The following is a 57,671-nucleotide window of genomic DNA, read 5'->3' as shown; positions in this document are numbered from 1 at the left end:
TGGCCGCGCTCTGCGCACCCTTCGTCGCCAGCACCTATGTCGTCCATGCGCTGATCATCGCGCTGATCTTCATGCTGCCGGCGCATGGCCTCAATCTTCTGGTCGGTTATACCGGTCTGCTCTCGCTCGCCCAGGCCGCGTTTTTCGGCATCGGCGCCTATGCCTCGGGCCTGCTGGCCGTCACCTACGGCACGCCGTTCTACGTCAATGTCGTCGCGGCCGGGCTGGCGGCGGGCGCCATCGCCCTGCCTCTCGGCATCCCGGCCCTGCGGCTGCGCTCGACATCCTTCGTGATGTGTACGCTCGGGTTCGTGATCATCGGCCAGGCGATCGCCAAGAACTGGATTTCGCTCACCCGCGGCGATATGGGACTCTCCAGCATACCGAAGCCGCATTTTGCGCTCGGGCCGCTGTCCTTCACCGTATCGGGCACGACGGCCTTCTATTATCTGGCGCTGACCGTCGGAATTCTGGCGACACTCGCCGTCTGGATGATCGTCCGCTCGCCTGCCGGCCGCAACATGATCGCCATCCGGGAGAACGAGACGCTGGCCGAATCCGTCGGCATTCCCACCTGGCGCTACAAGCTGATCGTCTTCATGCTGAGCGCGGTCTTCGCCGGCGTCGGCGGCAGTCTCTACGCGCATTATCTGACGGTGGTCAGCCCGCTGACCTTCCAGATGTATTATTCGACGACGATGCTGATCATCGTGCTCGGCGGCGGCGCCGGGACGATCTCGGGCGTCGTCTTCGGCAGCCTGCTCTTCGTCGGCCTGACCGAGGCCCTGCGCGTGACGCCGGAGCTTCGGATGATCGCTTACGGGCTCTGCCTGCTCGTCCTGGTCTTCTGGTTCCGGAGGGGTTTTGCGCCTGTTATCAACCGCCTCTGGGATTCGATCGGGAGCGCAAAATGACCAGTCTTCCCATTCTCGAAATCAGCAATCTCACGAAATCCTACGGCGCGGTGAAGGCGGTCGACGATGTCAGCATTCATGTCGAGCGCGGCGAGATCGCCGGCTTGATCGGGCCGAACGGCTCGGGCAAATCGACCTTCTTCGATTGCAGCACCGGTCTCGGCAAACCCGATAGCGGCAAGGTGAGGCTCGACGGCCAGGATATCACCGGATGGTCGCTGAACCGGATCGCCCGCGAAGGGCGCATGCTGCGCTCCTTCCAGAAGACGGTCGTCTTCAAATCGCTCGACGTCGAGGAAAACCTGATCATCGCGGGGCAGATGTTCAGCTTCCCGTCGCTGTTTTCCACCTTCGGGATCGGCAAGCTGTCGCGCAGCCGGGTGTCGGGGTTGCGCGAACGGGCGCAGGAACTGATCAGGATGGCCGGGTTGTGGGACGTGCGCAAACAGCCGGCCGGCAATCTTTCCGGCGGGCAGCAGAAGCTCATCCAGTTCGCCTCAATGCTGATGCCGGAGCCGAAGCTGATCCTGCTCGACGAGCCCATGGCGGGCATCAATCCGAAGATCATCGAGCGGGTGGTCGAGACCATCCTCTACGCCAACAAATCGCTCGGCGTCAGCTTCCTGATCATCGAACACAATATCGATGTGGTGACCAGCATATGCCGGCGGGTGATCGTGCTCGACCAGGGGCGCAAGCTCGTCGAGGGCCTGCCGCAGGAAATCATCAACGACCAGCGGGTCAGGGAGGCCTATCTCGGTGGCTGATTCAAACCTCTCGATCAAGAGCCTGCGCGCCGGCTATGGATCTCTCGACATCCTGAACGGCGTCGATCTCGACGTGCCGGCAGGCCAGTTCGTGGCGCTGATGGGGCCGAACGGCGCGGGAAAATCGACGCTTCTGAAGACGCTCTACGGCATGACGACGATCAAGGACGGCAGCATCGACTGGCAGGGTAAGAACATTGCCGGCTACAAGTCGCGCGCCATTCTCGGTGAAGGCATATCTTTCGTGCCGCAGGGTCGCTGCAACTTTCCGGTCATGACGGTGGACGAAAACCTGCAGATGGCCGCCTATACGCTACGCGACGACAAAGTGAAGGCGGATCGAGACTATGTCTACGATCTCTTTCCGATCCTGAAGACGCGGCGCTCGACGCTGGCCGGCAATATGTCGGGCGGCGAGCAGCAACTGCTCGAAGTGGCGATGGCCGTCCTGCAGCGTCCGAAAGTGCTGCTGGTCGACGAGCCTTCGGTCGGCCTGTCGCCGGCGGCGATTGGCATCGTCTTCGATGAGCTGCTGCGCCTGCATGCCGCCGGGCAGACCATTCTGCTCGTCGAGCAGAACACCAAGAAGGCCATGGAGGTCGCCGAACGCGCGGTTATCCTCAGGCTCGGCAAGGTCATCTGGGACGGCCTGCCGGGGCAGATCAGCCATGACGAACTCGGCGAGCTTTTCCTGACGGGCAAGATGCGCGGCGAGACCGAAGCCGTTCACTGAAACCCAAGAAGAACTAAGGACATATCCATGAGCACTTTCGTGCCAGCCTCACGCGTCTCCAGGATCAAGGTTTCGCCGAGCACGGCGGCGGCGGCGCGGGCCCGCGAGCTGAAGGCGGCCGGCCGCGACATCGTCGACATGACGGTCGGCGAGCCGGATTTCGATACGCCGGATCACGTCAAGGCCGCGGCTCATGCCGCCATCGATCGGGGCGAAACCAAATACACAGCCGTCAACGGCACGCCTTCGCTGCGCAAGGCGATCATCGGCGATTTCGAACGGCGTCTCGGATTGCGATATGCCGATAACGAGATCTGTGTCGGCGGCGGCGCCAAGCAGATCCTGTTCCTCGCCTTGATGGCCAGCGTCGAGAACGATGCCGAGGTCATCATTCCGGCGCCCTACTGGGTCTCCTATCCCGATATGGTGATCGCCAACGAGGGCAAGCCGGTCATCGTGCAATGCCCGCAGAAGCAGGGTTTCAAGCTGACGCCGGAAGCCCTTGAAGCGGCGATCACGCCGAAGACCATGTGGCTGATCCTGAATGCGCCGTCGAACCCGACCGGCGCTGCCTATACCCGCGACGAGCTGCGGGAGATCGGCAAGGTACTGCTGCGGCATCCCGAGATCATGATCCTCTCCGACGACATCTACGATCAGGTCTGGTTCAAGGACGAGCCGATGACAACGCTGGTCGCCGCCGTGCCGGAACTGAAGGATCGGGTGCTTCTCACCAACGGCGTGTCGAAATCCTATGCCATGACCGGCTGGCGCATCGGTTACGGGGCGGGGCCGGCACCGCTGATCGCGGCGATCAACAAGCTGCAGTCGCAGATGTCATCCTGCCCGTCATCGGTCAGCCAGGCGGCGGCCGCGCATGCGCTCGCCTCCGACCAGGGCTTCGTCACCGACAGCGTCAAGGTCTACAAGGAACGCCGTGACTATGCCTGCCGGCGTCTGAACGCCGTGCCGGGCCTGTCGTGCCTGGTGCCGGATGGGGCCTTCTACCTCTTTCCCAACTGCGTCGGCGTGATCGGCCGGAGGACGCCGGAGGGCAAGGTGATCGAGACGGACCTCGACTTCGTCCTCTATCTCCTCGACGGCGTCGGCGTGGCGGCCCTGCAGGGTGCGGCCTACGGCCTGTCGCCGTATTTCCGCCTGTCGATCGCCACCTCGATGGACGCCATCACCGAGGCCTGTGATCGCATCGAGCGGGCGGTCGGCGAATTGCGTTGAATTCAGCAGCACGCGGGAGGGGCTTGCGCGTCTCCCGCCCGAGGTCTTAGGTTCCGTAAACCGAAGCTTGAGGCCATGAGCGTAGATTTCAGAAAACTGCGGAGTTTCGTCAAGATCGTCGATACCGGCAGCGTTTCGCGCGCAGCCGCCCTGCTTCGCACCGCTCAGCCTGCGCTCTCCCAGCAGATCGCCGCGCTGGAGGCCCATTTCAAGCACAAGCTTCTGATCCGAAGCAATGTCGGCATCACCCCGACCGAGGCCGGCCTGATCCTCTATCGGCATGCCCAGCTGATGCTGAAGCAGATCGATCAGGCGCAGACCGATATCAACCAGTCCGCAAAGTCGGTGGCCGGACGGGTATCGATCGGGCTTGCGACCTATTCGACGTCGAGCGCCTTGTCGCTTCCGATCCTGAAGGAAATGAAAGCCCGTCATCCCGACGTCGTCGTGCACATAAACGACAGCTTCGGCCATATCCTCAGCGAACTCATCATGACCGGCAAGATGGACATGGCGCTGATCTATGCCGCAGACCCCATCAAAGGGGTGACGCTCCAGCCGCTGTTTCGGGAGCAGATGTTCCTGGTATCGCCGCCGGGCGCGGAATTGCCCGGTGACCCGTCCGAGCCTCTGCCGCTCACATCGGTCGATGCCCTGCCGCTGCTGCTGCCCAGCAAAGGCCATCTGCTTCGCCGGCTCATCGATGAAGCATTCGCCCGCGCCCGCGCCCATCCGCAAGTGCTGTCGGAGATCGAGTCGGTGCCGGCGCTCGACGCCGCGGTACGGGAAGGGCTGGGCTCCACCATTCTTCCGGCATCGGTGGTGACCGAAACCTCCTATTTCGCCGGCACGCAGGTGCGGGCGCTGACCAAGCCCGTCATCGAAGCGACCGTCTCCCTCTGCGTCTCCGACCATCTGCCTCTGTCGGAGCCGGCGCTCGCGGCGCGGGCCGTCCTGCTGGAGATCGTTGCAAAGCTGATGAGCAGCCAGCATCAGGGTATCAAGACGGTTTAGAGCCGACCCGTTTTTCAACCTCGCCTGCCATAAGCAAACCCTATGGCGGCAGACGGCAACTGTGTTAGCCAAGCCGGTCGCCGATCACCTAACCTCCTCAGCAGACATAAGGGTCTCCGAAACCGCATGAGACCAACGGTTGCTTCGAGGGAAACATGGCAAAACTGGCTTTCGACACTGGCGGCACCTTCACCGACTTCGCATTGCTGGACGATAATGGTGATCTCCATCTGCACAAGGTGCTGAGCACGCCGAAGAACCCGGCGGAAGCCGTCGTGCAGGGCGTATCGGAACTCCTGGAACAATTCTCCTCCGCCATTTCGATCGAGCGTCTGCAGGTTCTGGGAGCGACGACGGTGGTGACGAATGCCGTGCTGGAGCGCAAGGGCGTCGAGACCAGTTTCATCACCACCGATGGCTTTCAGGATATGCTGCGCATCCGCAACGAAGGCCGCTACGACCTCTACGATCTCAACATCAAATATCCGGATCCGCTGGTCATGCGGTCGAACAGCTATGGCGCCGTCGAGCGCATCGCGGCCGATGGCGAGGTGATGACGGAACTCAAGGAAGAGACCGTCCGTGAAATTGCGTCGCATCTGAAGAAGAAGGGCATCCGTTCCGTCGCCGTGTGCCTTCTGCACGCCTATAAATATCCGCAGCACGAACAGCGTGTGGCAGCCCTGCTGCGCGAGGAAGACCCCGATATTTTCGTATCCCTGTCGTCGGAGGTCTGCCCTGAGATGCGGGAATTCGACCGCGCCTCGACGACGGTCGTCAATGCCTATACCCGCCCGCAGATGGCCGGTCACGTCGCTCATCTTCAGCGCGAATTCGCTGCGAAAGGCATCGACCGCCAGGTCCTTTGGATGACCTCGTCGGGGGGCCTGGTGCCGAGCCGGCGCGCCGCCGAACTTCCCGTCCGCCTGATCGAATCCGGTCCCGCAGCCGGCGCCGTCGCCGCCGCCGAATTCGGCCGCATTGCCGGCGAGGGAAGCGTGCTTTCCTTCGACATGGGCGGCACCACCGCGAAGCTTTGCCTGATCCCGAACGGCGAACCGACCGTCGGAACGGACCTCGAGGTCGCTCATTACCAGCGTTTCCGCAAGGGCTCCGGCTTCCCGCTGAAGATCCAGTCGATCCAGATGATCGAAATCGGCGCCGGCGGCGGGTCGATCGCGGCAAAGAACCCGCTGGGTCTTCTCGATGTCGGTCCGCATTCGGCGGGCGCGATGCCGGGTCCGGCTGCCTATCAGCGCGGCGGCACGCAGCCGACCGTGACCGATGCGGATATCCTGCTTGGATATATGGGGACGGAGTCCTTTGTCGGCGGCTCCTTCAAGGTGTCGAAGGACGCCGCGCGCGAAGCGATGGCCGCACTTGCCAAATCGCTCGATGTCAGCGTCGACCGCTGCGCCTGGGGCATTCACGATCTCGTCAATGAATCCATGAGCAAGGCGGCGGCCATGCATGCCACCGATCTCGGTGTCGATCCGCGGTCGCTGCCCATGGTGGCATTCGGCGGCGCGGGCCCGGTGCATGCCTACGGCATCGCCCGCAAGCTCGGCATCAAACGCATCATCTGTCCGACGGGGGCAGGCGTCACCTCGGCCATCGGCTTGCTGATCGCGCCCGTCGCCGTCGACCTCTCCGCAAGTCATCCGATGCCGGTCGACAATTGGGACGTCGCCGCGGTCGACCGTCTGCTGGACGATCTGGCTACGCAGGGGGCCGAGGTGGTCTCCGCCGCCGGCGTCGCCAAGGAGACGATCACCAACCGCTACACGGTCGATATGCGCCATGTCGGCCAGGGACACGAGATCACTGTGGCTCTGCCCGATCGCGGTCTGTCGAGGCAAGAATTCCTCAAGCAGCTGCTCGCCAATTTCTACAAACTCTATCGCGAGCTGTTCGGCCGGACGGTCAACGCGTCCGTCGAGGTCATCACCTGGCGGCTTCGCGCCAGCGGCGAAAAGGATCGGGTGACCCGGCCTCATGAAGTCAATGACGCCGATGCGTTGAAGGGGCGGCGCCAGGTCTATTTCCAGGAGCTCGGCACCTATGCCGAGACGCCTGTCTACGACCACTACCGGCTTCCGGTGGGGCGCGAATTCGCAGGGCCGGCGATCGTCGAGCAGCGCGAATCCACGGCCGTCGTCGGGCCAAGCGGCATCTTCCACGTCGATGCCAACGGCAACCTCGTGATCAACATTCAGTAAGGCGAAATCCGATGTCGAAGACCGCTACCGATTTCAACGATCCGATCAATCTGCAGGTCATGTGGAACCGCTTGATCTTCATCGCCGATCAGGCCGACAACGTGCTCGGCAAGACGGCCTTCTCGCCGATCGTCCGCGAGAACCACGACTACGTCACCGTCCTGCTCGACAGCAAGGGGCGGGCGCTTGCCCAATGCACATGGTCCATCCCTGTCTTCATTACCTCGCTGCCGGCCGCGGCCCAGAAATATTTCCTGCCGAAGTTTCCGGCAGAAACGCTTGTCGAAGGTGATGTTCTCGCGACCAACGATCCGGAGATCGGCACCGGCCATCTACCCGATGTGACGATGATCACGCCAATCTTCAAGAGCGGAAAGATCGTCGCCTATGCCGGCTCGATCGCTCACCTGCCTGACATCGGCGGAGCGCCCCTTCATTCGGAAGCGAGCGACATCTTCGAGGAAGGCATCCGCTTCCCGATCGTCAAACTGCACAAGGCTGGCGTTCCCAATCAGGACGTTCTCGACATCATCGCCGCATCGGTGCGGCTGCCGACCGAAGTCCAGGGCGATCTGGAATCGATGATTGCCGCCAACAATGTCATGGGCCGCGAACTGGTGAAGTTCCTCGATGAATACGGCCTCGACGATATCGATGAGCTCGCCGAAGCGATCCATTCCCGTTCGGAGGCGCAGACCCGCAAAGCGATCAAGGCGTGGCCGAATGGCCGCTATTCGGCGCAAATGACGCTGGACGGCTATGAGACCGACATCACCTTGAAGGCGACGGTCATCGTCGGCGACGATTCCATCCATGTGGATTATGCCGGCACGTCCGATCAGGTTCTTCACTCGATCAACTGCCGCACCAACTACCGCTACGCCCATTCCGTCTATGCGCTGAAATGCCTGCTCGATCCCGATACGCCGAACAACGAGGGTTGCATCACGCCGATCACCGACGACGCTCCGCTTGGCTCCGTTCTCAATCCGGAGCAGTGGACGGCGGGCAATTCCCGCAACCTGATCGGCCATGCGATCCCCTCGCTGATCTTCCGGGCGCTCGAGGGCGTGGTGCCCGACAAGGTCATGGGCGACAGCGGCGGCGCCCCCATATGGGCGGCCAACTGCGTCGGCCGCCGGGATGACGGTTCGCAATACGGATCCGTGCAGAATTTCCATGGCGGCCAGGGCGCTCGTGCGGAATTCGACGGGCTGGATACGCTGAGCTTTCCATCGAACTGCAAAGTGACGGCCGTCGAAATGTTCGAAATCGCCGTGCCCGTGCTGATGGAGCGCAAGGAGCTCATTGCCGATTCCGGCGGAGCCGGCAAATATCGCGGCGGCCTGGGACAGCGGGCAATCCTGCGCAATCTCGGACGCTCGGCGATGAACATCTATCTCGCATCCGAGCGTGTCCGGCATCCCTGCTTCGGTGTCGTCGACGGACAGGACGGCACGCCGGGCAAGGTCAGCAAGGAAGGCCAGCCGCAATTTCCGAAGGGCAAGGTCGTGCTGAAGACTGGCGAGCGGCTCGAAGTCGAAACGCCGGGCGGCGGCGGATGGGGCAGGGTGAGCGAGCGCCCCGCCGCACTGATCGAGCAGGACCTTGCCGAAGGGCTGATCACGCCAAAGGCCGCGAAGCTTATATATGGCTACAAGGGCGCGGCCGCGGTGGCCGCGGAATAGGAGAAGCCGTCATGGGCCTGTTGAACGGAAAGATCGCGCTCGTCACTGGAGCGGGGACGGGCATCGGTCGCGAAGCCGCGATCCTTCTTGCCGAGGAAGGCGCCACCGTCGTTCTCACAGGCCGCCGGATGGCGCCGCTGCGGGAGGTCGCCGGCCTGATCGAGAAGCGGCGCGGCAAGGCCTTTACCCGGCCTCTGAACATCGAATCGCGGCAGGAGATCTTCGAAAGCGTGAAGTGGATCAGGGACGGCATCGGCCCGGTCGATATCCTTGTCAACAATGCCGGCAGCGCGAGCAAGGTGCTGAACGCGCGTTTCCTCAGCGAAGAGGAGTGGAACTCCACCGTCAACGTCAACCTCACCGCCGTCTTCAACCTCACCCAGGCGGTTCTGCCCGATATGATCGCCAATGGCGGCGGCACGGTGATCACCGTCTCCTCGCTTGCGGCTCTCAATCCGAACCTCTTGGGCGGAGCAGCCTATGGCGCTGCCAAGGCCGGTGTGAAGAACTTCATGACTTTCGTCCACAACACCTATCGAAATCAGGGCATTCGGGCGACGACCATCCTTCCCGGCGAAACCAACACGCCGATCATGGACAACCGCGCACGGCCGCCGCTCGAAAGCGAGCGGGCCGTGATGCTCGATCCGCATGACGTGGCGAGGGCGATCGCGCTCTGCGCAAGCCTTCAGAAGAGCGCCGTCATCCCCGAGCTTCACATCTGCCCGACATTCATGCGGGACACATCGGCCGATATCGAGACCGCGCGCTGGGTCGGCGCGCCGGCCGATACGCCCGACATGCCGAAATCAAGGAAATAGGAGGACAACCATGAACGGCGCAAAGCTGCGCGCCCGGCTGCAGGCCGGCGAAGCCATCTCGATGTTTACGCCCCATCACTCCTCTTCAGGCCTGGCCGCCCGGCTGGTGGAACTGGGCGCGGATTCGGTCTTCATCGACTGCGAGCATGGCACTTGGAGCTTCGAGGATGTGAGGATGACCTCCCAGATCGTTCGCTCGGTCGGCGGCGCTGCGATCGTCCGCCCGCATTCGCACGAACGTCCGGTCATCATCCGCTATTTGAATGCCGGCGCCGACGGAATCATGGTGCCGATGGTCGAGACTTCAGAACAGGCGCGCGCGATTGTCGATGCCGTCCGTTATGCCCTGCCATCCGATTACGAAAAGCGGCTGGTGATCGGCATGGTCGAGACGCAGGATGCGATCGCCAATCTGGACGAGATGCTTCGTGTCGACGGTATCGACGTGTTCTTCATCGGTCCCGGCGACCTTTCCCAGGACATGGGTTATCCGCCGGCTCCGCCGTTCGGCGAGCCGCGCCCGGCAGCCGTGATGGACGAAGTCGCCCGCGCCGTCGGCAAGATTCGCGCCGCGGGCAAGGTGGCCGGTACGCTCGTCACTGCCGAGGAGCTGCCACACTGGCGGGAAAAGGGCGTTCAGTTCTTCTACATCCATTCGGACCCGTTCCTGCGCCGCGGCCTCGCCGGCATCAGGCAGGCGCTTGTGCGCTAGCGGCGGAGGCCGGCCAACTTTCCCTGTAATTTGATGCTGCTGATCGGCGAGCGCGGGTGAAACCGGCGCTCGCCGCGTGCGTTCATGGCTATTCCAATGCGGCTTCACCTGCCGCGCAGCAGATCGTTTTTCTGCCGTCGAATTTCCAGTATTTACTTTTATGAGTATATAATGCAAATTTCTCGCGTCCGGCTCAGAGGTGAGCCCCGCGATGCGAGGAGGAAAATCGCGATGCACAATTTCATGAAATACGGTTTGATGGCTGCGATGATCGGCACCGCGCTGAGCGTCGGAAGCATCTCCGCGGCTGCCCAGGATCTCGAACTGACCATCACGGCGCCCGCCGGCGCAGGCGGCGGCTGGGATTCCGCCTCCCGCTCGCTGCAGGAAGCCATGATGGCGAGCGGCAATGCGAAGAGCGTGCAGGTCGTCAATGTTCCCGGCGCCGGAGGCACGGTCGGGCTTGCCCAGTTCATCGGGACGGCCAAGGGTTCGCCTAACCAGCTTCTCGTCGCCGGCATCACCCTCGTCGGCGCCAGCATTTCCAACAAGTCGCCGGTCGATCTGACGCAGGTGACGCCGCTTGCGCGCCTGACCGGCGATCCGCTCGTGATCGTCGTCCCGAAGGATTCGCCGATCAAGTCGATCGACGATCTCCTGGCCGCCATCAAGGGCGATGTCGCCAAGACCATCTGGGTCGGCGGATCGGCGGGCGGCGCTGACCACATCCTGGCGGCGCTCGTCACCAAGGCGGCCGGCGCGGATCCCGCCAAGATCAATTATGTCGCTTATTCCGGCGGCGGCGAATCCCTCGCCGCCATGCTGGGCGGCCAGGCGACGGCCGGCGTGTCGGGCTATGGCGAGTGGGAAGGCCAGATCAAATCGGGCGATCTCAGAGCGCTCGCCATTTCCTATCCGGAGCCGATCGAAGGCATCGAAGCCAAGCCGCTCAAGGCGCAGGGCCTCGACATCGAGCTGGTGAACTGGCGCGGCATCTTCGCCGGCCCGGGCGTTGAGGGCGCCGATCTCGACGCGCTGAAGGCGGCCGTCGACAAGACGGTCAAGTCGGAACAGTGGAAGGCGATCCTGAAGGCGCGCGGCTGGTCCGACTATTACGCTCCCTCCGACGAGTTCAAGAGCTTCATCGCCTCCGAGACCGACCGCGTCAGGACGATCCTGACCTCGATCGGGCTTGCCGACTGACGTGACGGCGACGGGGAGGGGCGCGGCTCCTCCCTTTCGCGGCGAGGAAACCATGACCCCCAAGACAATCCACTCTCCGAACCGTCCTCCGGTGGTGATCGCCGTCGTCCTGTTTGCGATCGCGGCCATTACCTATTGGGACGCCAGCCATATGACCGCCCGTGCGGCCTACGGGATGAGCGCCAGCGCTGCATCGTACTTCGTTGCTCTCCTCTTCGCCGTTCTCGGCATCGGGCATCTGTTGTCAGCCTTCAATCCCTCTGATGTCGAGGTCGAGACCGCCGACTGGAAGGCTGTCGCCTGGGTCGGCCTGGCGCTCTGCGGCCTGATCGGCTCCATTTGGCTCGGGGCAGGTTTCATCATCGGTTCGACCTTGCTTTTTGCCCTGACCGCCCGTGCCTTCGGCCGCAGGGCCTTTCTGGCGGATCTCTGTCTCGGGGCCGGAATCGGGCTCGTCGTCTTCCTGCTGTTCAACAAGCTTCTGACGCTCGCCTTGCCGCAAGGCCCGCTCGAGCGGCTTTTCTGAGGGACGCCCGATGGATTCCATTTCCTTTCTCATCGATGGCTTCGCGCTCGCGATCCAGCCTGCAAACCTGATCTATGCCGCGATCGGCGTGATGATCGGCACCGCCGTCGGCGTGCTGCCTGGCATCGGCCCGGCGTTGACGGTCGCACTGCTCTTGCCCGTGACCTTCAAGCTCGATCCCGGCGGCTCGATCATCATGTTCGCCGGCATTTATTACGGCGGCATGTATGGCGGCTCGACCACGGCGATCCTGCTGAATACGCCGGGCGAAAGCGCTTCCGTGGTGACGGCGCTCGAAGGCAACAAGATGGCCCGCTCGGGCCGGGGCGGCCCGGCGCTGGCGACCGCCGCCATAGGCTCCTTCGTCGCGGCGCTGATCGCCACGCTCGGGCTCGCCTTTCTGGCGCCGCTGCTGGTCAAGATCGCCGTGAAGTTCGGTCCTTGGGACTATTTCGGTCTGATGCTGATCGCCTTCGTCACGGTCTCGGCCACATTCGGCTCCTCGCCGATGCGGGGCCTGACGAGCCTTGCCTTCGGTCTTTGGCTCGGCCTCATGGGAATAGATCAGCTCACCGGCCAGGCCCGGCTGACCTTCGGCGTTCCCGAACTACTCGACGGTGTGGAAGTGACGACGCTCGCCGTCGGCCTGTTTGCGATCGGCGAGGCGTTTTTCGTCGCCTCGCGCCATCTCCACAAGCCGGAGAAACCCATTCCGGTGAAGGGATCGATCTGGATGACGAGGGAGGACTGGAAGCGCTCCTGGAAACCCTGGCTGCGCGGAACCTTCATCGGCTTCCCGATCGGCGCGCTGCCGGCCGGCGGCGCGGAAATTCCGACCTTCCTCAGCTACAATATCGAGCGGCAGCTGAGCCGGAAGCCCGAAGAATTCGGCCAGGGCGCGATCGAAGGCGTCGCCGGGCCAGAGGCCGCCAACAATGCCTCTGCCGCCGGCACGCTCGTCCCGCTGCTGACGCTCGGACTGCCGACCTCGGCGACGGCGGCGGTGATGCTCGCCGGCTTCCAGCAGTACAATATCCAGCCCGGCCCGCTGCTGTTCACCCAGCATGCCGATCTTGTCTGGGGCCTGGTGGCGAGCCTGTTCATCGCCAATGTCATGCTGCTCGTGCTCAACCTTCCCTTGGTCGGCATGTGGGTGCGGCTTCTGGCGATCCCCCTGCCATGGCTCTATGCCGGCATTCTGGTCTTCGCCTCGATGGGAACGATCGCCGCCAATCCCTCGGTCGTCGAATTGCTGCTGTTGACGGGCTTCGGCATCGTCGGTTTTCTGATGCGGCGGTACGATTATCCCATCGCGCCGGCGGTCGTCGGGCTGATCCTCGGGCCGCTGGCCGACAATGCGCTGCGCCGTTCGCTGCAGATGAGCCTCGGCGATCCGATGATACTGCTCCAGCATCCGAGCTCGGCGATCATGATCGCCATTGCGACGATTGCCCTGATCGCGCCTTTCATCTTCCGTGGCTTGTCGCGCTTCCGGCAGGATGAGGATTGACGTCGTGGCGCTGGTTGCGCGACATGCTGTGGATGATGTCGGGCAGCCGGGACGCCTCGTTCCTGTTGTCGAAGAGAAGAAGTGGCTCCGGACTTACATGGCAAGGAATAGCCTCTCACCGCAGATCAGCACGAGCATTATCGAATTCGTGAAGAGCAACGGGATGCGCAAGGGCGACCATCTGCCGCTGCAGATGCTCGCCGATACGTTCCGCGTCTCCCGCGCGCCGATCATGAGCGCGCTGCGCAAGCTGGAGGAGCGCGGCATCGTCCGGGCCGAGCCCAATCGCGGATATTTCCTTGGCATGGATGGCAACGAGATCGAGGTGGCGAAGGCGGAGGGCGACGAGCGGCCGGATGGCGACGAAGCGGTCTATTTCAAAATCGCCGAGGACCGGCTCTCCGGCGTCCTGCCCGAGCGCGTCAGCGAAAACGAACTCATGCGGATCTACGATCTGCCGCGCACCAAGCTCTTGAAAGTCCTGCATCGCATCGCCGACGAAGGATGGATAGAGCGCCTTCCCGGCAACGGATGGTCGTTCCGTCAGACGCTCACGTCAAGACAGAGCTACGAGGAAGGCTATGTCTTCCGTGCGGTGATCGAACAGCAGGCGATGCTGCTGCCGACATTCGAGCCCGACGAGGAGGGCTTCCGCAAGGCGCGGGAGACGCAGACGGCGTTGCGCGACGGCGGATACGAAACCTGGTCGCGCGCCGAAATATTCAAAGCCAACAATGATTTCCATGAAATGCTCGTCGCCTGCTCGAAAAACGAGTTCTTCCTGGATTCGTTGAAGCGCATCAACAGGCTGCGGCGGCTGGTCGAATACCACATCACCATCGACAGAAGTCGCCTGCCGAGGCAGACGGCGGAACATCTGCATATCCTCGACCTGCTCGAAAGCGATAGGCGCAGCGAAGCGGCGGCATTCCTCTACACCCACATCATGGGCGCCGGGCGCATCAAGGCGCCCAAGGTCTAGTTCACGAGGTTCTCAGGAATTCGACTACGGAACACGGTGAGGCGATGGCGATATCAAAATCCATTTTATAATCATATAATGTAAATAAGTGCAAGTGGATGCGGGAAGTGACGATGACCTCCAAAATGACGATCGACGATAGTGAATATGATTTCATCGACCTGCTCGAGGCGGCGGGCGGCGACCTCGAACGGCTTCCCTACATCCACCGCATCCTGCTGGAAAACGTGCTGCGCACGGCGGGGCAGGATGCCGAAAGGGCGCGGGCCGCGATCCTCGGGTGGCTCGACTCCGGCACCAGCGATCTGGAAATCCCGTTCCTGCCCAATCGCGTTTTGATGCATGATACCACCTGCGGCCCCGCTCTCGTCGATATTGCCGGCATGCGTTCGGCCTTGGCCGAAGCCGGCGCCGATCCGGCGCGGCTCAATCCGGTCGTGCGCGTCGATGTCTCCACCGATCATTCGGTGGCGGTCGATTTCTTCGGCGGCGCCGGTTCGCTCTCCCGCAACATGGCGCGCGAATTCGAGCGCAATGCCGAGCGCTACCGCTTTATGAAATGGGCGACGAATACGCTCTCGGATTTCCACGTCCATCCGCCCGGCACCGGCATCATGCACACGCTGAACCTCGAAAGGCTGGCGACGGTGGTGAGTGTCATCTCGCGGGATGGCAGGAATTGGATTGCGCCGGATACGCTGATCGGCACCGACAGCCACACGCCGATGATCAACGGCATCGGGGTGCTGGCCTGGGGCGTGGGCGGATTGGAGGCCGAAAGCGTCTTCTTCGGCATGCCGGTCGCGCTTCGCGTACCCGATGTGGTCGGCGTGCGGCTGTCGGGCGCATTGAAGGATGGCGTGCTGGCGACCGACCTTGCGCTCGTCGTCACCAACATTCTTCGCAGGATCGATCTTCAGGACAAATATGTCGAATTCTTCGGGCCGGGCGTGTCGGCGCTGACGGCGGGCGACCGGGCTGTTGTCGCGAACATGACGCCGGAATTCGGCGGCAATAGCGGCTATTTCCCCATCGACGGCAACACGCTCGCCTATCTCGGCGCCACCGGCCGGACAGAGGCGCAGATCCGCCTGGTCGAGACCTACTGTCGCCGTGCCGGCCTCTGGTTCGATCCGGACACTGCGCCGCGCTACACGAGCATCGTCGAGATCGACCTGTCGCTCGTCGAGCCCAGCCTCGCGGGCCCGACCCGGCCGCAGGACCGGCTGGCCGCGAGCGCGACCAAAGCGGCGATCGCCCCGATGAAAAAGGCCTCGGCGCCCACCGCCGGCGGGCCGAACGACGGCGCGGTCGCCATCGCCGCGATCACCAGTTGCACCAATACATCCGATCCGAGACTGGTCGTCGCCGCCGGCCTGCTTGCCCGCAAGGCGAGGGCCTACGGGCTGCGCCCGCCGCATTGGGTCAAGACCTCCCTCGCTCCGGGCTCGCCGACGGCCGAACGCTATCTCCGGCGCTCGGGGCTGCTCGACGATCTGGAGGCGGTCGGTTTCGGGATCGTCGGCTATGGCTGCACGACATGCATCGGCAATTCGGGGCCGCTGACCGAGCCGATCTCCACGGCAATGGCCGAGCGCGGCATCCTGCCGGTCGCGGTTCTCTCGGGAAACCGGAATTTCCCCGGCCGGGTCCATCCGCAGCTCGAGGCGGGCTTTCTGGCCTCGCCGCCGATGGTGATCGCTTTCGCGCTCGCCGGCACGGTCGAACTCGACATCATGAAGGATATCATCGGTCATTCTCGGGCCGGCGAGCCGGTCACATTGTCGATGCTCTGGCCTGAAAGTTCCGAGATCGACGATGCCCTCCTTTCGGCGTCGGACCCTGATGACTTCACGCCGGCCTATGACGAGGCGGAAGCCAGCCGGATCTGGCGGGAGCTCGAAGCCCCTGAAACCACGATCTTTCCCTGGGACGAGGCTTCGACCTATATTCGCAGGCCCCCCTTCGCCGGTATCGGCAAGGGAAGCCTGCTCGGAACCTATGCGGCGCGGCCCCTGCTCGTGCTCGGCGACGACATCACCACCGACCATATTTCGCCGGCCGGCGCCATTTCTGCCGCCAGCGAAACGGGCCGGTACCTGATCGGCATGGGCGACAGCCCGACGGATCTGAATGTCTATGCCTCCCGACGCGGCAATTGGGAGGCCATGATCCGCGGCCTCTTCACCAACCGGACCGTCTGCAACATGCTGGGGAGCGAGATCCCCGCCGGTTCCACCATCCATTGGCCGTCGCAAGAAATCCTGCCCCTGTGGAAGGCGGCGGAGCGATATGCGGCCGAGCAGCAGCCGGTGGTGATCGTCGCCGGTGAAAGATACGGCATGGGCTCGTCGCGCGACTGGGCGGCGAAAGGCGCGTCGCTGCTCGGCGTGCGTGCCGTGCTGGCGCAAAGCTTCGAGCGGATTCATCGCTCCAATCTCATCGGCATGGGAATATTGCCGCTGCGGCTGCCGTCCGGATATGAGCCCGCTTCCCTCAAGCTCGCGGCCGGCGATGTCATCGAGATCGCGGCGGAAGATCATCTCGTCGCGCCGCGCTCTCCTGTCCGCGTGACCATCCGGCGGGTCGGCGGCGATCGGATCTCGTTTGCGGCGGCGGCCGCCATCGAGACGATGGCCGAGGTCGAAACGCTCAAAGCCGGAGGAATTCTGCCGCTGATATTGCGGGATATCATCACGACTGCCGAAGAGCGGCGATGACGCGGTCGGCCATGAAAGCGCAGCGGGCGCCATCGAAGGGAAACAGCGCCGAGAATGCGCCCGAGAGACGTTTTTCGATCGACTGGCGCATCAGCCTGCGCGCCCGGTGCAGCCGGGTCTTGGCGGTTTCGGGCCTTATGCCGAGATAGGATGCGGTCTCTTCGGTGCTCATGCCCTCGACATCCCGCAGCACGAAGACAGCGCGGAAATCATCCGGCAGTTCGTCGACCGCGTTTTCCAGGAGATGCCGCGCCTGGCTTCGCGACAGCTCGGTTTCCGGATCGGCCGCCGGCAGCGAGGAGGGAAACTGCAATAGCTGGCCGCCCGGCGACGTCGTCTGCATGTCGATTTCCTCAAGCCCGGTGGTGTTTTTCCGCGCTCGCACCCGGCCGAGCGCCTCGTTGAGCGCAATCCGGGTCAGCCATGTCGAAAGCTCGGCCTCGCCCCGGAACGCAGCCAGATTGGTAAAAGCTTTGACGTAGGCGGCCTGCACGACATCCTCCGCCTCCGCATCGTTGCGAATGACGGCGCGCGCGGTGCGGAACAGGCGACGATTGTGGCGCTGGACCAAGGCGCGGATGGCGGACTCATCGCTCGTCTTCGCAAGCGAGACGAGATCGACATCGGAAAGCGTCGATATGTCAGGCCGGTGTTGCGGGGCCGGAACCGGAATGGCTGTCATGGAAACTGCGCCTGCTTGCTGTGTCGTTCCTTCGGAGTCCGGCCTATGGCCGGACCTCCAGTTTGCCCGTCATGGGGGGATGAAAGCGGCAATAGAAATCGACCGCTCCCGCTCGGCTGATTGTCATGCGGCCCTCCGATTTCGGCGGCAGGTCGATATCGAAGCTTTTGTCGCGGGCCGTTGCCGTGTGCCGGAATATATCATCGTTTCGCCAGACGATCACATCGCCGACTTTGAGTCCGGCAGGCGGCGGGCCGAATTTCATGCCTGATATGATGACCGGATAATCCGCCGCCGGGGCAGCGCCCGCCCAAAGCAGGGCGGAGAGCAGCGGCAGCGATTTCATCAGCGAGCCCATCGCCGGCCTACTTCATCGTCGAAGCGAGATGTTCGGCATGCATCTGGTGTTGTTTGAACAGGGTCAGGCCCGTTTCCAGGAGCGACTTCAACTCCTTGTTCTGAGCGGAAGGGATCAGCACGTTGGCAAGCGCATCGTTGACCGACTTGTGATAGGCAACTTCGTTTGCGACGTAGGCCTTGTCGAAAGCCGCACCGTCGAGAGCGGCGAGCGTCGTCAGTTCCTTGTTCGCCTGTGTCGACAGCGACTGGCTGACGGCATTGTCTTCAGGCGTCACGTTCAGCTTCTTGACGAGGGCGAGCGCCTGTTCGTTGACGGTCTTGTGGTCGCGCTCCATCGTCTTGGCGAATTCGATGACTGAGGCATTCTTGCTTTTCTTCAACGCCTGTTCCGCGGCGGTGACGTCGATCTGGCCTGCCGTATAGGCGATATGGGCGATCTGCGGGTCGGTCGGCTTGGCATCGGCGGCAATCGAGGCGGTGCCGAGCAATGCGGTCATAAGGGTGGCGCCGAGGATTTGTTTCAACATGATCTGTCTCCTTTTGTCGCGACGGAACGTCTTCCGGCAGCAGCGTGTGCGCCCTTGGAAGCGAGCATTGGATGCAGATCAGTCGAAAAGGTTCCCGGAAATTTTTGACACGGCAAAACAGCGGCGCGGCAGTGGCCGGTCAGCGTCGTCGACAAAGCGCTGAAGCACGATCGCGTGGTTGTGATCCTCGTCTTTTGCGGCGTAAAGGAGCGTGGCGTCCGATTGCCCGATATGGCGTCTGAGTTCCTCGACGACAGGTGAATTCTTGTCGAGTTCCTCCCGGTAGCGGCCCTGGAACTCCGTCCATTTGGCGGGATCATGTCCGAACCATCGGCGAAGCGCCGGGCTCGGCGCGATGTCCTTCAACCAGATATCGACGGCGGCCTCCTGTTTTTTCAACCCGCGAGGCCAGAGCCTGTCGACCAGAATGCGCAGGCCATCCTTCTCGTCCTTCGGCTCGTAGATTCGTTTGCTGCGCAAGGTCATTGGCTTCCACCTTCATTCGAAGGCTATTCCCAGCCAATACGCGAGCGAAGGATTTGGTTCCACAGAGCCAATATGGTTGCCAATTAGTCACAGTTGTGGGCCTCCGAACTGTCACAATTGATTTTTCGCGTGCAACTGGTATTGCTCGGTCATCTGCCCCTGATAGTTTCCGATTCTCTCAACATTGCCAAAAGGATACCTGATGCGAAAGCTGGCGCCGTTGGTCCTTGTCGCAGTTCTTAGCGCATGCGCCCGGCCATCCGATGGCCCTACTGCCGGTGGTTTTTACAATGCCACCTCACCGCAAACCAACGAGCGGATCCCGGTCGTGAGATTGTCGGAAGCGCCGATGGGCCCGGTTTCGGCCGCCCCGCTTGCCTATGCCTCCTCCGATCTAGGGCTCAGCGCCATGCGCTCGGGCGGATTTGCCGATACGAAGCTCAGGCGCGGCGACGTCATCGACGTGACGATTCTCGATCCCGGCGAGGATGGGCTTTTCTCCTCGACTGAGAGCAAGACCCTCAATCTCGGCCGCTTCACCGTTGATTCGACCGGCAACGTGACCCTTCCCTTCATCGGCAAGCAGCGGGTGGTGGATTCCTCGACCGAGGCGCTGCAGACGCGCATCGTCACCGGCCTGAAGGGCTCGGCCGTCAACCCGCAGGCTGTCGTCACCGTGGTCGACAGACCCTCCAGCGGCGTCACCGTCAATGGCGACGTGCGCTCCGCCGGCCGCTTCCCGCTCACCGCGCGCAAGGAGCGCGTGCTCGACGCGGTCGCACTTGCCGGCGGCGCATCCTCCGATCCGGGATCGGCCACCGTCACGCTGATGCGTGGCAAACAGCGCGCCACCGTGCCGCTGCAGCGCGTCATCGACGACAGCAAGCAGAATGTCTATCTGCTGCCGGACGACCAGATCTATGTCGACAAGGATTCACCGACCTTCACCGCCTTCGGCGCATTCAAGAGTGTCGGCGAGTTCGAATTCGAGCCGGGCAGGCTGACACTGGCCCAGGCGCTCGGCCGGGCGGGCGGGCTGCTCGACGACCGGGCTGATGCCAGCAATTTCTATGTGCTGCGCAATCAGCCGGTCTATACGCAGGTGGCGGCGGCGAATGCCAAGACTGCGGCGCCGGTCGTGGTGAGCAGCAAGCCGGTGATCTACCGCGTCAATATGAGGGATGTTTCCAATCTGGCGCTGATGCAACGTTTCCAGATGATGGACGGTGATATCATCTACGCCAGTAATGCCAGCCTGGTGGATTTCGCCAAGCTCTTCAACGTCTACCAGAAGAGCGTGCCGACGGCCGCAGCGCCGATCCCCGGGTCGAGCGGCAACTAAAAATCGACTGGACGTTCCGTGGGGCCGCCGAGCAGATGCAAGGCGGCCTTTGCATTTTCCGGCCTGTCTTGCGGATCCCGTTGGGACAGGCGGATCGCCAAAGCCTCCAACCCTTGGTCGTGTTCCGTGCAATGGCTGAGCAACAGGGACAGCAGGAGCCCGGCCGCGTAAAGATCGGATCGTCCGTCGAGCGGTTCGCCTGCCGTCTGTTCAGGAGCGGCGAAATCCGGCCGGCCGGCAAAAGCGAGATCGAATTGGCGATGCCGGCATCCCGCCTCGAGCGCCACGCCGAAATCGGCGATCTTCAAACGAGAGAAATTCCCATCGGACAGAAGGTTGAGCGGCGACAGGTCGCAATGCACGAAACCGGCGGCATGGATCGCGTCCAGGCCGGAAAACACCGATGTCATGAGCGAGGCCACGTCGCCAGGGGATAACGGCCTTTGCTGCAAAAGCTCCGCAAGCCGGCTTCCGATCCATTCCATGACGAGGGCAGGGCGTCCATCGGCAAGACGCAGAACGGTTTGCGTCGCGGCAATGTGGGGATGGCGCAGCACCATGCCGATTTCTGCCTCGCGCAGCATGAGTTTCCTCAGCACGGGATCGTCGGCATGCTCGAGGCGCGGCATCTTGATCGCGTGAAGCGTTCCGAGATCGCGATGGCGGGCGCGGTAGACTTGGATGACCGCGCCATCATGAACCAGCGTCTCCAGCACGAAGCTGTTGGCAATGATCGCGGTATCCATATCACTGAGGCGGGCCTCGCCCCGATCAAGCGCATCTCGGACCCTGTCTATCAGTATCTTTCGGGTGTCCGGCGAATACGCCTTATCCGCATGGTTGTTCAACGCCTGCCAGAGATGCGAAAAGCGCCGCGCGATCTCCTCGAAAGCCGCTTCCGGAGGGTCATGGCTCATCGGTCTTCACGTCGATCACAATGGCGCTGAGGTTGTCGCGGCAATTGGCGATCAGTCCCTCCTGGACGAGGATGTCGGCCGCCTTTTCGATTCTTGCGGAAAGGAGAATTTCGGCGATGCTGCGCTCGGACACGACGCTCGGCAGCGGCGCGCTGCAAAGCAGGAGCCGGTCGCCGACTTGCAATCCGCCGGAGAGGACTTCCGGAACGAGATGCCCGCGCAGTCCGATGGCGCGCGACAGTGTGCGCCGCAGGCCGATCTCCACATGATCGCGGGTGAGGCAGCGCATCATGCCGTCCCGCAGAAGATAGCAGCGGGCATCGCCGGCCCAGAGCAGAGCGCAGCTTTCCTGCAGCGCGGCCAGCACGACGATACTGGCGGCCGCCGGCTCGCGAGTCTCGGAAAGATAGGCCGACTGAAGCAGGCCGTGGGCACGGCCGAGCTTGCCCTTGATCTCCTGCACCAAAGCTTCGATCGTCTGCTGTTTGGCGGTTTCGGCCAGCACATGAACCGCGATCTTGCCGACATCTGCGGCAGCGTTGCTGTCACCGACGCCATCGGCGACGGCGAAGAGCGAGGGCGTTTCAGAAACGAGCAGCGCGTCGGCATTGACTGAGAGCCGCGTGCCGGCGTGCGTGGCATGGCTGTGCCGCAAGACGAGAGGATGAGGCGCTTCGATGCCGGCGGAACGCGGTGTCTCCGTCGTTTCGGGTTGCGGGCCTGCCGAAGCGGCGGGGGAAACTTCGTGCAGCAGTTTCGAAAAATGCCCGGGCTCGGGGGCGCCGCTGACGCGAAAGCCTTTGGCGCGCCGCTCTTCGGGACTGATCCGCCACCAGAGCGTGCCGCGGCTGGCGGCGTCGTTCTGCAGTATCTGGTTTTCCGCGAGGTCGGCCGGGCGCAGGGTCCTCAGCCGCTTCAGGCTTGCGGTGAAATGGTTGATGTCGAAATCCCGCTTGGCCGAGCTTTCGGCGATCGCCTCGGCCGCCGTGAACCACGTGTCGTCGAGATAGAGCTGGCGTGGATGCTCGACAAAGCCATGAAGCTGCGCGGCGATGACGAGAGGAAAACTGCGCCCGACGCGGTCGAGACTTGGCAGCAGCACGCCGGCAACGGTTGCCGGCCCCCAGAGACCGCGCTCGATGATGAAACGCCATGCCGGCATTGAACGGAAGCGGCGTTTCCAATCCTCGCCGTGTTCCTGCTGCGCCGCCTGCATGCCGGCCTGCATCCAGGCATCGAGCGCAGATTGCAAGCTATGGCCGAGGCCCATCGAAACGAAATCGCCATGGCTCGGCAGCTTGCCGTAAAAGCCGATCCTGTCGGTTTCAGCAGGGTTTCGCTCGAGGGTGGCGCGCTCGTTCATGTCAGCCCGCTCAGAACTGCGCCGGGCATGAGAAGGCGCCGAGCGCCTCCAGCCGGAATGGGTTGAGCACCGAACCGAACTGTACGTCGAACTCCGCTGCCCGGCCGTCCTGCTGGAATTTTGCCCGGAAGAGATCGTCGCCCTGTATGGTGACGCTGGCATCGTCGAACAGCCGGAAGGGCGACCAGTCGCCGTTCTCCGTCAAGGCCTGTTGCCAGCCGCCCGGCTGGAAGGCGATGCGCGAGGCATTGCTCGCTTCCGTCGACGGCCAGGTGATCGATTTCGACTGGATCGGCCCGTGGAAATAGACGACGCGTTCGCCTTCGATCTCCAGCATCACCGCGCTGGCGGCATCGGTCAGCGACACCGGCTTGATGTTGATCGTGATCGACGGGTTCTCGCTGCCGGCCGGGAAGAAGGCGCGGTTGATCTTGTCGGCATTCTCGAACTGGGCGATCGCCGCGCTCGGAATGCTCGCCGCGCCGAAGGTGCCCTTCCAGCCCCATGGCGAAGCGCTGGTATCGACGAAGGCTTCGAGCTTCTCCTTGAAGAAGGTCTTGAACAGTCCCTCGGGTCCGAACAGCCTGACAAAGTCGCTCATCGCCACGTCGCGCGGGGATTTTCGATCGAAGGGATAACGGCCGGCAACGACGTTCGAGCAGAAGCCGGCCCCCTCTGCGGCCCAGGCGTCGGTGATGCGCGAACGGGCGGATTTGACCGCCAGCGATCCGACATCGGCGGCGAGCCCGGCCATCCATGTATCGACCGGCGCCGGCAGCTTGCGGGCCTGTTGCAGCAAGTCCTGGTTGGCGTCGGTCAGCTGGCTGTCGACGTCGAAGACTTTCGCCACTTCGGCGGTGGAGGTCGTCGCCCGCGAAAGCTGCTCCTGTACCCTCTGCAGGATCGGTTGCAGCTGTCCGATCTCCGAGCGCGGCGCCTCCTTCGACTGGTCGGGAAGCGGCGACTGGCCGGCTGGCGCCTTCAACGCCTCTCGCAGATTGCTGAAGGGATCGGGCGCATTGGCGGCACTGCTCAGCGCCGTGGTTGAGTCGGTCAAACTGTCACCGGCAGCCGAGGCGATCTCGGCGCCGGGGCCGCGCAGATCGGTGGCGGCGGCGATCGAGTTCGCGATCGCCTCGACGGGGCCGGGCTTGCCGGCCAGGATGCGGGTGGTCTCCGCCGCGTCGCTGATCGTCTGCGAGGGCTTGACCCTGATATCGGTCAACAGCGTCGACCAGCGTTGATCGAACTTGTCGAAGTAGAGCTGAAGTGTGGCCTGGGCGACGGTGTCGACCGTGACGCCGGCGGGATTGGGATCGCCGCGAACCCATTGCTCGTCGAGCGCCTCGCGCGCGGCCTCGCTGATCTCGGGCAGAACGACGGTGCGGTAGCCGGTCGCGGAAAAAAGGCCGGGAATGCTCTCGCCTAGCGGCGCCTTGGAGGTCCGCTCGAATGCCTGTTCGCCGAGCGGACCGAGCGCGCCGGCCGGGCTCCAGCCGGGAAGGGCGCGGGAGGCGCGGTATTCCGCCAGGATCTCATAGGCGCGGCTGGCGATGTTCTGCGAGCGGATGACGTCGCGCGCCTTGCCGATCAGCGTCTTGTCGAGCTCAATCGGCGGCAGCACGCCGCGCTCCATAGCTCCCGCATGGGTGATCAGCGCGTTACGCGCCGCGGCACGGCCTTCGTCGGGATAGAGCCTGGTGAACATGTCTTCCGCTTCCAGAGAGGCGAAATCCACATTCATCGGGCCGAGCCCGCCAAGCATGCCGTAGAGTTTCAGCGCGTCGAAGGTCCGGGTGACGTCGGTGGTCTCGGTCATCTCCTTCTGGAGCTGCACCAGCATGCGGGGCAGGAGCAGCGTGTTCAGCGCCCGCTGATAGGCTTCGCGCTGGCGGCTCGCGACCTTGCCTTCCTGGTCGAGGCCGAGGCTCACCGGCCAGACGCGGGTCTTGGAAAAATCGGTGCTGACGGCGGCGAGATTGTCGAGCGCCGGCAGGATGCGCAGGAAGTCGGCATCCGAAACGTCGCGCACCGGCACGCCGCGCACCAGCTGCTCATAGGCATCGATGCGTCTTTCGGCGGCGGCGAGCGCCGTGGTGTTCTGGATGTAGGTGGCTGTCCAGCTCGTCAGCACAACGGCAAGCAGCAGCACGGCAGCGGCGTAGGCAGCCCGGCGGAACAGCAGCTGCCGGCCGGAAAGCCGCTTGTCACGCGCGACCAGCGAGGCCTCGCCGAAGATCACCTCCTTGAAGAGGCGCGAGAGAAAATAGCTGCGCCGCGTCCGGGGAACGGCAACCGTCTCGTCTCTCTGCGTGCCGGAGGCGAAATAGATGCCGCGTAAGAGCGGCGCTTCTACCAGTTTCGACCCGGAGCAAAGCTCGGTCACGACCTCCTGCAGGCGCTCTTTCAAAGAGACGAGCTCGGCCGGGAAGCGGAAGATGCGGCCGCGCAGCTCTGGGTTGGGCTCCTGCTGCAGGCGTTCGATCAGCATGGCGTCGACGCGCTGCTGGAGCAGGGTGAATTCCTCCATGAAGCGTTCCGGGAGGTTCACCGCCTTGTAGCTCTCGTCGAGCCCGAAGGTCGTGCCCCAGACCTGCTCGCGATCGCTCTTGTTGAAGCCGTCGAAGAACTCGACGAAGCCGGTCAGGAGATCGGCCTTGGTCAGGAGCAGATAGACCGGCACGCGCGCATGCAGGAGTTCGTCGAGCTCCGACAGCCGCTGGCGGATCGCTCTGATTTCCTCGCGCTGCGCTTCGGCATCGCGGGTCAAAAGATCGCCGATCGACAGCGTCACCAGCGCGCCGTTGATCGGCTGCGACCGGCGATATTTGCGCAACAGGCCGAGAAAGCCTTCCCAGCCGGCCTTGGCGGTGCCGTTCAGATCGTCCTGCGTCGTGTAGCGGCCGGCGGTATCGATGAGGATCGCCTCGTCGGTGAACCACCAATTGCAGTGGCGCGTGCCGCCGATGCCCTGGATCGAATTGCTGCCGAGCGCATCGCCGAGCGGGAATTTGAGGCCGGAATTGCTAAGCGCGGTCGTCTTGCCGGAACCCGGCGCGCCGAAGATCACGTACCAGGGCAGCTCGTAAATATAGCCGAAGCGTCGCTTGGTGATGCGGCGCAGGAGCTGCAGCGCCTCCTTCAGCCGGCCGTGGATCTCGCTGACCTCAGCCTGCTGGCTGGCCGCCGCTTCGGCCTCGGCGTCGCGCTCGATCCCTTCGACGAGTTGCTTGTCGCGGCGGCGGTCGCGGATCACGGTGAAGAGGAGGTAAGCGAGCCAGGCAGCGAGCACGATGCCGATCAGCGTCAGCCGCGCCGAGGCGCTCGCCAGCGGCTTGAAGTCGCCATAGGCGGCGAGATAGCCGTAGAACCAGATGACGACGCAGATCGCCGCCACCCAGATGATCGAGATGAAGCGGCGGCCGAGAAGGCCGGCATAGGCCTCCACATAGGAGCGTAGCGTATAGAAATAACTTAAGGGATTCATCGCGAAGCGCCTCCCGCGGCGGCGGCCGGTGCATTCGGTCTTTCGGCCTCGATCGGCGGTGTCTTGAACCCGGCCTCACTCAGCCGTTCGCTCGGATCGGTCAGCACCAGGATCTCGGTGCGGCGGTTCATCTCCCGGCCCTCCTGCGTGTCGTTGCCGGCGATCGGATCGCTGTCGGCGCGTCCCTCGGTCAGGATCGCGCCCGGCCCGGTGAACGACGCCAGAATTTCGCCGACCGCCTTGGCGCGGGCTTCCGACAGGTGCCAGTTGGATGGGAACTGGATCGTGCGGATCGGCACATTGTCCGTATAGCCCACGACGACGGCGCGGAATTTCTCCGCGGCGAGCGCGCCGCCGATCCGCTGCAGGAGATCGTGGAACTTCTCGCTGACCTCGGCGCTGCCGGTGGCAAACAGGCCGGAATTGCTGATGCGCACCAAGAGCCTGCCGTTCGAATCCGACAGCGTGACGAGTTTCTTCTCGACCTCCGGCTGGAGGAAGGCGAGCAGATTGTCGAGCCGGCTCGGCGGCTTCACCTGCGGCGGCGGAGGCGGCGGCGTTTGCGCGACGACAACAGGCGGAGGGGCGCGCGGCGGCTCCGGCACCTTGACCAGCACGCTTGGCGTCTCGCGCGGCGGCAGCTTGGCAAGGCGCTCGAACGTGCCGTCGGAGGCGCGGTTCAGCGACAGCGTGAAGAACAGGTAGCCGAACGCCAGGATCAGCGTCAGGACGGAAAGCAGCGTCCAAAGGGCGGCGGCGGTGCGCAGCGGCTGGTGCCGGGCGGAAACCCCCTTCCAATGCGGGGAAAGCTCTCGCTCGAAGACCCCGTATTGGCCGAGCAGCGTCTTATAGAGACTGTCGCGGATGCGGGCGAGCTCCAGCGCGCCGCGCGCGGAAACGCGGGTGCGGCCCTCGAAGGCGAGCGACAGGCAGAGGTAGATGAGGAGCAGCAGATCCTTGTTGGCGCCGGGGCTCTGGTGGAAATGGTCGAGCAGGTCGAACACACGTTCGCCGCCGGTCACGTCCATATGGAAGGTGGAAACGAGACCGGAGCGCGCCCAGCCGGCGCGCACGCCCCAGGCTTTGCTGAGCACGACGTCGTCCACCGTCGCGCAGACGACATAATGGGCGGCGCGCGCCCGTTCGGGACTGATGCGCGCGCTCGCGAGATCCCGCTCGTAGCGGCCGACAGCCGCAATCGCCACGGCTCTCAGTTCATCGATATCGGGCTGCTCTTCCGTGTAGCGCAGGCCATGGGCGAGGTTGAGCAGCGGTGCGGCCGAGCGCACCAGGGTCGGCACGTCTTCGGCGCCGAAACGGAAATCCCGCACCAGCGTTTCGACCGATGCTCCGCCCGTTATGGGCGCTGCCGCTGATGCCGTCCCCTTCTCGCCTTCGGGAAAATCGAGAACGTCGTCCAGCATCTCCGCCATCTTGCGGGCGGATTGCTTTTTCTTCACGCCATCCTCGGTGAGTTCGACGATGGTCGGCAGGCTTTGCCAGTTGGAAGCGGGTTCGTTCTTCATTCTCTAAGGGCCCACAGTTCGATTTCGAGCCCGGGGAAATCGCCGGCGAGATGCACAGCGATGGCGCCGGAGGTATCGAGTTGTTTCCAGAGCGGATTCTTGGTGTCGAGTTCGAAGTAGATGGTGCCGGAGCGATAGGGGAGCTGGCGCGGCAGCACCGGCAGCGGCCGTACGGGAATGCCCGGCAGCGCCACGTTGACGAGGTCGGCGATCCGTTCGACCGGGCCGACCTTGATCTGCGCCGGCAGCTTGCGGCGCACGTCCTCGGCCGGCATCTCGGCCCGGACCGCGAGCACGAAGCCGGCATCCCGAAGCAGGGTGCGGTCGTTGATCGTGCCGATCCTGACGCCATGCCGGCGTTCGGCAAGCTCGATCGCGACTGCCGCCTGTTCGAGCACCGAGGAAAGCGATGCGCGCAAATCGTCGAAGACGGCGGCGAAGGTCGCCTTCAGGTCGTCGTGCCGGTAGGGCGGGAAATCGCTCGCCCGCTTGCGTTCGGTCGTGAAGGTGGCGAGTTCGCCGGCGAGCTGGATGCAGTGCTCGTAAAAGACGATCGGGTGGATGCGTGTCGCATTGGCTGAAAGATGCTTCAGCATCGGATCGGCGCGGTTGAGGATCTGCAGGAGCAGGTAATCGCCGACCTCCGCCGTGCCGCGGATGGTGGGATCGCCGATGCGTTCGGCGATGGCTTCGGCGCGATGGCGCACGATGCCGAGAAGTTCGGTGATCAATTCGTTCAGCCGGCCGGCGGCCGTGCAGTTGAGGCTCGGCAGGATGTAGTCGGGATCGAGAATGACAGCCCTGTCGGACCGGACTTCGATGATGCGGGCAAGCCCGATCAGCTCGTAGCCGGCAAGCTCGTCGCCGGTCCGGAGATAACGCAGGCTGAGGCGGCCGACATCGATCGGCGCCATGAAATCGGTTTCGACGTTGGCGTCGGGCGCTTCGTAGGGCGACGCGACGAGACGGACGCTGTTGCGCGCGGCGCCTCCGTTCAATGCCACATCGGCCTTGCCCGGTTGACGGGCGGGAAGCGCCAGATAAACGATCGCATTTTTGGTGTTCTCGTCGAGATCGAGCGGCGGCGGCAGGTCGGCATCGACAGGCGCTTCGAACGGCGTCCCGTCGGGCAACACGCCGCGCAGGTTCGACAGCGCGAACTGCCCGATCGCCAGCGCGCCGCGATCGATGCCGATCTCCGATATCCCCCAGGGATAGGGCGCCAGCCCATGCGTGGCGGTGCGCACGAGCCGTTCGGTCCAGCGGTCCGCCTGCTGAAAATGCTGCACGCGAAGGAACATGCCCTCGCTCCAGGCCACCCGATTCTCATTCCTCATGATGCGCGTCTTGTCCTTCCTGGCTGTCTTGCGGACGAGGCCCTGTATCTCTGCCGTTGATCGCGGCCATCATGGCATCGCGAAAAATGTCTTGGATCGACCGGCTTTTGCCGTCTTTTTCGAATTGCGCCCGGTAGGCCCGCCAGTAGGTCCGGTCCCGACGCCAGGCGCCCGTCTCGACACGCGCTTCCAGGCTGCGCGGCTCCAGCTGGCCCGCCGCCTGGGCGAGAGCGACGAGCGCGGAATTGAGCTTGAGTTGTTGGCCGAGCAGGGTCTCGATGCGGGCGAGCAGTGCCTCCTCCCTGTGAGGGAAGTCCGGCTGGCTGCCGCGGGGCGGTGCATTCATCTCGAAGACGGCATAGGCACTTTCGACCGCCTCCTCGAGCCGGCCGAGCAATGGCTCCAGCCTGTCGGTGAGGGCTGCAGGCCGGCCGATGGTCAGCGCCGCAAAACCTTCGGATTCGGGTTGCGGGTCGTTGTCGTTGACGATGTCGGTCAGCGGCGCGGCCCGGCGCTGGGCGATCGGGGCTGCGACATGGGTGGCGGAGCCGTGTTCCAGATGGCTGCCGTATTCGGTCTCCTCCGAATTCCAGTCTTCCGGCAGAAGCTGGGTCATCATGCGAATCTCCGGGGGGCCGCTCCAGCCGATCTCGACATTGCGGGATGACGCCGCGCCTTTCTTGCCGGCCTGTTCGGAAAGGCTCCAACCATCGGCCGGGCGCTCACCGAGAATGCCGTTTGCGGTATGCCCGCCTGGCGCGATGTCGGCAAGGATCGCGGAAATGGTCAACGGTTCGTCGCTCAAGACGAGCCCGGCATCGGGGTCCTCGATCTCGCGGTCCCTATCGCCGGAGATGTGGACGGAAAAAGCAAGTCCGCCCATCTCCAGCCGCGACCTGTCGGAAAGCCGGGCGATTTGACCTTCATGCACGGCAACGCCGTCGACGCGGGAGCCGTTGGCGCTCTGGTCACGCAACAGGAAGCCGTCGCGGTCGCGCTCGATGATGCAATGAAGTTTCGAAATCGAGCGCCTGTCCCCCGGCAGCTGCCAGTCGCAATCGGGCGCCCGGCCAAGCGTCCGCCGGCCGCGTTCGAAGAACCATTTCGGCCGGCCGGCCGTTGTCGCCGCGTCGCTGGTGATCTCTCTCAGTTCGAGCCGCATCCTCGCCTCCTCACCGCATCTCGGCCGACAGGCGTTCGACGATGATCGCGTCGCCGCTGTCCTTTGCCGCCGGTGCGACCCTCGCCCAGCTGTTCCAGCCGAGACGTGGCGGATCGCCTGCCTGGCCGAGCCGGCAGAAGGGAACGTCGTCCTTCCTCAGCACGACCTGTATATCGAATTCGAGCGCCGAGCCGACATAGAGCCTGGTCAGCGCGAAGAGTTCGGTGATGGCCCGTCCGCCCGGCGCAAGCGTGAGATAATCGGCATAACCGAGCGGGCCGATGACGACGCGAAAGCCGCCGCTGAAATCGTGGACGGCCGCACCGGCCGTGGCGTTGACCCCGAGCTGCACGCCCTGCGGCTGGCCCATCCGGCTGCGCTCTTCCGGCGGAATGCTCAGCCAGCGGCCGCGGAACAGTTCGATCTCCACCGGCAGGCCGCTGAATTCGGTCAGCATGGCGCGGAGGTTGGCGGTATTGCGGTTGCGCGCCGCGAAGAAACCGGAAAAGCGCAGGATCAACTCCTCGTCGACGCCGCTCTTTTCGACGAGCCGCTTGGTGCCGAAACCGGTGAGCGCGAGCAGCGTGGTGACGAAGGCGTTGCTTGCCGAAGCACCACCCCAGCGCAGGCGCCTCGCAATCCGGTATTTCTCACAGGCGTCGGCGAAGAGCTCCGCCATGCGCGCGCCGAACAGATCGAAAAAGCTCGCCAACCCCCGCGACCGGTTGCGCTCCTCGCGCATGACGAGTTCGTTATAGGCCGATGGCATGGAGCCGAGCGCGCCGACGAGGCCGGCAAGCGCGCTGCGCACGGTGGCGCGGCCGGCCTTGCTCTTATATCCGCTGATCGCAAGCGGCGCCGGTGAGACGCCGACATGGGAGGCGACGTCAAGCCGTCCTTCGCCCACCGACGCCTGCGCGACACGAAACGCCGTCACCGGCTCGAAGCGGCCGGGGTCGCGTTCGAGCAGGTCGGTAAGCGCGTCTGGCTTGCTGGCGGCTTGCATGTCCATGATCGACTGGCGGTCCTTTCTCAGAGAAGCGGGCGTTCGGCGGCGCGCGCCGGCCAGCGGGCGATCGGTCTCGACTGTCCCTTCATGCCGACAGTGAGCCGGGTGAAGCTGTTGACCGAGGTGTAGAGGCTGAAGAAGCGGTCGAGCACGCTGCCGAACAGGAAGGCCGACGGCCGGTCGATGGCGGCCGGATCGAATTCCAGCGCGATCTCGGTGCCGGGCACCATGCCGCCGCTGCCGAGACGGGCGGTCGAATTGGCGGCTTTGATCCTGACCAGCGCATCGGCGAACTGCTTGGTCTCGGGGCTATCGCGGAAGGCGTAGAGCGACAGGATGTCCTTCAATGCGGCACCCTCATTGTCGAACAGCGACAGATGATTGAGGAGGAGATGCGACATCAGTCGCCAGTTCCGGCCATCCTGATCGTTCATTCTGACCGACGGTGTCGGCGGGATCAGCGCCTCGACGCCTGCGACCGCTTCATGGCCGGAGGCGAGCTGCAGCAAGGGGTGGCCGCCGCCGAAGGGAAGCTGTTCCGGCAGGTCGCGGTTGAGGCAGAGCGTATCGACGCTCGCCACCGCATCGACCGGACCGGCCGACCGGCGCTGCCGGTCGACGAAGGCGATATCCATATCGCTGGTCCTGTCGTCTTCGTCGAAACGGCGAGAGGCCTGCCAGTAGGTCGCGCTCGCGCCTGCCCGTTGCGATCGTCCGAAGAAGGGCTGGCAGAATTCCTCCTGGCCGCGCGAGCCGGTCAGCAGCACGCGGTCGATCGAGTAAATCTCGCGGGTCTTCTGACGCCGCGCATCCGGCAGCAGACGGTATTCCGTGCGGGTGCCATCGATGGCGATCGGTTCGCAGAGCTGGCGAAACAAGTTGACGACAGGCGTGGCGTTGAGCGCGAAGTCGCGGGCCGAAACCGCCCGCTCCAGCTTCGCGTCGCTTTCCTTGAGGTAAACGAAGAGTTCCAGCGTTTCTCCTCGCCAGGACTCGAGCCCTTCGATATCGAGAAAAAGGAATTTCCGCGGCAGAGCGAAAAATTCGGTGAGCAGCCGGTAGCCGATGAAGCTCGGCGCGGGGTAGGGCAGCATGGCCTGTTCCGGCTCGAAGCCGACGGGTTTCAGGTTCCCTGCCGGCAGGAAGATCGGCGAACGGTCGTCTGCATGTTTGGCAAGCGCGATGCCGAGCGTGTGGTTGGCAAGCAGTTCGTAAATCGCCACGGCCTGCTGCCAGGCAGAGGGAATATGCAGGCGCAGCCGGCTCAGGCCGAGGCTGCCCAGAGGCTTGCGGGCATCGAGAGAGCGGATGGACAGCCTGAGGCAACCGGCAACGCCGGCATAGGACGAAAGCGGTGCATTGATCGGCTGGCCGGAAAGCGCAGCACCCGCGATCTCGATCGGCGCCATCTCGACGTCCTGCGTGGTGCGGAAGCGGCAGGCCTCGCCTCTCACCGGCTCGGCAAGCACCTCCGTGTGGCGGGGCACGGTCTGGACGGAGGCGAGCGTGTCGCTTGGGCGGAACTTGACGATGCTCATCGAGGGCAGGGGTGCGAGATAATGCGGATAGAGCGTTTCAAGCAGGCCATCGGTCAGTTCGGGAAATTCGTCGTCGAGCTTCTGACGCACGCGCGCCGCCGAATAGGCGAAACTCTGGATCAGGCGTTCCACATGCGGGTCGTCGGCGACGTCGCCGGTCATGCGCAGGCGTCCGGCGATCTTGGGGAAAGCGTCGGCAAACCGCGCGGCCCGGCGCCGCAGTGCCAGCAATTCCTCATTGTAACGGTGCAGGAAACCTTCAGCCATGCGCCGCCTCCACGAGGACACGCTGGGTCGACGGATCGATGGTCGATTCGAAGCTGATCGGCGGCATGCCCTCATGCAGACGGAAGGTCGCCTGGATGCGCATGCGCAACGCCCGCTCGGTCATCGTCCGGCTTTTCAGGATCGTCACCCTGATATCGGCAAGCCGCGTCTCGAACAGCGCAACCCGCCGCTCGATCGCTTCCGCCAGCTTGAGCTTCGCCTGGTCGGTCATCAGATTTGCCGAGACGATGCCGTCGACGCCGTAGCTCACCAGCGCGTCCCGCAATTCGGAAAGGGCCGTCGGCGGTGTCGTCGGGCAGCGCCGCGTATTGAGCAGCGCTTCGAGATCGCGGCGGATCGCCTCCCTGACCTCGCGGACCTGGTCGACGAAGCTCATCGGTGGATCGGCGGCGCGATCCGGAGCCTCGTCGATCAGCCGGTCGAGGATCGAGCGGGACAGGACGCGGTCGCGCAGCCGGTAGCGTTCGAGCGGATCAGCCATGCGCGACCTGCCTGCCGGCAGCGCTTGCCGGCACGATCTCCAGACTTTGGGTGTCATGGAAGGAGACGAGTTCGTCGCCGGCGAGGAAGCAGCGCTGGCCGCGGCCGGTGGTGATGCCGCTCGCTTCCTCGACCCATTCGGTTTCGCGTCCGAGCCTGAGCGCCGCATCCTTGCCGGTGCCATGATAAACCGCCGGCAGAAGCACCGAGGCAGCGGCGCCGTCGATCAGCGTCAATTCGGCGCGACGGAAGGCGAGATCTCGCGGCCGGGCAATCGGCTCGATCGACAGGGCTGATATCTTGGCGAAGTCGATCCAGAGATAGCCGCCGCCGGTCATGATGACTTCGAGCGCGTGTGGCGTGCGATCGTCGAGGTCGCGGAAATCGGAGACCGCCCTGTCGTTCCAGATAAGCGGGCGCTCGCTTCTGAGTTCGTCGAGCGCAGCGAGCGCGGTCTTCGCCGCCTCGGCATCGCCATCACGATGGGCGATGCCGAGGCGGACGGCGAGCTTATCGAGTTCGCTCGGTCCCTGCGGAAACTCCGGCACGCCGCCGCTCGCAAACCAGGCGTCGCGCGCGGCCATCGCCCGAAGCTCGTTGCGCAGCAAGGCGAAACCCATCGTCGCGTCGGGCGAGAGGGTGGCGGCAAGGCTGCACTGATTGTCGGCCCGCTCATATTCTCCGGCAAGAACGAGAAGATCGATATAGAGATGCCGCGCCTCCTGATCCGAGGGTTTGCCCTTCAGATGCGCCTTGACCTCCTCGAGCGCGTCCTCGAGGGCGTTGTCGCTGAGCGATCGGGCGATGCTGGCGGAAAGCGTCATGCGGACATCCTCTCGGGTATGGCGACCGGGCGGCTCAGAATCTGGCCGGTGGTTGCGGTCTCGGCGATAAGGTGGAAGCTGGTGGCAACGTCATCGAGCTGGAAATGCGGCTGTAGCCGGACGGTACAGGAGAAGCTGCCGGGCTTGCCCGGAATTTCGGCGACGCCGATGCCGGCCGAGCGCAGCGGGAAACGGGTGCGCAGCGCGATATCGGCATCATCGTTGCCGAGCGTATAGGCGGTCAGCCAGTCCATGAGCTTGCGCTCGATCGAGATCGCATCGGAGAGCTGGCCGATTTCGTCGCGCATGATGACCTTGAGATAATGCGCGAAGCGCGAGGCGCAGAGCACATATTGCAGCATGGCGGCGAGGCGGGCGTTCTGGCGTGCATGCTCGTTGGAATAATGCGGCGGTGCATGCAGCGACTGATTGGAATTGAAGATCGCCGAAGAGGAGAGATAGGTGGTCGCGGCAGGGATGATGCCGAGATCGCACAGCTGCTGCTCCTGGCCGCTGGTCAGCTGGATTTCGACCGGCGCCTGGGCGGAAAGCCCGTTGCTCTCCGTGCCGAAATCATAAGGCGGCAATTCGCCTGCACTCAGCAAGCCGCCGTCGACGGCATCCTGCGTGACGCCGCGGATCTCCGCAAACCAGCCGGACGCGATGAAATTGCGAATGACGACGGTCGCAAAGGCGAAAGCGGCATTGCCCCAGAGCAGCGAACTGCCGTCGGCAGCAATGCTTTCGCGGAAGGGAAAGCCGTCATTGCGATCGCGCGTATGCGGCGCAAGCGGCGAGCGCATCAGGATGCGTGGCGCGACGAGCCCGAGGAACCGCGAATCTTCTCGGGCGCGCAGACCGTTCCAGCGGATGCGGTCCGTCTCCGTGGCAAGCCAGGAAAAGTCGTTGACCCGGTTCAGCTCGTGAAAGTCTTCCAGCCCGATCGAGAGCGGCGCCGCACCCGCGACGAAGGGGCAGAAGGCGGCAGCCGCCACCATGCCGATCTGCGACAGCGTGCTGACCGGATCGCCGTCGACGGGATCGTGGGGAGACAGATGATAGTCGCCGACCAGCATGCCGAAGGGTTCGCCGCCCGGCATGCCGAACTCGCGGCTGTAGATCAGTTCGAAGAGGTGGCTCTGGTCGAAATCGCTGGCACGCTCCATGCTGCGCGCGAGCTCACGCCAGCTGACGCTGAGAAGCTTGACCTTCACCTCGCCGCTGCGGCTTGCCTCGCGCACGAGCATGGCAAGGCCACGCCATCTCGCCTCCATCGCCTGAAAATCGGGATGGTGGAGGATGGCATTGACTTGCCGGTTCAGCGCCTCGTCGATCAGCGTAATCAGCTGATCCGCCCGGCGCCGCCATTCAGTGCTGGAACCCATCGTCGACCTGACCAAATGTTTCGCAAGAGCTTGGCGCGGCGGAAACCGCCGCGCCGGAGCCTGATTTCATCAGTTCTTCGAAGGAATCCGGGCGACCATGCGCAGCGAGGTCGTCAATTCCTCCATCTGCAGCCACGGACGCATCCAGGCGACGGCGTTGTAAGCGCCCGGCCTGCCGGGGATTTCCTGGACGGTGACCTTTGCCTCGCGCAGCGGATATTTCGCCCGCGACTCCTCGCCGGCGTCGTCATTGGCGTTGACATAGTTGGAGATCCAGCGGTTGAGCCAGGCCTCACAATCCTCCGCTTCCATGAAGGAGCCGATCTTATCGCGGCCCATGACCTTGAGGTAGTGGGCAAAGCGCGAGGTCGCCATCATATAGGGCAGACGGGCGGAAACGGCCGCATTGGCGGTCGCCTCGGGCCGGTCGTAGAGCTTCGGCTTGTGCGCCGTCTGCGCCCCGAAGAACACCGCATAATCCGTATTCTTGTAGTGGCAGAGCGGCAGGAAGCCGAGCTTGCCGAGTTCGGCGTCGCGGCGATCGGTGATGCCGACTTCCGTCGGGCATTTCAGGTCGAGATCGCCATCATCGCTGGAGAAGATATGCATCGGCAGGCCCTCGACCTTGCCGCCGTTTTCGGCGCCGCGAATGGCGGTGCACCAGCCGTTCTTGGCGAAGGCTTCGGTCAGCCGCGTGCCCATCACATAGGCCGCGTTCATCCAGCAATAGGAGCCGTGCGGCAGTTCGCCGGTTTTGGAGCCGCCGGTCTCGTCGAAATTGAACTCCTCGATCGGGCTGGTCTTCGGGCCGTAGGGCATGCGGGCGAGCACACGCGGCATGGCGAGCGTCACGAAGCGGGAATCATCGCTGTCGCGCAGGCTACGCCACTTGGCGTATTCGACCGTCTCGAAGATCTTTTCCAGATCGCGCGGTTTTGCCAGCTCGCGGAAATCCTCGAAGCCGAACATGCGGGGGCTGGCCGCCGAGATGAACGGGGCGAAGGCGGCGGCGGCGATCATCGAGACGCCTTGCAGAAGCTGGACGTCGTCGAAGGAATTGTCGAATTCGTAGTCGCCGATCAGCGCGCCCATCGGTTCGCCGCCGGGGGTGCCGAACTCGTCTTCGTAGACGGACTTGAAGAGCCTGGACTGGTCGAATTCGACGGCCTTGGCAAGATCCTTGGCGACGTCTCGCTTGGAGGCGTTGAGCACGCGGATCTTCAGGTTGGCGCTGGTCTCGGTATTCTTGACCAGATAATGCAGGCCGCGCCAGGCGCCTTCGAGCTTGGTAAATTCCGGCGACTGCATGATCGCCGCGAGCTGGCTCGAGATCGCCTTGTCGATCTCGGCAATGGCGTTGTTCAAGGTGATCGTCAGGTTACGATCATAGGTGACGGTGCCCTTCAGGGCTTGGTCGGTGAGGGTGCGCAATAGGTCCTGCGCACGGTCGGGCTCGGTCTGGCGGGTTGCCGCAACGACCTTCGAGAGCAGGTTCTCATCGGGTGCGAAGCCTACGTCTTCCTTTGTCTGCAATTGCGTTTCGGCGGTCATCTAACGATCCTTTTTTGCGAAAGCGGCGGCCCTCGGGCTGTGAGGGGTTCCCTTCAAAGGGGCCGCTGCCGGACAACGACTCTTCAGGAATTCGCGCGGGCCGCGATCGGCCCGCGATCCCAGGCACTCAGTTCAGAACGTCCTTCGCCTCTCCGGCTTTGCCGCCGCCAAGCTGGGCCACCAGCTGCGAGAGATCGGCCTTGTTCTGCAGGATGTCCTCGAGCAGACGCTCGAGTTCCTCGGAGCGGTCCGCCTTGCTCATCAGGTCGCGTAGCTGGTTGCGGGCGTTGAGCAGGGCCTTCAGCGCTGGCACCTGATCGACGACCGCGCCGGGTTCGAAATCGGCCATGCTTTCGAATTTCAGCGAAACCGGCAGCTCCGTTCCGTTCTTTTCCAGGGTGTTCTCGACCGAGAGCGTGAGGCCCGGAGTCATGCGGCGCATGACGTCGTCGAAATTGTCGCGGTCGATCTGGACGAACTTGCGCTCGCCGAAAGCCTTGAGCGGCTGGGTGGGATTGCCGGAGAAGTCGCCGAGCACGCCGACGACAAAAGGCAGCTCCTTCACCACCATCGCGCCTTCGGTTTCCACTTCGTATTTGATATGGACCCGCGGCTTGCGAACCCGTTCCAGTTTCTCATGTACACTTGCCATCGAGGCTCTCCTTCGTCTCATCGGCGGATTACGAATTGCGGATGCTCCAGATTGCGGCCGGGCAAGCCCGACCTCAGGCCGCTAGCCTCCCTTGTCGGTTGCGGGCTGTATGCCGGCCGCCGTCAGCACTGCATTGCGCGTGTGCTGCTCAGGCAGGAGCTCGGCAAGAAGCTCGGAAAAATCCATGCGGCCGCGACGCACCAGCGTCTCGATCGACATGGAGATCGGTGAATGGGGTTCGGTACGACGGAAATAGCGCGCAACGGCAGCGAGCAGTTCGAAGGCCTCTTCGCGTGAACGAATCATCTCCGCGCCGGCGGGCCGCATGCGGACGGCCTCGGACTCACCGATATCGGCTGCCGGCAGCGGCTCTAAGCCTTGCGAGGGAGGGGTTTCGGATATGGCTGAGGGAGCCTCGATGCCGGCGAGCATCCGGATTGCAGATGCCGCTTCTTGCAAAGCATTGCGTGTATTCGAACTCGGCGGCGCCTGGTCCCCGCAATGTATGTCAAGTATTTCGATCATGCGATCGAAAGCGGCGATGCACTCCGTCACCACGCTGAGATGGGCTGACATTTGAGCGACACCGGCTTCTGCCGCCGCCTGCTGCAATTCCTTGCGCCGCTCGGCTTCGTTCGACCGCTGCGAAAGCTGGAAATCCCAGAGCGAAAATTGTGCGAATTTTCCGTCCGGGATCAACGAAGTCAAACGAATAGCCTGGATAAGCGTGCCTTCGCCGCCGACGCCGTTAAGACCTGCAAAAGGAGCGAACCGCTCCTCGAAATCGCTGTCTCCGATTGAGTGCAAAGTGTCGAAATGCTTGTCCAAAAGCGACGCGGTTGCAACGTAGACGTCGCGCAATCCTGAGAAGCCGCGCAGCCGCAGCTGCGCTTCCGCAAGCCAGGCCAATACTTCTATGTCTTTGCTGCGGGAAGAAAGGATCTGCAATCCAAGATTGCTAACATCGTGCCAGGCGGGTGCAAGTGTAATAACGTCACCCGGGGAAATACTACGTTCGGCTGTACGTGCGGCGTTTCTGGCATCTTTAATTCTATAGTATATTTCACGTGATGCAGTATTAATCCGCACGTTTTCTCCGCACGGATAATTTTCTTCAAGTGGATCTATGATTTCTCTGACATTCACGCTGTTAAATACCTCAAAAATCAAAACATACCGCGGCGGTCCAACATTTTGTGCGGCTTGTATTGGCTTGTCAACCATCTCTCGATAATGACGGATTTATGACGTCTTCCAGATATGCTCATTTCTAAAAATAGAGTCGTTTTTCTTCTGGACAAGGGTTTATGAGCGCCCTAGTTGTTGCTTCGCATCAAGAGGACGCACTGAATTTCGTCGAATAAACGGGACTTGCGGATGTCGAATATCGATCTCAATCGTCTGATAAGAACGCTTGAGCCCAATTTACGTGTCGGTCTTGAGACAGCGGCTTCGCTCGCTGTGCGCCATCAGCATGCTGTCGTGGATGTCGCTCACTGGCTTCGCTCCCTTCTTGATATTGCGGCGTTTTCGGCCGTTTTCGAGGAGCTCAAGCTCTCCTCGGAAATGCTGAGAACGGAGCTGGACGCGGCGATCGCCGATATTCCGCGGGAGGACGGCGCAGCGCTGGCGCTCTCCCCCAATCTGCTGGCCCTTGGCCGGGAATCCTTCCTGGTTGCATCGCTGCAGTGCGGCCGTAATGTCGTGCTGCTGGCCGATCTGCTCGCCGCCCTGACCGGCGATTCGGCATTGCGGGTGGTTGTGCGCGGTATCGCCCCCTCGATACGCAATCTCGACCGGGCAATGCTCGACAAATTGCTGGAGAAGGCGGCCTCTGGCCCGTCGGACCAGCTTTCCGTGCCCGCCGCGACATCGGCGGGCAATGAATTTCTGCGGCTCTATACGCACGACATGACGGCCGACGCCCGCGCGGGCCGCATCGATCCGGTCATCGGCCGCGACGCTGAGTTGCGGCAGCTGATCGATATCCTGACGCGCCGCCGACAGAACAATCCGATCCTCGTCGGCGAGGCGGGTGTCGGCAAGACCGCGGTGGCCGAAGCGCTCGCACTGGAGATCGCCGCCGGCAATGTTCCGGCCCGGCTGAAGGATGTGAAGCTGCTGCTGCTGGATCTGAGCCTTCTGCAGGCCGGCGCCGGCGTCAAAGGCGAGTTCGAACGGCGCCTGCATGGCGTGGTCGACGCGGTAAAGACGTCGCCGGAGCCGATCATTCTGTTCATTGACGAGGCGCACGGGCTGATCGGCGCCGGCGGACAGGCAGGGCAAGGCGATGCCGCAAATATCCTGAAACCGGCTTTGGCGCGGGGAGAACTCAGGACGATCGCGGCAACGACCTGGAGCGAATACAAGCGCTTCATCGAGAAAGATGCGGCCCTTACCCGCCGCTTCCAGACCGTGCATGTCCGCGAGCCGGACGAAGAGGCCGCAATCCGGATGCTGCGCGGCGTGGCGCAAAGCCTGAAAACCCATCACAAGGTGCGCATTCGCGACGAGGCGATCGTCGCCGCCGTCCGCCTTTCGGCGCGATATCTGCCGGACCGGCAGCTTCCCGATAAGGCGATCAGCCTGATCGACACGGCTGCCGCCGCCGTGGCGCTGGCCCGCCAGACGAGGCCGGAGGCTTTGAAACAGCTTACCGACGAGCGCGATCTCCTGGAAACGGAGGCGAACTGGCTTGCGCGAGAACCCGAGACACCGGAAAAGGCCGCCCGGCTTGGCGAAATCGCCGGCAAGCAGCAGGAGATCGTTGCGGAGATCGAAGCGCTCCGGGCGCGATTCGAGGAAGAAAACCGGCTCGTCCGGGAGGCCGACCGGCTGGAGGAATTCTTCTCGCCGGACGACGCCATCGTCCCGTTGGCGGCGGCGGACAGTGGCGGCGACGGCACGAATGTCGCGCCTTTCCCGCCGCAGGCCATGACGGTGGAAGCCGCGCGCGCCGCATTTGCCGTGACCGAACGGACACTCGCGGCGGTGGCGGATCAAACGGCCCTGCTGCCGCGCGTTGTCGACAAGGAAGTCGTTGCCGCTATCGTGGCCCGCTGGACCGGAATTCCTGTCGGCAAGCTGTTGGCGGACCAGATCGAAACCGTCAAGACGCTGGATGCCCGCCTGAAGGAGAGGGTGCTCGGCCAGGACGCTGCGATCGAACGCATCGCTTCGGCCATGCGGGCCTCGCGCGCCGGACTTTCCGATCCGCGCCGGCCGCCGGCCGTCTTCCTGCTCGTCGGCATGTCCGGCACCGGCAAGACCGAGACGGCGCTGTCGCTTGCCGACATGCTCTATGGCGGCAGCCGCTATCTGACGACCATCAACATGTCCGAGTTCAAGGAGGAGCATAAGATTTCCATGCTTCTCGGCTCACCGCCCGGTTACGTCGGTTATGGCGAAGGCGGCGTGCTGACCGAGGCGGTGAGGCGCAGGCCCTATGGGGTGCTGCTGCTCGACGAGATCGACAAGGCTCATCCCGGCGTTCAGGAAATCTTCTACCAGGTGTTCGACAAGGGAACGCTGCGTGACGGCGAAGGCCGCGACATCGATTTCAAGAACACCACCATCGTCATGACCGCCAATACCGGTTCGGAAATGATCGCAGCACTTGCCGCCGATCCCGAGACGATGCCGGAGGCGGAAGCGCTGGAAGCGATGCTGCTGCCGGAATTGCAGAAGCATTTCAAGCCGGCCTTCCTCGGCCGCACCACCGTGCTGCCCTTCATGCCGCTCGGGCCCGAGACGCTGTCGGGCATTGTCGATATCCAGATCGGCCGTATCCGCGAGCGGGTTGCCGCCACTTACGGGACCACGCTTTCATTGTCGCCGGCAGCCCGCGACGCGCTGATTTCGCGCGCCCGCACGAGCGAGATGGGCGCCCGCGCGATCGAGGTCATGATCGCGCGCGACCTCCTGCCTGTTCTTTCGACGTTTTTCCTCGATGCCGTCGCGGCCGGGAAGAAAATTACGGGGATCACCATCGGTTACGATGGGCAACGCTTCGGCCTCGATGCCGAAGAGGCCGCCCCACAGGAATTCGGCACGCCGGGGGAAAGCCGGTTGTCGGATGAAGTAGCCCCGAGCCGCAAACGCACTCGGGGAGCAGGAAGAAGAAAGGCGACTACGCCTTAGACGCAACTAGGCACTCAACCGCCAATAGGAGAGCTTACAGAATGCCGATTTATCTTCAGATCGACGGGATCCAGGGCGATGCGACCCACGAGCAGCATCGCAAGTGGATGGATATCGAAGCCATCCACTGGAACGTGTCCCGCAACATGAACACCTCCGCTGGTTCGGCGGCCAACCGCGAAGCTTCCGAGCCGACCGTTTCGGAAGTGATCCTCACCAAGGTCAGCGACTCCTCGTCGACCAAGCTCTTCCAGGAGGCCTGCTCGGGCCGCACCGGCAAGCGCTCGGTCATCCATCTCGTCACCACGGGCAATCCCGGCGACACCTATATCGAGTACTCGCTCGAGAACACGCTGATCGCCAGCTATTCGATCGATTCCAACGGCGACCGCCCGGTCGAAACGATCAAGCTGAACTTCACCAAGATGGAAGTGAAGTACACGCCTTACGATGACAAGCACTCGCCGCAGTCGCCGATGATCGCTTCCTACGATCTGGCGACCACCAAGGCTGCTTAATATCCGACTGGAGCGGGCGCCTTTCACAATGGCGTCCGCTCACTTCATTGTCGTCGCGGGCTGAAGGAAGTCTTTCCCATGAGCGGATTGGACATCGATAATGTCAAACTGACGAACTACCATCTTATCGTCGAGGAAGTCTTCGACGAAAGTGTTTTCGGCATGGTGGCGCCCAGCTTCAAAATTAAGGGTGTCAAGGGGATAGGCACCAGTCATCTTCAGGTGATGCGCAGCGTCTACACGCTTGCGATCGGCGAAGATGTTTATTTCAAGGGTAGCAAACTGCAGGGTTCGCCGGGCGTGAGGGAGCTGCTATCGGAATTCTTTGAATCCGGAACGCAGCTGACGACCCGTCCAAACGGCCGCACGACGGTGATGCACCGCTATCTCGGCAAGAAGAACATCTTCACAGCTAAGGCGCTGGAGCACTACAAGACCTCCGTCACGTTGAATTTCCTTCGCATCTACGGCGAGGATCCGGCGCCGACGCGTCTGCTCTACGGCAATCCGGCGGTGACTTTCATCCAGAAGACCGGGGAACGGCCGATGGCAGCGGCCTATTTCAACGGCAACAACAATCGGTTGGAACTTCTTCACTATTTCGATCGGCGCACCCTTGTCGACGGCTTCCTGAAACGCTTCTCGGAAGCATCTGCTGAGGCCGTAGGCTAAGAGGGTCTCTATCGATGAACGATATGTCGTCGGCAATCTGAACTCTTTGATTTTGTGAGCTAGTGGATGAAGTCTTCGCCCGGCAATGGCCGTAATTTGCGCAATGCGTGGAAGCGAGATAGCTGGATGGGCCCTGTTATGGCCATCCTGCTGCTTGTCGGCGCCGTGCCCGTCCAAGCGCAGCAGTCCGATATCTGGCGGATGAGCAACCAGCAGCTCCTGGAAGCGCTCAAGGGCGATGCCGCGCCGGAAATCACGAATCCGGAACTTCGCCGGCAAATCTCGTACGAGCGTGGCGCGGCCTATGTGGCCGGCGTTGCCGATGCGACAGATGGAAAGACCTGGTGCATTGAAGGCGGTGTCCTCATTCACGAGCTGACGGACCGCGTCTTCAGCCATCTGCAAACACTGGCGCCGGAGGCTCTGCCGCAGAATGCTGCGATCTCTGTGTCCGCCGCCCTCAGCAAATCCTTTCCCTGCAAAGAAAAATGATTTTGGAGCCGACATGATCAACGTAGCCTTCGATGAGCTTTACGCCAATTATCCGAGCAGCACCACATATCGGCCTAACTATGTCAGTCAGCAGGATCTTTTTCGCGAAATTGGTTGGGACGCGCTTCTGAACAATCCGCTCTACGCGAATACCTGCGCCGTGCGCGTCAGCCTCGCCTTCGTGAGGTCCGGCATCAAGATCTCCCCGAAATCCCATAATATCCTCAAGGGCCCCCACGCCAACAAGGGCCTGGAGGTCTCCATGCGCCGGCTCGCCGATCTCTTGGCGACCACGCGGTATCTCGGCAACTACGAATCCTACACCTCCAAGACGGCGCAATCCGGCATTGGAGCCCGCAAGGGCGTCGTCGCCTTCAACGGCGTACCCGGTTACAGGGGTGGCGGGCATATCGATCTGGTCATCGGGGCCGCCGACGCGGCTCAGTGCGCCTCTTCCTGCTACTACCAATCCCAGTCGATCTGGTTCTGGCCGCTCCTGTCGAGCCGCACGTCCTAAGGTTTGAGGTCAACCCATGAACGATCAGCCCTCCGCCGCCGATTTCATCCAGGCAAGCCGAATCCTGAAGATCGTCTCACCGCTCGGCGAGGACCAGCTTCTGCCGGAGCGGGTGACGATCGAGGAAGGTATCTCCTCGCTGTTCGAGATCAAGCTTTCGGCCCGCACCAAGAAGCCGTCGGTCAAGCCGGAGGAACTGATCGGCCGGCTGATGGATGTCTCCGTGGAAGTGCAACAGGGCGATGGCGAGGGCGCCGTGCGCCGGCCGTTCAACGGTCTGGTGACCGAACTCAACGAGGGGCCGCCGATCACCCGCGGCCTCAGGTCCTATTCCATGGTGCTGCGGCCGCAGATGTGGCTGCTGTCGCGCCGCTCCGACTGCCGCATCTGGATGGACAAGACCTCGGTCGATATCGTCGAGACGCTGTTTTCCGAACACGGCATCCCGGCACCCGACACCTCCGGCGTGATCACGCCACCGCCGCCGCAGCATTATTCGGTGCAGTGGAACGAAACCGATCTCGCCTATCTCACCCGCCGTTTCGAAGAGGACGGCCTGTTCTACTGGTTCTCCCACGAGGACGGCAAACACAAGCTGCATGTGGCCGACAGCGCCCAATCCTGGCTCGGCCCGTCGCCCTCGGCACAGGGCGAGGTCCGGGTTCGCCTGGCGCAGGGCTCGGCCGACCGCAACCACATCACCGAGTGGAGCCGGCGTTACTCCTATGTGCCGGGCCAGCGTGCCGGTGCCGACTGGAACTTCGAAACGCCGCGCATGGTGCCGGGCACGATGACGCCGTCGCTGGTGCAGATGCCGGAAGCGACCAAACGCGAGCTTTACGAATATCCGGCGCGCATTTCCTCCGTCGCCGAGGCGGAGCGGGCGGAAAAACTGAGGATGCAGGCTTCCGAAGCCGATCACGACCGGGTCTTCGGCGGCTCGACATCCCGCATCCTGGAGGCGGGACGCCGCTTCACCCCCTACGAGGTCGCTCATCCCGACCACGTCTACGAGGAGCATGTGGTGGTGAAGACGACCCATACCGTCGTCGACCGCTCCTACGAGACCAACAGCAACGAGCCGGAATACACCAATACCTTCGAGGCCGTGCCGTCACGCGTGCCGATGACGCCGCACCGCGAGACGAAGCGGCCGCGCATCGAAGGCACCCAGGTGGCGATCGTCGCCGGCCCTTCCGGCGAGGAAATCCATCCCGACCAGTACGGCCGCATCAAGCTGTGGTTTCCCTGGGACCGCAAGGCCAAGAAGGACGGTTCCGACACCTGCTGGGTGCGCGTCAGCCAGGTCTGGGGCGGCGGCACCTGGGGTGCCCAGGTCATTCCGCGCATCGGCATGGAAGTGATGGTCGCCTTCGTGGACGGCGACCCCGACCGGCCGCTGGTGACCGGTGTGGTGCCCAATCCCAGCAACACGGTCCCTTACGATCTGCCGGCCAACAAGACGCGCATGGTCATGCGCTCGAACACCCATAAGGGCACCGGCTTCAATGAAATGACCTTCGAAGACGAGGCCGGCCAGGAGAACATGTTCTTCCATGCCCAAAAGGACCAGACGACCCGCGTGCTGAACGACCGCACCAAGCGCATCGACCGCCATGAGGTCTCGGCGATCGGCGCCAACCGGACGGTCGAAGTGGGCGGCAATCAGAAACACGAGGTCGGCGGCTCGATGAACACCGTCGTCGGCGGGACGGGGCCGATGGCGATGGCGCTGATGGGTTCCGTGCAGGGCATGGCAGGTCAAACGGCGAGCCTGCTTTCACAGGCCGGTCAGATTGCCGGGGGTGGCGGGCCTGGTCTTGGTGCCTTTGTCGGTACGCTTGCTTCCTCTGCGCTGGGCTTCCTGAGTATCGGCGGACTTGGCAACCGTGAAGGCGTCGTCGCCGGTCCCAGCCCGCGCTCCGATGCGGGCACGGCTCTTGCCAGCTCTGGTACCGGCGTCGGAGCGGATGCTTCAAGCCTGTTCCCTCTTCCAGGCATTATGAACACGATTGTCGGCTCCTTTCAGTCGACCAGCGTTGGTGTGGCGAAAGCCGAGCAGATTGGCATGAGCAAGGTGACGAACATCGGCCAGACCGAGATGATCAATGTCGGCAAGCAGCAGAATTTGACGATCGGCAAGGTACAGAGTGTCACGATCGGCGAGGAACAGAATACCAATATCGGAAAAGCTCAGGGTACGGTCGTCGGCGAAAAAATCACCGTCAATGTCGGCAAGCTCTATGGCCTCGTGGCAGGTGAAAAATACCGCGGTGAATCAAAGGTCTGGGAAGTCTTCGCGGAAGACAAGATCTTCCTGTCGGCTCCTGGCGGTTACATCGAAATCAACAAGACCGGTATCCGCCTTTACGCACTGAAAATCGATATTGAAGGAAATCAAATCAACTTCAAGAAAGGCGGTCCCGGGCAGCAGCCGTCTTGCCTGCGGCAGATGGCGAAGTCGTCCACGCCATTTGTAAGGATGTGATGATGGAAGCGACCCCAGTAATCGATCTGCCGGACATCGCCGAGTCTGCTCGCGTTCTAAGGAAGGCTGTCGATGAGATGAGCGGGCCTGTCGTCGTGGTGCTGGACGGCGGTGCCTTTGATGATCTGCCGGATGCACTGGCGTCCGAAGCAATATCTTGCCGCTCGCTGTTTCTGGAGGGAGTACCTCTCGATTTTCGTCGTGCAGGACCATGGATGGCCGAGGTTTCGTCGGCATCGATGCGATCACATGTCGAATGGCTCGATACGCATCACAATTGCGCGGTCTATTGGTCGTGCTCCGCGGGACCGGACGCTCTCTACCGTCACCTCAGAACGCTGAACGAGGTCATGATCCCGCGCGAAGGAGGGGAGGATAAGCAGCGCGGCGGGACGGAAAAACAGCGTTATGAGCGGGTTCTCTTTCGTCATTGGGATCCCAATGTGCTTGGCGCCGTGCTGCCCATCCTAACGAGATCGCAGTTCGCCCGTTTTCTGGGGCCGGCAGATGGCGTCGTGTTCAATGGCCCGGATTACGGCGGTGTCCGTCGGGTGCGCAAGGCCGACAACATGCCGGACGCGGCCATCGGTCCGCTCCGGCTGGAGCCGGACCAGATGGAAAAGTTGAAGGCTGCCATGCTTCATTCGTCGCGGCTGCGGATCGCGCGGTTCCTCAAAAAGAACTCGCCGCCCCACTTTTCGGGCGTGGATGACGACTTCGTGTGGGGAGCCACGCTGGCGAGCGAAAAAACGGCCGATGAGCTTGGAATTCGGACCGAACGCGGGCGGGCACGCTGGGCATATGTAATGGTGGTGTCGGACGGCAAGGCGGCGGATCTTCCGGAAGTGCGAAGCTTCATCCAAGAGAAAGGGGCTACACCGGATGCTCGGGTCAAGGAACTGATCGGCCATACGGTTGATGCGCTACGCTCCGGCAACGCCTTCAATGGGGCGGCGTCATGACCTCAGTGGCAGCAGAAACTATAGGCCAGTACGGTGGTCAAATCGCCGGCGGCGCTTTAGGCGGCGTCATTGGAGGCTTTTTGGGGGGGCCGGTTGGAGCCTGGATCGGTCGTGCGGTCGGGTCGAGGGTCGGGGGCATGGCAGGCCGCGCGGCGGCCGGAGCCATCGCCAGCTACATGGAAGGTGCGAACGAAGCAGCCGAGACCGAGACCAAGGAGCAGGAAGCTGCAAAGCCCTGCGTGGATTGCGGAGAGATCGATTGCTTCAAACCACCGGAGGGATCGACGGCCGATCAAATTAATGAATTCAGGCGGCAACTCAAAGAGCAGCAGGATACCATCAACGGTATGCAGCCTGATCAACTGGTCAAAAACATTGATCGCTTTGCGAAATACAAACGTCCATCCGGCGACGCCGCCGACCGAAAGTTGACGCGAGACAATTACAAGACCCAGCGAACAAGAGAGCTTGAACAGGAATATCTAGGTCAAGGCAAGAACGATTACGAGGAATTGGCTGCCGCCAAGGTTGCGGAAGAAATGGCAAATCTTGCCGCGACGCACACGCTGGACTTGGTCGCAGGGGGCGACGGCTCTATTTCCGGGATGGGTGACAAAACCATAAACAGCTCTCTCGGAGCGCAATGGAAGGGTCGCCGCGCAGCGCAATTGCGGCAGCATGCGGAGAATGCTGCAAAGCAAGGAAAAAAAATGAACGTTACGCTTGAAGAGTGTACACAAAACGGAGAAAAGCCCTCACCGCAAGACGACGGCAGCAATACCAACGGCGGTTCGGGAACTGGAGAAGGTACGCCGTCCAATGTTCCGATGTCGTGATCGCGGGAATGTTATGTGGAATTGATAGCAAAGGCAGAAGCGATGAGCGAACTTTTCATCACCTATCAAAATGCTTTGAAGAAATTTGGCGAACCGCACGGCGGGTCACCACTGCCGAATGGTATCCTTGAGTCTTATCGCGGTCGTATTCCAGATAGCTTTCTCGATTTTTTGGCACTTCACACCCCGGGCAAATGGCTCCAGGGCTATTTCCAGTTTTGCAATCCCAGCGAATACAGATCCGTTTTGGACTTGGTTCTCTATGGCGACCAAGAACTAAGGCCGGAGCGGACGCACGCTCTCGGATTTTCCGCTTTCGGAGATATCCTAGCCTGGAATGAACATTATAGAATCCTTGAAATCAACATGATTTATGGGCGCGTAAGCTGCGCGGAGATTTTCTCTCCCAAGCCCGACATAGACCCCAAAATCACGCTGGGCATTGCGATTGGCGGTGTAAATACCGAGTCCTACGACAATCCCGATGAACATGGTAAGCCGATGTTCAAGCGTCTGCTCCGCGCACATGGCGAATTAGAAGTGGGACAAATCTACGCACCCAAACTTCACCCGTCTCTGGGCGGGCCGATTACCGTCGACAATTTCCGTCCGGCAGGTGCGCTAGCGGCAATGACAATTGCAGCCCAAGCTACGCCATTCACTCTTTATAACACTACCATACCCAGTGTCCCGGCAATCCGCGAAGTTGGTGCATAACGATGAGCAAGTAGATCTCAGGTACTTGAGGATGCTGAAGGCGGCTCATTAGTCACGTCTAATCGATAACGAAGCTTGTGCCTAAAACAGATTTGCAGCCGCACCGTTGGAATGAAGGAGTTCTCAGAATGGTCGGTCGTCCAGTCACGCTTAAGGGCCATATGCATGTTTGCCCGATGGTCGACCCCGGGCCGCGGCCGCATGTTGGAGGACCTGTGTCTTCGACATCCCAGTCGTTCGTCTGCGTCGAAGGCGTACCAATCGCAACGGTGGGAGACAGGTGCACATGCACGGGCGTCCCGACGACAGCCGGCATTACAAGCGGATCGTCGGTTGCCAATATTGGCGGCAAAAAGGTCGCTCGCTTCGGGGATGCCTGCGAGCATGGAGGTCGGCTGGTGCAAGGTGAGACCTGGCTGACATTTGATTAGTCGACCCCCAAAGTCGATTTGGAATGTAATCAGATCGAGGCTCGGGCTGGGAGAGAGAACCTTCTGCCTGAGGCAGATCGCGCAGTAATCTACGCGTTCGTGAGCGGTTGAGACATGGCTAATAGTGCACAACTGAAACCGTTGATTCTAGAGGCCCAGCAACCCGTTTTCGCTGTGTTGGACGGCGCGCAATTCGAGGATTTGCCGCGTGCTTTGTTTGACGCCGACTTCGTTTTCAAGTCACTTTATCTGGATCGCGGCGAGGGTGATCGAGCTCGCATCCTCACCGCGCCGCAACTCGTCTGGCTCGATCGTGACTACTACAGCTTCGAGAAAGACAACACGGGTAGACCCCGCTCAACGAGCGCCCAAATAGTGGATCGTCTGATCGATCTTGTGGGCGGTCGGCCAGCCGTTGTTTTCTGGATGTGTGGTGAAGGTGGTGATGTTCTCTACCGGCACCTTCGAACGATCAACATGATCCTCCTGCCTGCCACATCGCAAATAGATCGAGGCAAGAGCTACGAGCGAAACCCGCTTTCGCAAGAAATTGATCACGATCAGCCTAGTGGCGACGAACGGGTTTTGTTTCGTCATGCGGATTCAAATGTCATGGCGCAGGTCATGCCTAGTCTCTCCTATTCAAACATGTCTCGTGTTCTGGGTCCTGCGAACCAGATTCTTTACTCTGCGGACGCGGATTGGAGTGAAAAGCCGATGAGCATTCGGCGCGCGAAAGACATGTCGCTGCCAAAAGCAGGACCGCTTAAATTGAACTCCGACGAGGTCGTAAGGATCGAGAATTGGCGGCGCCGTGCAACTCGCAGGCGCCGAGTTTCCTATCTTCAGGATACCTGCCCGGTGGAAACGAAAGGAGCGACGCAAGAAGCCTTGGAGCGGCATCTCCTTGTAAGCGAAGAAACGGGGGCAAAGCTTGGGTTGATCTCGGAGGGTGCACATTGCCGATGGGCGTTCATGATGTGCAAGACAAATGGCCGTATCGCGCAGTCGCGCGACGCAACTGAATTCATCAGCAGGAAGGGCGTCTCTCCCGATGAGCAAGTGAAGGTGTTCATGCGGGGCGTAATTGGAGCCTTGAGGTCGCGGCACGACACGGGGGCGGTATGAGCGGTGGCTTTTTCGAGAATTTTCTTGGCAACCTCGGTTTGGTGGGCGGTGGCGCGGGCGGGCTGGTTGGCGGTGCCGCCGCCGGAGCTGCTGTCGAAGGTGCAATAGGAGCAGGGAGCGGAGCTGTTATCGGTGGTGCCGGAGGTGCTTTGGTTGGGGGCGTCGGTGCTGTACCCGGTGCCGCCGGAGGTGCGGCGGTCGGTGGGGTTGCCGGTGCGAGTGTGGGAGCGTGGACCGGCGGAGCGGCTGGCGCTGTTGCCGGTGCGGCGACAGGATACTCGGGTGGGAAAGCAGCTGGCGCGTGGGTCGATCAGACGGCGGCGGGACAGTATGTCAATGAAAAGGTCGAGGATTTTAAGCAATGGCTGACCGGCGATGAGGCTGCCGATAAAGCTGACGCCAAGGCGACTGCGATAACTTGCGCTACTTGCGCTCAAAACCCGTGCGCGAAATATGCTTGTGGCGTCCCCGGGGGAAAGTATCGCGGTGGAGCGCATGGGTGTATGACAGGCACAGATGAGACAAGAGGTGACGAGCTGGACAGTCACCACATGCCGGCCAAGTCTAAATCTCCCCTCAATCCGGCGGTTGGACCCGCTATCCAGATGGACCCAACAGATCACGCGAAGACGGCGTCCTATAAGGGAAGAGTGAATGGCCCCACCTATGCGCCACAGCGGGCATTGCTATCCAGGGGAAAAGTGTATGCTGCCTTTCTGGTTGACGTCGCGGATGCTAAGCGGGTCGCCGCGGCTGTCGGCGACCCGACGAAATATGACGGCGCCATACTTCAAGCAACAGCCTATGCAAATTGCTTGAAGCAGCATGGCATTATTCAGTAACGAGCGGGGATTGGACAATGAATGAAGCTCAGCATTGGCGGATCATGCCGAAAATTGGCCTTGGCAAGTTAAGGTTTGGGATGAGCCGGTCAGAGGTCGATCGCTTCAGTTCCATATACGGGACTTCGAAAGGGATTTCTTCCGACAAAATTCCCGATGATATACTTAACTCTACCTTAGCTGAATTGGGGGAGGGTCTGACTGCCGAAGAAAAGCAGGAAATTCTGTCTCTCTATCAAGAAAGTGGACCTACCGCCGCCAGCGAAACGGAAGTGCGCGGGGAGAGTAATCCACTTGTTCTGACCTACGACTCCGATCGTCTGGTGGAAATTTTGGCGGACACAAAAGTGCGGAGCCTAAAATACCGCGATATCGTTGTGTTCGAGGAAAGCCCCCGGGATGTGATAAAGCATCTTGCCGACACTCTGGGAGAGAAGCCCCTTATTCTAAATGAGGAAGTCGCCTTTCCGGCCAATTTCATATTTCTGTTCGAATTCGTACGGGAAGCTGGAAGCATATACGCGGAGGGCAGTCGAACCGATCGGTCCATTATATGGCGATCCAGGCCGCGCGAAGGCGGGGTTGATCTCTCCGAATATAAACCGATGAAAATTTGAGGATGGCGGGTCAATAAGCCGAGCGCGGAGGTGCAGGGTTTAGGGTAGACATGAATCTGTCAGAAATCAGAAGATACGTTACGGCGGAATTTCCGGAGTAGCTGGTAAAGTACGAGCAAACGCTGGCCAACTTGGTGCGTAGCGACCTGCAGGAATGGCTCGACGGGGATGACTCCCACGGTAAATCCGTCGGCCGGTATCTGAGCCAACTCAGCCTTCTGGAGTTGAAAGCCGTTGTCTTGAGCGCCGTCGAGGGTCACCCAGCAGTCGATCGGCTAGCGATGGCAGCACGCCTGTCCGTTCCGCGGCTTCCCTACGCGATTGGCATCCAACATCTGAACACCAACAGCGCGGCATCCTTTCCCGACGTCGTCAACGGGCTGGCCCTGACGATGACCGTCGGCTGGAAGGACTGGAGCGAGTTGCTTGGCCGGCTTGCCTTGCAGGAACTCGAGAAGGATACGATCCAACGTGGCAAGTTTTATGGCGGAGCCTTGGGGCAGGGCGTCACCAGCTTCGGTTTCCCCTACGCGATAATGGATATCGTCGCGGACTGGTTGAAGGCGGACGCGGCCGCGACTATGACCGAGTGGCGCGAGAAGGTTTACGACGAATATGCCGGCGGTTATGGCGGCTGGAGCGAGCTTGTCGAACATTGGCGGGAGCCGGACGCGGTTGCTTTCCACCGCATCCTCGCCAAGGCGGCCGACTACCACGTCGCCCAGAGCAGCGACATGACGACCACAGGCGACAAGCGCACAAGCGCGAGACGCATTATGAAATCGAGCCGGATGCCTATTGGGCGTTCCCCGTTCTGCTGCTAATGATCCTACGCATGCGCGAGTGGGAGGGTTTGCAGAACCTCGGTTATCTCAATCACGACCTGTTCCAGATCGGCGTCTTCAAGGAGCTTCCGAAGTCGATCGCATGGCCGGCGGATACCCTTCTGGACGCGGTGGACAGAAAGTTCCGTCAGGATTTTAGACACGCCCTCTGTGGCAGATCTGCCCAGGCTGCGGGAAGTGCAATCCTTAGCATCGCTGTCTTTGCGAAAGGAGGTGAGCCGGTGGCAAATGTTTCACTCAAGGACCACAACTATGTTTGTCCGATGGTCGAACCCGGACCGAAGCCGCATGTCGGCGGCCCGATCTCGCAAACGCAGACACTGGTAACGGTGGAAGGGGTTCCGGTTGCAGTTGTCGGCGACAAATGCACCTGCGTGGTCGGCGGACCCGACACGATCAGCGGCGGCTCGTCGATCGTCTTTATCGACGGCAAGGCGCTTGTTCGCATCGATGACCCGACGGCCCATGGTGGCCGTGTCGTCGAGGGGCTTGTCTGGTTCACATCCGAATAAATTCAGCTGCACGTGGCCGATAATACATCGGGCCAGCTCGGTCGCCTGTCGCAGGGTCGGCCGACTGCATCCACATCAACGCATCGCGCCGGCACCCGTGGAACCGGTCCAAATGCTGCGAGCCCCGGTAAACGGCGGAGCACGACGACGGTTCAATCGCCGCCGAAAAATATGACTTGCGACCACAGCATCTTGACTCAACACTGGAAATCCGAGGTGACTTCGGCTTGATGTGGCGGAAGGTTCCACCATCAACGGAGCCTCCCGGCACGACACAATAGGTATGCATGTTTTGACAGCAAGATTTTGCAAGAGATTGAAAAATGCGATCGGTCGAGCACACGATTAAGGCAAATCTGAACCAAGAGAAGCGCGACATCCGGGACTGGGTCAAGGATTCCTTCAACAAGGAAATTCTCTACTACGAACCGCTTTCTGAAACGATCGAGCCATTCGTTCGTGACGGGAAGAGCGAAACGAAGCTCGTTCCCGATGCGCTCGGTTCCATCGCAAGCTGGCATATGCGGATGGCGATGGACAAGAGCCTCAACGAAGGCCTTTATCCTACCGACGAGATTGCGAGGTTCGGCATTTACCGGTTCTGGCACTACGAATGTGCTCATGCGGTCATGGAATCGGAAGATCCGGCCGGCTACAAATTTTCAATGCGGCCGTTCACCGACGTTTCCTCCATGCTGGCGCTTGGTTGGCTGAGCCATGCAAATCGCCTGGCCGAGACGATTTTCGACCGGTGGGACGCACAGTCCGACGGCAACGGCGCCGTCGCATGGAAAAGTCTGCCGCAATATCTGCCATGGCTTTCAGTCAAGCTCTATAAGGCGTGGCGAGAGAGCGACGAGACCTACGATCTGGAGCCGGATGACGGAGAAATGGGTGAATTTTCCCCATTGCTCGAAACGCTCTTCGATCCGCGACCCCGTACATTCGGCGAGGCATTGGCAAAAGCTGCGGACTTCCATGCATCGGGGTGCGGGACGGATGACGACGACGTCGTCAACGAAGAAGAATTGTGGTTCTTCCCGGTCGAACTGCTGGCCGCATGCCGGCTCCGCCAGCAACGTGGCCTGGACCTGCCGCCGCTGGATTATCCCCTGTTCAACGCCACGCCGCTTTGCCGCTTCCAGAATGCGCTGCCGCTTCCGTTCGACGAAACCTTGGCAAAGCTTCTCCCGGCTTACGCGGCCGCGACCAACAAGTTCGATCTGAAAGTCTGAACGGGCAGTGGTCTGCGATGCCGAATACAGAGACGTTGAACTACAAAGAGTTCGTGGAAAAATTCCTGCATTTCGAATCCAGTGGGGGGAAGCGATGCGCTTCATCAAGTCTGTCGCATGGTTTGTCGCGGGAATGTTCGGTTACATCTTGATGATCGTTTCCGGAGTCGGCCTTCTTTCTGCATTTCTTTTTTCAAAGGCCGATCTGACGCTCCAGAACATCTCGATCCTGATCCTCTGTGCAGGACTTTTCTTATTCGGGTTTTATCTCAATTACAAAAATCAAAGGCGATAGGGAGGATCGTTTCGGTTCGGTAACGACATGCGATAGATATTCCAAGCTATGTCTGGCCAAGCTTTGGCGTCCGACAAAGACGTCGCCGCCTGAGCTGGCGCAACAGCGGTGCGGAGCGGTCGCACGCGGGGCGCACTTTGGGACCCGGGACAGCAACAACACTTGCAACGCAGCGAGGTATTTCTGACGCAATGCATTTAACAAGGAACTCGCCGCTCAGATCGACGGCTTCTCATTTGCCAATGGCCATGGTTTTGTGGAGACTCGCATTGGTTTTGCGGTCGAGCTGTTCTTTCTAGGCGGAAGCGAAAGCCGAACCAGACTGATACTCTGCGACATGCTCCGTCAATATCATGCGCTGTTTACGGACGCGTTGTCGCATTTTCTCAAGCTGAATGCGAGCCGCCTGACGAAAATCACTGGCAGCGATTACCTGAACTATTATGAAAATATGGCGCGGGAGCTGAGTTCATCCGAGCCCATGGATGCCATGGTGTTCGGATATCCCGGCAAGAAAGTTGTCGATGAGCCGACACCTTTGAGCATTTCTTTCAAGAGTGCCGGTCCTGCTCCCATGAGCCCGCTTGGGCGATCGATGATCTGCGCCTATTTTCCGGCATCCTTAGTTGCAGAGCGCGGCTATGAGGTATTGCTCGATCTTACGAAGCGGTGGGCATCATCGGTCGAGATACTGCATGGCAGCGCGGGCTATAGTCTTTTGATCGAGCATGGAGTTTTTGCCGGCAGTAATTCTGTGGCAGAGACCATTCTGCCTCCACTCAAACGCTTTCCGGGACTGGATTTTTCCGATCCACTTCATTTCGAAGTCGAGTCCGACCTAGGCGATGGCCGGCAGATCAAGTCGATCAATTGGCTGACCGTCATTAACAACGAGATTGTCGAGAAGCTGGGAGGACAGCGCACGCTCGCTGAAAAGCTGGGCGAGACTTGCCCGATCCACGGGTTCGACGGCGGCCTGATTATTCAGGCAGGCAGCGAGCCGCAACTGGGCGATATCAACCGTGGCCTGGTTCTCGACGATTATCGCCGTGTCGCGGAAGTCCTGAAGCCCGTTCGTTTCGAGGATTATCGGCGAGGCCTCTTTATCCTGCCGGAACCATACGACAAGATTGAAGAAACCCGGAAGTGGCTTCGAAGATTTGATTAGTTGGGTTGATGCAGGCGATTGGAGTTTTCTGGACGACGCCGTGATCGTCTCGGACCGCGGTGTTCCGATCCTATGGTTGGTCACTAGATCAACTTCGCATTGCAGAAGGCGACTAGCCTCGAAATCCGCGAGAAGATGGCGGAGGTCATGCTTCAAGCAGCGCTGATTCAGCCAAGGCGATGTATGACGATTGCGGTGGGACGACGGCATGAGCATCCCGCGCGATTACTATCCGCACCGTGAAGACGTGGCAGCGGGAGGGCTTGTTAATCTCGCTGAGGCAAAGATCGTCTTGATAACGGTAGTGGAACTAACGGACCGCAGGGAAATAGTATGTCGACTCCAGGTGCGCCGGTCTCGCTCGGCAATGGATTTGCGGTCTCGAGTCGCTTTTTGATCATTGTCGGCTTTCCGGACGAGACGTCCGGCTTAGACAATCCGGTGACCCGAATTTTCTACCTCAACCTCGACAGCCAGACCCGCTTCACCTATCAGGATTGGGCCGGGGAAACCGTTGTTTCAGCCTGTCTGCGCCGCCCTCTCGGAGTGGTCTTGCGAGCTGGCTGCTTCCTTTCCGAAGAAGGCCGTGTGGAAATTTTAAACTCGACTGAGCACCTGAGCGAAGACGTCGATCCGGGGAAAAATGCCTACGGCTCCCTGCGCAGCATTCAGGAAGCAGGCGAAATCCTTTTCGCATGCGGTCTCGGTGGCCAACTTTATAGGCGCTCGACTGACGGTTGGGAGGCCGTCGATGGAGGATTGCGCGATAAGTCCGAGCGCAGAATGCGAAAGGAACTCGGTATCGGCGAATTCGCCGGCGAAGACCCCCGCGGCGCAGAGGACAGAATTGCTCTCGGAAAGGAAAGTCCCGACTTCACGCGGGTCGATGGCTCGTCTGAACGTGATGTCTATGTATGCGGCCTCAGGGGCTTAATCGGATATTTTGACGGCTCTCATCTCGCTTTGCTTTCTTCTCCGACAGGCGAACATTTGCTTGATATTCATTGCGTCAGCCACGACCGGGTGCTGATCGTCGGCTACTATCAGACGCTTTTGATTGGCAATGCACGAAGCGGTTTTGCCGTGGCGTACGAATCCAATGCTGCGATCACGTTTTATTCGGTTCGGGAGTTTCGTGGCGAGATCTATGTCGGTACGACGGCCGGGCTTAGGAAATTTAACGGCAGTAAATTTGAGGTTGTAAGCGATGCATCAGCGGGACTGGACGACAAAACCGTCATTCAGCAGATAGATAGCGTCACAGATGAGTGCCTCTGGCTCATCGGCGATCGGCA

The 57,671-nt window shown here is 61.9% G+C and carries 50 protein-coding genes and 2 pseudogenes (2 of these 52 running past the window's edge); 34 read left to right on the top strand and 18 right to left on the bottom strand.

The window, feature by feature from the left end; genetic code table 11:
• From CO671_RS19125 to acnA, 14 genes are all read left to right on the top strand, one after another.
• Window positions 1-914: the 3' portion of a branched-chain amino acid ABC transporter permease gene (locus tag CO671_RS19125; RefSeq protein ID WP_097607222.1), read on the top strand. It extends 73 nt beyond the left edge of the window; the window shows 914 of its 987 coding nt (coding positions 74-987); its start codon lies beyond the left edge, outside the window; it ends in the stop codon at window positions 912-914.
• Window positions 911-1,681, top strand: coding sequence for an ABC transporter ATP-binding protein (locus CO671_RS19120; RefSeq protein WP_097607221.1), 771 nt, complete (start codon window positions 911-913; stop codon window positions 1,679-1,681). The genes CO671_RS19125 and CO671_RS19120 overlap by 4 nt, the downstream gene beginning before the upstream one ends.
• Complete coding sequence (locus CO671_RS19115; protein ID WP_096770203.1) at window positions 1,674-2,414, top strand: ABC transporter ATP-binding protein; 741 nt, start codon at window positions 1,674-1,676, stop codon at window positions 2,412-2,414. Before CO671_RS19120 ends, CO671_RS19115 begins: the two co-directional genes overlap by 8 nt.
• A 27-nt stretch (window positions 2,415-2,441) precedes the next feature.
• Window positions 2,442-3,650: an aspartate transaminase gene (locus CO671_RS19110; RefSeq protein ID WP_097607220.1), complete on the top strand. Its 1,209-nt coding sequence runs from the start codon at window positions 2,442-2,444 to the stop codon at window positions 3,648-3,650.
• Window positions 3,651-3,725: 75 nt separating this feature from the next.
• Complete coding sequence (gene nac / locus CO671_RS19105; RefSeq protein WP_096770201.1) at window positions 3,726-4,664, top strand: nitrogen assimilation transcriptional regulator NAC; 939 nt, start codon at window positions 3,726-3,728, stop codon at window positions 4,662-4,664.
• A 155-nt stretch (window positions 4,665-4,819) separates the two neighbouring features.
• Window positions 4,820-6,883 (top strand): hydantoinase/oxoprolinase family protein, encoded by a 2,064-nt coding sequence (locus CO671_RS19100; RefSeq protein WP_097607219.1) that lies wholly within the window; start codon window positions 4,820-4,822, stop codon window positions 6,881-6,883.
• An 11-nt stretch (window positions 6,884-6,894) separates the two neighbouring features.
• Complete coding sequence (locus tag CO671_RS19095) at window positions 6,895-8,571, top strand: hydantoinase B/oxoprolinase family protein (RefSeq protein WP_097607218.1); 1,677 nt, start codon at window positions 6,895-6,897, stop codon at window positions 8,569-8,571.
• Window positions 8,572-8,582: 11 nt separating this feature from the next.
• Window positions 8,583-9,392: an SDR family NAD(P)-dependent oxidoreductase gene (locus CO671_RS19090; protein WP_097607217.1), complete on the top strand. Its 810-nt coding sequence runs from the start codon at window positions 8,583-8,585 to the stop codon at window positions 9,390-9,392.
• Between the two features lie 10 nt (window positions 9,393-9,402).
• Window positions 9,403-10,104, top strand: coding sequence for an aldolase/citrate lyase family protein (locus CO671_RS19085; RefSeq protein ID WP_097607216.1), 702 nt, complete (start codon window positions 9,403-9,405; stop codon window positions 10,102-10,104).
• A gap of 231 nt (window positions 10,105-10,335) precedes the next feature.
• The gene (locus tag CO671_RS19080; protein WP_097607215.1) at window positions 10,336-11,307 is read left to right on the top strand and encodes a tripartite tricarboxylate transporter substrate-binding protein; all 972 of its coding nucleotides are present in this window, start codon (window positions 10,336-10,338) and stop codon (window positions 11,305-11,307) included.
• Between the two features lie 52 nt (window positions 11,308-11,359).
• Window positions 11,360-11,833, top strand: a complete 474-nt coding sequence (locus CO671_RS19075) for a tripartite tricarboxylate transporter TctB family protein (RefSeq protein ID WP_097607214.1) — start codon at window positions 11,360-11,362, stop codon at window positions 11,831-11,833.
• Between the two features lie 10 nt (window positions 11,834-11,843).
• A complete protein-coding gene (locus CO671_RS19070; protein WP_088675553.1) occupies window positions 11,844-13,343 on the top strand; it encodes a tripartite tricarboxylate transporter permease in 1,500 nt (499 codons plus the stop codon).
• 97 nt (window positions 13,344-13,440) lie between these two features.
• Window positions 13,441-14,325, top strand: coding sequence for a GntR family transcriptional regulator (locus CO671_RS19065; protein ID WP_097607303.1), 885 nt, complete (start codon window positions 13,441-13,443; stop codon window positions 14,323-14,325).
• A gap of 113 nt (window positions 14,326-14,438) precedes the next feature.
• Complete coding sequence (gene acnA / locus CO671_RS19060) at window positions 14,439-17,045, top strand: aconitate hydratase AcnA (protein WP_245425001.1); 2,607 nt, start codon at window positions 14,439-14,441, stop codon at window positions 17,043-17,045.
• Here acnA and CO671_RS19055 read toward each other — a convergent pair.
• The 4 genes and pseudogenes from CO671_RS19055 to CO671_RS19040 all read right to left on the bottom strand — a co-directional run.
• The gene (locus CO671_RS19055; RefSeq protein ID WP_097607213.1) at window positions 17,020-17,727 is read right to left on the bottom strand and encodes an RNA polymerase sigma factor; all 708 of its coding nucleotides are present in this window, start codon (window positions 17,725-17,727) and stop codon (window positions 17,020-17,022) included. The genes acnA and CO671_RS19055 overlap by 26 nt on opposite strands.
• Window positions 17,728-17,770: 43 nt before the next feature.
• The gene (locus CO671_RS19050) at window positions 17,771-18,085 is read right to left on the bottom strand and encodes a cupredoxin family copper-binding protein (RefSeq protein ID WP_097607212.1); all 315 of its coding nucleotides are present in this window, start codon (window positions 18,083-18,085) and stop codon (window positions 17,771-17,773) included.
• Window positions 18,086-18,092: 7 nt separating this feature from the next.
• The gene (locus tag CO671_RS19045; protein WP_097607211.1) at window positions 18,093-18,614 is read right to left on the bottom strand and encodes a DUF4142 domain-containing protein; all 522 of its coding nucleotides are present in this window, start codon (window positions 18,612-18,614) and stop codon (window positions 18,093-18,095) included.
• Window positions 18,615-18,764: 150 nt separating this feature from the next.
• Window positions 18,765-19,100, bottom strand: a pseudogene (locus CO671_RS19040) (DUF488 domain-containing protein); the annotation flags it as partial.
• Between the two features lie 202 nt (window positions 19,101-19,302).
• On the opposite strand from CO671_RS19040, the gene CO671_RS19035 reads away from it, so the two are divergent.
• Window positions 19,303-20,442, top strand: a complete 1,140-nt coding sequence (locus tag CO671_RS19035) for a polysaccharide biosynthesis/export family protein (protein ID WP_097607209.1) — start codon at window positions 19,303-19,305, stop codon at window positions 20,440-20,442.
• On the opposite strand, the gene CO671_RS19030 is transcribed toward CO671_RS19035, so the two are convergent.
• The 14 genes and pseudogenes from CO671_RS19030 to tssA all read right to left on the bottom strand — a co-directional run bounded on the left by CO671_RS19030 (window position 20,439) and on the right by tssA (window position 39,107).
• Window positions 20,439-21,359 carry a serine/threonine-protein kinase gene (locus CO671_RS19030; RefSeq protein WP_097607208.1) on the bottom strand — a complete coding sequence of 307 codons (921 nt, stop codon included), beginning with the start codon at window positions 21,357-21,359 and terminating at the stop codon, window positions 20,439-20,441. The genes CO671_RS19035 and CO671_RS19030 overlap by 4 nt on opposite strands.
• Window positions 21,349-22,722: a type VI secretion system-associated protein TagF gene (gene tagF, locus CO671_RS19025; protein WP_097607207.1), complete on the bottom strand. Its 1,374-nt coding sequence runs from the start codon at window positions 22,720-22,722 to the stop codon at window positions 21,349-21,351. Before tagF ends, CO671_RS19030 begins: the two co-directional genes overlap by 11 nt.
• A gap of 10 nt (window positions 22,723-22,732) precedes the next feature.
• On the bottom strand, window positions 22,733-26,209 hold the full coding sequence (gene tssM, locus CO671_RS19020) for a type VI secretion system membrane subunit TssM (RefSeq protein ID WP_097607206.1): 3,477 nt from the start codon (window positions 26,207-26,209) through the stop codon (window positions 22,733-22,735).
• Window positions 26,206-27,735, bottom strand: coding sequence for a type VI secretion system protein TssL, long form (gene tssL / locus CO671_RS19015; RefSeq protein ID WP_097607205.1), 1,530 nt, complete (start codon window positions 27,733-27,735; stop codon window positions 26,206-26,208). The genes tssM and tssL overlap by 4 nt, the downstream gene beginning before the upstream one ends.
• Window positions 27,732-29,072, bottom strand: a complete 1,341-nt coding sequence (tssK, locus tag CO671_RS19010; protein ID WP_097607204.1) for a type VI secretion system baseplate subunit TssK — start codon at window positions 29,070-29,072, stop codon at window positions 27,732-27,734. The genes tssL and tssK overlap by 4 nt, the downstream gene beginning before the upstream one ends.
• Window positions 29,062-30,234 carry an FHA domain-containing protein gene (locus tag CO671_RS19005; RefSeq protein WP_097607203.1) on the bottom strand — a complete coding sequence of 391 codons (1,173 nt, stop codon included), beginning with the start codon at window positions 30,232-30,234 and terminating at the stop codon, window positions 29,062-29,064. The genes tssK and CO671_RS19005 overlap by 11 nt, the downstream gene beginning before the upstream one ends.
• Window positions 30,235-30,244: 10 nt before the next feature.
• Complete coding sequence (gene tssG / locus CO671_RS19000) at window positions 30,245-31,246, bottom strand: type VI secretion system baseplate subunit TssG (protein ID WP_097607202.1); 1,002 nt, start codon at window positions 31,244-31,246, stop codon at window positions 30,245-30,247.
• 20 nt (window positions 31,247-31,266) lie between these two features.
• On the bottom strand, window positions 31,267-33,048 hold the full coding sequence (tssF, locus tag CO671_RS18995) for a type VI secretion system baseplate subunit TssF (RefSeq protein WP_097607201.1): 1,782 nt from the start codon (window positions 33,046-33,048) through the stop codon (window positions 31,267-31,269).
• A complete protein-coding gene (gene tssE, locus CO671_RS18990) occupies window positions 33,041-33,550 on the bottom strand; it encodes a type VI secretion system baseplate subunit TssE (RefSeq protein WP_097607200.1) in 510 nt (169 codons plus the stop codon). The genes tssF and tssE overlap by 8 nt, the downstream gene beginning before the upstream one ends.
• Window positions 33,543-34,373 carry a type VI secretion system accessory protein TagJ gene (locus CO671_RS18985; protein WP_097607199.1) on the bottom strand — a complete coding sequence of 277 codons (831 nt, stop codon included), beginning with the start codon at window positions 34,371-34,373 and terminating at the stop codon, window positions 33,543-33,545. The genes tssE and CO671_RS18985 overlap by 8 nt, the downstream gene beginning before the upstream one ends.
• Window positions 34,370-35,779: pseudogene (gene tssC / locus CO671_RS18980) on the bottom strand (type VI secretion system contractile sheath large subunit); the annotation flags it as partial. The gene CO671_RS18985 and the pseudogene tssC (CO671_RS18980), both read right to left, overlap by 4 nt.
• Window positions 35,780-35,827: 48 nt before the next feature.
• Window positions 35,828-37,309 (bottom strand): type VI secretion system contractile sheath large subunit, encoded by a 1,482-nt coding sequence (tssC, locus tag CO671_RS18975; RefSeq protein ID WP_097581087.1) that lies wholly within the window; start codon window positions 37,307-37,309, stop codon window positions 35,828-35,830.
• A 127-nt stretch (window positions 37,310-37,436) separates the two neighbouring features.
• Window positions 37,437-37,961 carry a type VI secretion system contractile sheath small subunit gene (tssB, locus tag CO671_RS18970; protein ID WP_097607197.1) on the bottom strand — a complete coding sequence of 175 codons (525 nt, stop codon included), beginning with the start codon at window positions 37,959-37,961 and terminating at the stop codon, window positions 37,437-37,439.
• An 81-nt stretch (window positions 37,962-38,042) separates the two neighbouring features.
• Window positions 38,043-39,107 (bottom strand): type VI secretion system protein TssA, encoded by a 1,065-nt coding sequence (tssA, locus tag CO671_RS18965; protein ID WP_097607196.1) that lies wholly within the window; start codon window positions 39,105-39,107, stop codon window positions 38,043-38,045.
• A gap of 231 nt (window positions 39,108-39,338) precedes the next feature.
• On the opposite strand from tssA, the gene tssH reads away from it, so the two are divergent.
• The 19 genes from tssH to CO671_RS18870 form a co-directional block, all read left to right on the top strand.
• Window positions 39,339-42,101: a type VI secretion system ATPase TssH gene (tssH, locus tag CO671_RS18960; RefSeq protein ID WP_097607195.1), complete on the top strand. Its 2,763-nt coding sequence runs from the start codon at window positions 39,339-39,341 to the stop codon at window positions 42,099-42,101.
• Between the two features lie 41 nt (window positions 42,102-42,142).
• The gene (locus CO671_RS18955; RefSeq protein ID WP_009990920.1) at window positions 42,143-42,619 is read left to right on the top strand and encodes a type VI secretion system tube protein Hcp; all 477 of its coding nucleotides are present in this window, start codon (window positions 42,143-42,145) and stop codon (window positions 42,617-42,619) included.
• 78 nt (window positions 42,620-42,697) lie between these two features.
• Window positions 42,698-43,291, top strand: a complete 594-nt coding sequence (locus tag CO671_RS18950; RefSeq protein WP_064684017.1) for a hypothetical protein — start codon at window positions 42,698-42,700, stop codon at window positions 43,289-43,291.
• A 138-nt stretch (window positions 43,292-43,429) separates the two neighbouring features.
• Entirely contained in the window at window positions 43,430-43,783 is a 354-nt protein-coding gene (locus CO671_RS18945) for a Rap1a/Tai family immunity protein (RefSeq protein WP_210201914.1), read from the top strand.
• A 13-nt stretch (window positions 43,784-43,796) separates the two neighbouring features.
• Window positions 43,797-44,300 (top strand): T6SS effector amidase Tae4 family protein, encoded by a 504-nt coding sequence (locus tag CO671_RS18940; RefSeq protein ID WP_245424999.1) that lies wholly within the window; start codon window positions 43,797-43,799, stop codon window positions 44,298-44,300.
• A 16-nt stretch (window positions 44,301-44,316) separates the two neighbouring features.
• Window positions 44,317-46,788 carry a type VI secretion system tip protein TssI/VgrG gene (gene tssI / locus CO671_RS18935; RefSeq protein ID WP_097607193.1) on the top strand — a complete coding sequence of 824 codons (2,472 nt, stop codon included), beginning with the start codon at window positions 44,317-44,319 and terminating at the stop codon, window positions 46,786-46,788.
• 2 nt (window positions 46,789-46,790) lie between these two features.
• Entirely contained in the window at window positions 46,791-47,750 is a 960-nt protein-coding gene (locus CO671_RS18930) for a DUF4123 domain-containing protein (RefSeq protein ID WP_245424998.1), read from the top strand.
• Window positions 47,747-48,586, top strand: a complete 840-nt coding sequence (locus CO671_RS18925; protein WP_097607191.1) for a polymorphic toxin type 15 domain-containing protein — start codon at window positions 47,747-47,749, stop codon at window positions 48,584-48,586. The genes CO671_RS18930 and CO671_RS18925 overlap by 4 nt, the downstream gene beginning before the upstream one ends.
• A 15-nt stretch (window positions 48,587-48,601) precedes the next feature.
• Window positions 48,602-49,303, top strand: coding sequence for a GAD-like domain-containing protein (locus CO671_RS18920; protein ID WP_245423780.1), 702 nt, complete (start codon window positions 48,602-48,604; stop codon window positions 49,301-49,303).
• A gap of 128 nt (window positions 49,304-49,431) precedes the next feature.
• The gene (locus CO671_RS18915) at window positions 49,432-49,734 is read left to right on the top strand and encodes a PAAR domain-containing protein (RefSeq protein ID WP_097607189.1); all 303 of its coding nucleotides are present in this window, start codon (window positions 49,432-49,434) and stop codon (window positions 49,732-49,734) included.
• Between the two features lie 114 nt (window positions 49,735-49,848).
• The gene (locus tag CO671_RS18910) at window positions 49,849-50,862 is read left to right on the top strand and encodes a hypothetical protein (protein ID WP_097607188.1); all 1,014 of its coding nucleotides are present in this window, start codon (window positions 49,849-49,851) and stop codon (window positions 50,860-50,862) included.
• Window positions 50,859-51,704, top strand: coding sequence for a hypothetical protein (locus tag CO671_RS18905; protein WP_097607187.1), 846 nt, complete (start codon window positions 50,859-50,861; stop codon window positions 51,702-51,704). The genes CO671_RS18910 and CO671_RS18905 overlap by 4 nt, the downstream gene beginning before the upstream one ends.
• Before the next feature lie 17 nt (window positions 51,705-51,721).
• The gene (locus tag CO671_RS18900; RefSeq protein WP_141514300.1) at window positions 51,722-52,321 is read left to right on the top strand and encodes a hypothetical protein; all 600 of its coding nucleotides are present in this window, start codon (window positions 51,722-51,724) and stop codon (window positions 52,319-52,321) included.
• Window positions 52,322-52,455: 134 nt separating this feature from the next.
• Window positions 52,456-53,145: a hypothetical protein gene (locus CO671_RS18895; protein WP_245423781.1), complete on the top strand. Its 690-nt coding sequence runs from the start codon at window positions 52,456-52,458 to the stop codon at window positions 53,143-53,145.
• A gap of 284 nt (window positions 53,146-53,429) precedes the next feature.
• Complete coding sequence (locus CO671_RS18890; protein WP_097607300.1) at window positions 53,430-53,678, top strand: PAAR domain-containing protein; 249 nt, start codon at window positions 53,430-53,432, stop codon at window positions 53,676-53,678.
• Between the two features lie 323 nt (window positions 53,679-54,001).
• Window positions 54,002-54,913: a hypothetical protein gene (locus tag CO671_RS18885; RefSeq protein WP_097607185.1), complete on the top strand. Its 912-nt coding sequence runs from the start codon at window positions 54,002-54,004 to the stop codon at window positions 54,911-54,913.
• Window positions 54,914-55,007: 94 nt separating this feature from the next.
• Window positions 55,008-55,208 (top strand): hypothetical protein, encoded by a 201-nt coding sequence (locus tag CO671_RS18880; protein ID WP_097607184.1) that lies wholly within the window; start codon window positions 55,008-55,010, stop codon window positions 55,206-55,208.
• Between the two features lie 256 nt (window positions 55,209-55,464).
• Window positions 55,465-56,376, top strand: coding sequence for a type VI immunity family protein (locus CO671_RS18875; RefSeq protein ID WP_141514394.1), 912 nt, complete (start codon window positions 55,465-55,467; stop codon window positions 56,374-56,376).
• Window positions 56,377-56,709: 333 nt separating this feature from the next.
• Window positions 56,710-57,671: the 5' portion of a hypothetical protein gene (locus CO671_RS18870; RefSeq protein WP_097607182.1), read on the top strand. The gene runs 64 nt beyond the window's last position; the window shows 962 of its 1,026 coding nt (coding positions 1-962); its start codon is at window positions 56,710-56,712; its stop codon lies beyond the right edge, outside the window.

The organism is Rhizobium sp. M10, assembly GCF_002531955.1.
GTDB classification, from domain to species: domain Bacteria; phylum Pseudomonadota; class Alphaproteobacteria; order Rhizobiales; family Rhizobiaceae; genus Rhizobium; species Rhizobium etli_C.
The sequence above is the reverse complement of the archived record's forward strand: the minus strand, read 5'-3'. Positions and strand labels throughout refer to the sequence as shown.

What these genes read in the sequence shown, in the direction of transcription:
- CO671_RS18985 (WP_097607199.1), bottom strand. Translation starts at nt 34,373, where the DNA reads ATGACGCTTTCCGCCAGCATCGCCCGATCGCTCAGCGACAACGCCCTC.
- acnA (WP_245425001.1), top strand. Translation starts at nt 14,439, where the DNA reads ATGACCTCCAAAATGACGATCGACGATAGTGAATATGATTTCATCGAC.
- CO671_RS18930 (WP_245424998.1), top strand. Translation starts at nt 46,791, where the DNA reads ATGGAAGCGACCCCAGTAATCGATCTGCCGGACATCGCCGAGTCTGCT.
- tssC (WP_097581087.1), bottom strand. Translation starts at nt 37,309, where the DNA reads ATGACCGCCGAAACGCAATTGCAGACAAAGGAAGACGTAGGCTTCGCA.
- CO671_RS18910 (WP_097607188.1), top strand. Translation starts at nt 49,849, where the DNA reads ATGGCTAATAGTGCACAACTGAAACCGTTGATTCTAGAGGCCCAGCAA.
- tssK (WP_097607204.1), bottom strand. Translation starts at nt 29,072, where the DNA reads ATGAGGAATGAGAATCGGGTGGCCTGGAGCGAGGGCATGTTCCTTCGC.
- CO671_RS19110 (WP_097607220.1), top strand. Translation starts at nt 2,442, where the DNA reads ATGAGCACTTTCGTGCCAGCCTCACGCGTCTCCAGGATCAAGGTTTCG.
- CO671_RS19030 (WP_097607208.1), bottom strand. Translation starts at nt 21,359, where the DNA reads ATGAGCCATGACCCTCCGGAAGCGGCTTTCGAGGAGATCGCGCGGCGC.
- CO671_RS18880 (WP_097607184.1), top strand. Translation starts at nt 55,008, where the DNA reads ATGCGCTTCATCAAGTCTGTCGCATGGTTTGTCGCGGGAATGTTCGGT.
- CO671_RS18925 (WP_097607191.1), top strand. Translation starts at nt 47,747, where the DNA reads ATGACCTCAGTGGCAGCAGAAACTATAGGCCAGTACGGTGGTCAAATC.
- CO671_RS19080 (WP_097607215.1), top strand. Translation starts at nt 10,336, where the DNA reads ATGCACAATTTCATGAAATACGGTTTGATGGCTGCGATGATCGGCACC.
- CO671_RS19100 (WP_097607219.1), top strand. Translation starts at nt 4,820, where the DNA reads ATGGCAAAACTGGCTTTCGACACTGGCGGCACCTTCACCGACTTCGCA.
- CO671_RS19005 (WP_097607203.1), bottom strand. Translation starts at nt 30,234, where the DNA reads ATGCGGCTCGAACTGAGAGAGATCACCAGCGACGCGGCGACAACGGCC.
- tssF (WP_097607201.1), bottom strand. Translation starts at nt 33,048, where the DNA reads ATGGCTGAAGGTTTCCTGCACCGTTACAATGAGGAATTGCTGGCACTG.
- tssG (WP_097607202.1), bottom strand. Translation starts at nt 31,246, where the DNA reads ATGGACATGCAAGCCGCCAGCAAGCCAGACGCGCTTACCGACCTGCTC.
- CO671_RS19090 (WP_097607217.1), top strand. Translation starts at nt 8,583, where the DNA reads ATGGGCCTGTTGAACGGAAAGATCGCGCTCGTCACTGGAGCGGGGACG.
- CO671_RS18900 (WP_141514300.1), top strand. Translation starts at nt 51,722, where the DNA reads ATGAATGAAGCTCAGCATTGGCGGATCATGCCGAAAATTGGCCTTGGC.
- CO671_RS19045 (WP_097607211.1), bottom strand. Translation starts at nt 18,614, where the DNA reads ATGTTGAAACAAATCCTCGGCGCCACCCTTATGACCGCATTGCTCGGC.
- tssI (WP_097607193.1), top strand. Translation starts at nt 44,317, where the DNA reads ATGAACGATCAGCCCTCCGCCGCCGATTTCATCCAGGCAAGCCGAATC.
- CO671_RS18950 (WP_064684017.1), top strand. Translation starts at nt 42,698, where the DNA reads ATGAGCGGATTGGACATCGATAATGTCAAACTGACGAACTACCATCTT.
- tagF (WP_097607207.1), bottom strand. Translation starts at nt 22,722, where the DNA reads ATGAACGAGCGCGCCACCCTCGAGCGAAACCCTGCTGAAACCGACAGG.
- CO671_RS18915 (WP_097607189.1), top strand. Translation starts at nt 49,432, where the DNA reads ATGGTCGGTCGTCCAGTCACGCTTAAGGGCCATATGCATGTTTGCCCG.
- CO671_RS19050 (WP_097607212.1), bottom strand. Translation starts at nt 18,085, where the DNA reads ATGGGCTCGCTGATGAAATCGCTGCCGCTGCTCTCCGCCCTGCTTTGG.
- CO671_RS19065 (WP_097607303.1), top strand. Translation starts at nt 13,441, where the DNA reads ATGGCAAGGAATAGCCTCTCACCGCAGATCAGCACGAGCATTATCGAA.
- tssE (WP_097607200.1), bottom strand. Translation starts at nt 33,550, where the DNA reads ATGGCTGATCCGCTCGAACGCTACCGGCTGCGCGACCGCGTCCTGTCC.
- CO671_RS18940 (WP_245424999.1), top strand. Translation starts at nt 43,797, where the DNA reads ATGATCAACGTAGCCTTCGATGAGCTTTACGCCAATTATCCGAGCAGC.
- CO671_RS19095 (WP_097607218.1), top strand. Translation starts at nt 6,895, where the DNA reads ATGTCGAAGACCGCTACCGATTTCAACGATCCGATCAATCTGCAGGTC.
- tssM (WP_097607206.1), bottom strand. Translation starts at nt 26,209, where the DNA reads ATGAATCCCTTAAGTTATTTCTATACGCTACGCTCCTATGTGGAGGCC.
- tssL (WP_097607205.1), bottom strand. Translation starts at nt 27,735, where the DNA reads ATGAAGAACGAACCCGCTTCCAACTGGCAAAGCCTGCCGACCATCGTC.
- CO671_RS18945 (WP_210201914.1), top strand. Translation starts at nt 43,430, where the DNA reads ATGGCCATCCTGCTGCTTGTCGGCGCCGTGCCCGTCCAAGCGCAGCAG.
- CO671_RS19085 (WP_097607216.1), top strand. Translation starts at nt 9,403, where the DNA reads ATGAACGGCGCAAAGCTGCGCGCCCGGCTGCAGGCCGGCGAAGCCATC.
- CO671_RS18905 (WP_097607187.1), top strand. Translation starts at nt 50,859, where the DNA reads ATGAGCGGTGGCTTTTTCGAGAATTTTCTTGGCAACCTCGGTTTGGTG.
- CO671_RS19055 (WP_097607213.1), bottom strand. Translation starts at nt 17,727, where the DNA reads ATGACAGCCATTCCGGTTCCGGCCCCGCAACACCGGCCTGACATATCG.
- nac (WP_096770201.1), top strand. Translation starts at nt 3,726, where the DNA reads ATGAGCGTAGATTTCAGAAAACTGCGGAGTTTCGTCAAGATCGTCGAT.
- CO671_RS18885 (WP_097607185.1), top strand. Translation starts at nt 54,002, where the DNA reads ATGCGATCGGTCGAGCACACGATTAAGGCAAATCTGAACCAAGAGAAG.
- tssB (WP_097607197.1), bottom strand. Translation starts at nt 37,961, where the DNA reads ATGGCAAGTGTACATGAGAAACTGGAACGGGTTCGCAAGCCGCGGGTC.
- CO671_RS19035 (WP_097607209.1), top strand. Translation starts at nt 19,303, where the DNA reads ATGCGAAAGCTGGCGCCGTTGGTCCTTGTCGCAGTTCTTAGCGCATGC.
- tssH (WP_097607195.1), top strand. Translation starts at nt 39,339, where the DNA reads ATGTCGAATATCGATCTCAATCGTCTGATAAGAACGCTTGAGCCCAAT.
- CO671_RS19070 (WP_088675553.1), top strand. Translation starts at nt 11,844, where the DNA reads ATGGATTCCATTTCCTTTCTCATCGATGGCTTCGCGCTCGCGATCCAG.
- CO671_RS19120 (WP_097607221.1), top strand. Translation starts at nt 911, where the DNA reads ATGACCAGTCTTCCCATTCTCGAAATCAGCAATCTCACGAAATCCTAC.
- CO671_RS19075 (WP_097607214.1), top strand. Translation starts at nt 11,360, where the DNA reads ATGACCCCCAAGACAATCCACTCTCCGAACCGTCCTCCGGTGGTGATC.
- CO671_RS18890 (WP_097607300.1), top strand. Translation starts at nt 53,430, where the DNA reads ATGGTCGAACCCGGACCGAAGCCGCATGTCGGCGGCCCGATCTCGCAA.
- CO671_RS18955 (WP_009990920.1), top strand. Translation starts at nt 42,143, where the DNA reads ATGCCGATTTATCTTCAGATCGACGGGATCCAGGGCGATGCGACCCAC.